The organism is Acinetobacter sp. SH20PTE14 (genome assembly GCF_021391555.1).
GTDB lineage: Bacteria > Pseudomonadota > Gammaproteobacteria > Pseudomonadales > Moraxellaceae > Acinetobacter > Acinetobacter amyesii.
Genome location: NZ_CP090067.1, coordinates 691,335 through 749,005 on the forward strand (window position 1 = coordinate 691,335; position 57,671 = coordinate 749,005).

Annotated in this window: 56 protein-coding genes and 3 pseudogenes (2 of these 59 cut by a window edge); 45 read left to right on the forward strand and 14 right to left on the reverse strand. The window is 40.7% G+C overall.

From position 1 onward, the window contains the following. From LXF01_RS03405 to LXF01_RS03435, 7 genes and pseudogenes are all read left to right on the forward strand, one after another. Positions 1–474 carry the end of a copper resistance protein B gene (locus tag LXF01_RS03405; RefSeq protein ID WP_233945005.1) on the forward strand. Its footprint begins 546 nt before the window's first position, so only the last 474 of its 1,020 coding nucleotides appear in the window; its start codon lies off the left edge, out of view; its stop codon occupies positions 472–474. 300 nt (positions 475–774) lie between these two features. Then, entirely contained in the window at positions 775–1,092 is a 318-nt protein-coding gene (locus LXF01_RS03410; RefSeq protein WP_180126102.1) for a DMT family transporter, read from the forward strand. A gap of 56 nt (positions 1,093–1,148) precedes the next feature. After that, the gene (gene sugE / locus LXF01_RS03415) at positions 1,149–1,466 is read left to right on the forward strand and encodes a quaternary ammonium compound efflux SMR transporter SugE (protein ID WP_180103088.1); all 318 of its coding nucleotides are present in this window, start codon (positions 1,149–1,151) and stop codon (positions 1,464–1,466) included. Between the two features lie 55 nt (positions 1,467–1,521). Further along, complete coding sequence (gene sugE / locus LXF01_RS03420; RefSeq protein WP_180103087.1) at positions 1,522–1,839, forward strand: quaternary ammonium compound efflux SMR transporter SugE; 318 nt, start codon at positions 1,522–1,524, stop codon at positions 1,837–1,839. A gap of 37 nt (positions 1,840–1,876) precedes the next feature. Next, complete coding sequence (locus tag LXF01_RS03425; protein ID WP_180103086.1) at positions 1,877–2,359, forward strand: methylated-DNA--[protein]-cysteine S-methyltransferase; 483 nt, start codon at positions 1,877–1,879, stop codon at positions 2,357–2,359. 39 nt (positions 2,360–2,398) lie between these two features. Next, a pseudogene (locus tag LXF01_RS03430) lies at positions 2,399–3,053 on the forward strand (NERD domain-containing protein). Between the two features lie 62 nt (positions 3,054–3,115). Further along, complete coding sequence (locus tag LXF01_RS03435; RefSeq protein ID WP_180034571.1) at positions 3,116–3,484, forward strand: SseB family protein; 369 nt, start codon at positions 3,116–3,118, stop codon at positions 3,482–3,484. Positions 3,485–3,576: 92 nt separating this feature from the next. On the opposite strand, the gene LXF01_RS03440 is transcribed toward LXF01_RS03435, so the two are convergent. Beyond that, positions 3,577–4,509 carry a tRNA dihydrouridine synthase gene (locus tag LXF01_RS03440; protein WP_180103085.1) on the reverse strand — a complete coding sequence of 311 codons (933 nt, stop codon included), beginning with the start codon at positions 4,507–4,509 and terminating at the stop codon, positions 3,577–3,579. Positions 4,510–4,958: 449 nt separating this feature from the next. On the opposite strand from LXF01_RS03440, the gene LXF01_RS03445 reads away from it, so the two are divergent. Further along, positions 4,959–5,168 carry a cold-shock protein gene (locus tag LXF01_RS03445; RefSeq protein WP_067761877.1) on the forward strand — a complete coding sequence of 70 codons (210 nt, stop codon included), beginning with the start codon at positions 4,959–4,961 and terminating at the stop codon, positions 5,166–5,168. Between the two features lie 133 nt (positions 5,169–5,301). Here LXF01_RS03445 and LXF01_RS03450 read toward each other — a convergent pair whose 3' ends face one another. After that, positions 5,302–6,111, reverse strand: a complete 810-nt coding sequence (locus tag LXF01_RS03450; protein WP_180103084.1) for a cytochrome C assembly family protein — start codon at positions 6,109–6,111, stop codon at positions 5,302–5,304. 138 nt (positions 6,112–6,249) lie between these two features. On the opposite strand from LXF01_RS03450, the gene ffh reads away from it, so the two are divergent. Beyond that, positions 6,250–7,653 carry a signal recognition particle protein gene (ffh, locus tag LXF01_RS03455; protein ID WP_078191163.1) on the forward strand — a complete coding sequence of 468 codons (1,404 nt, stop codon included), beginning with the start codon at positions 6,250–6,252 and terminating at the stop codon, positions 7,651–7,653. Positions 7,654–8,591: 938 nt separating this feature from the next. Further along, the gene (locus LXF01_RS03460; RefSeq protein ID WP_111884791.1) at positions 8,592–9,158 is read left to right on the forward strand and encodes an RBBP9/YdeN family alpha/beta hydrolase; all 567 of its coding nucleotides are present in this window, start codon (positions 8,592–8,594) and stop codon (positions 9,156–9,158) included. A gap of 1 nt (position 9,159) precedes the next feature. Here LXF01_RS03460 and LXF01_RS03465 read toward each other — a convergent pair whose 3' ends face one another. Both LXF01_RS03465 and LXF01_RS03470 read right to left on the reverse strand, forming a co-directional pair. Beyond that, positions 9,160–9,891, reverse strand: coding sequence for a type III pantothenate kinase (locus tag LXF01_RS03465; RefSeq protein WP_180103082.1), 732 nt, complete (start codon positions 9,889–9,891; stop codon positions 9,160–9,162). Between the two features lie 22 nt (positions 9,892–9,913). Beyond that, positions 9,914–10,669, reverse strand: coding sequence for a biotin--[acetyl-CoA-carboxylase] ligase (locus tag LXF01_RS03470; protein ID WP_180063933.1), 756 nt, complete (start codon positions 10,667–10,669; stop codon positions 9,914–9,916). Between the two features lie 29 nt (positions 10,670–10,698). Here LXF01_RS03470 and LXF01_RS03475 point away from each other — a divergent pair, with 29 nt between their 5' ends. The 5 genes from LXF01_RS03475 to ligA all read left to right on the forward strand — a co-directional run bounded on the left by LXF01_RS03475 (position 10,699) and on the right by ligA (position 19,000). After that, positions 10,699–11,511 carry a sulfite exporter TauE/SafE family protein gene (locus tag LXF01_RS03475; protein WP_233945006.1) on the forward strand — a complete coding sequence of 271 codons (813 nt, stop codon included), beginning with the start codon at positions 10,699–10,701 and terminating at the stop codon, positions 11,509–11,511. 147 nt (positions 11,512–11,658) lie between these two features. Then, positions 11,659–12,354, forward strand: a complete 696-nt coding sequence (locus LXF01_RS03480; protein WP_180094405.1) for a GntR family transcriptional regulator — start codon at positions 11,659–11,661, stop codon at positions 12,352–12,354. A 10-nt stretch (positions 12,355–12,364) separates the two neighbouring features. Then, the gene (smc, locus tag LXF01_RS03485; protein ID WP_233945007.1) at positions 12,365–15,814 is read left to right on the forward strand and encodes a chromosome segregation protein SMC; all 3,450 of its coding nucleotides are present in this window, start codon (positions 12,365–12,367) and stop codon (positions 15,812–15,814) included. A gap of 1 nt (position 15,815) precedes the next feature. Then, positions 15,816–16,868, forward strand: a complete 1,053-nt coding sequence (locus LXF01_RS03490; RefSeq protein ID WP_180156361.1) for a cell division protein ZipA C-terminal FtsZ-binding domain-containing protein — start codon at positions 15,816–15,818, stop codon at positions 16,866–16,868. A 98-nt stretch (positions 16,869–16,966) separates the two neighbouring features. Continuing rightward, entirely contained in the window at positions 16,967–19,000 is a 2,034-nt protein-coding gene (gene ligA, locus LXF01_RS03495; RefSeq protein ID WP_233945008.1) for an NAD-dependent DNA ligase LigA, read from the forward strand. Between the two features lie 243 nt (positions 19,001–19,243). Here ligA and LXF01_RS03500 read toward each other — a convergent pair whose 3' ends face one another. From LXF01_RS03500 to LXF01_RS03510, 3 genes are all read right to left on the reverse strand, one after another. Then, a complete protein-coding gene (locus LXF01_RS03500) occupies positions 19,244–20,707 on the reverse strand; it encodes an amino acid permease (RefSeq protein ID WP_233945009.1) in 1,464 nt (487 codons plus the stop codon). Beyond that, positions 20,707–21,741 carry a methyltransferase gene (locus LXF01_RS03505; RefSeq protein WP_180055569.1) on the reverse strand — a complete coding sequence of 345 codons (1,035 nt, stop codon included), beginning with the start codon at positions 21,739–21,741 and terminating at the stop codon, positions 20,707–20,709. Before LXF01_RS03505 ends, LXF01_RS03500 begins: the two co-directional genes overlap by 1 nt. A gap of 66 nt (positions 21,742–21,807) precedes the next feature. Then, a complete protein-coding gene (locus LXF01_RS03510) occupies positions 21,808–23,178 on the reverse strand; it encodes a uracil-xanthine permease family protein (protein WP_078191151.1) in 1,371 nt (456 codons plus the stop codon). A 173-nt stretch (positions 23,179–23,351) separates the two neighbouring features. On the opposite strand from LXF01_RS03510, the gene typA reads away from it, so the two are divergent. Then, positions 23,352–25,187, forward strand: coding sequence for a translational GTPase TypA (gene typA, locus LXF01_RS03515; RefSeq protein ID WP_078192340.1), 1,836 nt, complete (start codon positions 23,352–23,354; stop codon positions 25,185–25,187). Between the two features lie 290 nt (positions 25,188–25,477). Next, on the forward strand, positions 25,478–25,909 hold the full coding sequence (mscL, locus tag LXF01_RS03520) for a large conductance mechanosensitive channel protein MscL (RefSeq protein ID WP_078192339.1): 432 nt from the start codon (positions 25,478–25,480) through the stop codon (positions 25,907–25,909). 38 nt (positions 25,910–25,947) lie between these two features. Here mscL and LXF01_RS03525 read toward each other — a convergent pair whose 3' ends face one another. The 3 genes from LXF01_RS03525 to mutM form a co-directional block, all read right to left on the reverse strand. Then, positions 25,948–26,322 (reverse strand): hypothetical protein, encoded by a 375-nt coding sequence (locus LXF01_RS03525; protein WP_005007840.1) that lies wholly within the window; start codon positions 26,320–26,322, stop codon positions 25,948–25,950. 197 nt (positions 26,323–26,519) lie between these two features. Next, positions 26,520–26,798 (reverse strand): peptidylprolyl isomerase, encoded by a 279-nt coding sequence (locus tag LXF01_RS03530; protein ID WP_078192338.1) that lies wholly within the window; start codon positions 26,796–26,798, stop codon positions 26,520–26,522. After that, positions 26,795–27,649 (reverse strand): bifunctional DNA-formamidopyrimidine glycosylase/DNA-(apurinic or apyrimidinic site) lyase, encoded by an 855-nt coding sequence (gene mutM / locus LXF01_RS03535; RefSeq protein WP_111884801.1) that lies wholly within the window; start codon positions 27,647–27,649, stop codon positions 26,795–26,797. The genes LXF01_RS03530 and mutM overlap by 4 nt, the downstream gene beginning before the upstream one ends. Positions 27,650–28,038: 389 nt before the next feature. Here mutM and LXF01_RS03540 point away from each other — a divergent pair, with 389 nt between their 5' ends. The 4 genes from LXF01_RS03540 (at position 28,039) to LXF01_RS03555 (ending at position 33,564) form a co-directional block, all read left to right on the forward strand. Beyond that, positions 28,039–29,301, forward strand: coding sequence for a carbohydrate porin (locus LXF01_RS03540; protein WP_233945010.1), 1,263 nt, complete (start codon positions 28,039–28,041; stop codon positions 29,299–29,301). A gap of 18 nt (positions 29,302–29,319) precedes the next feature. After that, positions 29,320–31,425, forward strand: coding sequence for a TonB-dependent receptor (locus LXF01_RS03545; RefSeq protein WP_233945011.1), 2,106 nt, complete (start codon positions 29,320–29,322; stop codon positions 31,423–31,425). 12 nt (positions 31,426–31,437) lie between these two features. Beyond that, positions 31,438–32,553 (forward strand): NADH:flavin oxidoreductase/NADH oxidase, encoded by a 1,116-nt coding sequence (locus tag LXF01_RS03550; RefSeq protein WP_180156350.1) that lies wholly within the window; start codon positions 31,438–31,440, stop codon positions 32,551–32,553. A gap of 81 nt (positions 32,554–32,634) precedes the next feature. Further along, entirely contained in the window at positions 32,635–33,564 is a 930-nt protein-coding gene (locus tag LXF01_RS03555; protein ID WP_180109755.1) for an AEC family transporter, read from the forward strand. 72 nt (positions 33,565–33,636) lie between these two features. Here LXF01_RS03555 and LXF01_RS03560 read toward each other — a convergent pair whose 3' ends face one another. Then, a complete protein-coding gene (locus tag LXF01_RS03560; protein ID WP_078191142.1) occupies positions 33,637–34,443 on the reverse strand; it encodes a tetratricopeptide repeat protein in 807 nt (268 codons plus the stop codon). Between the two features lie 250 nt (positions 34,444–34,693). On the opposite strand from LXF01_RS03560, the gene LXF01_RS03565 reads away from it, so the two are divergent. The 4 genes and pseudogenes from LXF01_RS03565 (at position 34,694) to LXF01_RS03580 (ending at position 38,314) form a co-directional block, all read left to right on the forward strand. After that, on the forward strand, positions 34,694–34,939 hold the full coding sequence (locus LXF01_RS03565) for a hypothetical protein (protein WP_078191141.1): 246 nt from the start codon (positions 34,694–34,696) through the stop codon (positions 34,937–34,939). A 207-nt stretch (positions 34,940–35,146) separates the two neighbouring features. Next, a pseudogene (locus LXF01_RS03570) lies at positions 35,147–36,325 on the forward strand (PQQ-dependent sugar dehydrogenase). A 113-nt stretch (positions 36,326–36,438) separates the two neighbouring features. Further along, a complete protein-coding gene (locus LXF01_RS03575; protein WP_180173488.1) occupies positions 36,439–37,836 on the forward strand; it encodes an AAA family ATPase in 1,398 nt (465 codons plus the stop codon). Then, entirely contained in the window at positions 37,829–38,314 is a 486-nt protein-coding gene (locus LXF01_RS03580) for a hypothetical protein (protein WP_233945012.1), read from the forward strand. The genes LXF01_RS03575 and LXF01_RS03580 overlap by 8 nt, the downstream gene beginning before the upstream one ends. A gap of 36 nt (positions 38,315–38,350) precedes the next feature. Here the strand turns inward: LXF01_RS03580 and ygfZ are convergent, their stop codons facing one another. Both ygfZ and LXF01_RS03590 read right to left on the reverse strand, forming a co-directional pair. Beyond that, entirely contained in the window at positions 38,351–39,076 is a 726-nt protein-coding gene (ygfZ, locus tag LXF01_RS03585) for a CAF17-like 4Fe-4S cluster assembly/insertion protein YgfZ (protein ID WP_233945013.1), read from the reverse strand. 117 nt (positions 39,077–39,193) lie between these two features. Beyond that, positions 39,194–41,293 (reverse strand): multicopper oxidase family protein, encoded by a 2,100-nt coding sequence (locus LXF01_RS03590; RefSeq protein ID WP_233945014.1) that lies wholly within the window; start codon positions 41,291–41,293, stop codon positions 39,194–39,196. A gap of 591 nt (positions 41,294–41,884) precedes the next feature. Between LXF01_RS03590 and acnD the strand changes: the two genes are divergently transcribed. The 20 genes and pseudogenes from acnD to LXF01_RS03685 all read left to right on the forward strand — a co-directional run bounded on the left by acnD (position 41,885) and on the right by LXF01_RS03685 (position 56,874). Then, the gene (acnD, locus tag LXF01_RS03595; RefSeq protein WP_180173143.1) at positions 41,885–44,503 is read left to right on the forward strand and encodes a Fe/S-dependent 2-methylisocitrate dehydratase AcnD; all 2,619 of its coding nucleotides are present in this window, start codon (positions 41,885–41,887) and stop codon (positions 44,501–44,503) included. Between the two features lie 82 nt (positions 44,504–44,585). Then, complete coding sequence (locus LXF01_RS17505) at positions 44,586–44,891, forward strand: AbiTii domain-containing protein (protein WP_257233996.1); 306 nt, start codon at positions 44,586–44,588, stop codon at positions 44,889–44,891. Next, positions 44,821–45,483, forward strand: a complete 663-nt coding sequence (locus tag LXF01_RS03600; RefSeq protein WP_257233995.1) for an AbiTii domain-containing protein — start codon at positions 44,821–44,823, stop codon at positions 45,481–45,483. Before LXF01_RS17505 ends, LXF01_RS03600 begins: the two co-directional genes overlap by 71 nt. A gap of 67 nt (positions 45,484–45,550) precedes the next feature. Further along, complete coding sequence (locus LXF01_RS03605; protein ID WP_078191134.1) at positions 45,551–45,781, forward strand: antitoxin; 231 nt, start codon at positions 45,551–45,553, stop codon at positions 45,779–45,781. Then, on the forward strand, positions 45,781–46,200 hold the full coding sequence (gene vapC / locus LXF01_RS03610) for a type II toxin-antitoxin system tRNA(fMet)-specific endonuclease VapC (protein WP_078192327.1): 420 nt from the start codon (positions 45,781–45,783) through the stop codon (positions 46,198–46,200). The genes LXF01_RS03605 and vapC overlap by 1 nt, the downstream gene beginning before the upstream one ends. 60 nt (positions 46,201–46,260) lie before the next feature. After that, entirely contained in the window at positions 46,261–46,476 is a 216-nt protein-coding gene (locus LXF01_RS03615; protein ID WP_111884814.1) for a zinc ribbon-containing protein, read from the forward strand. A 127-nt stretch (positions 46,477–46,603) separates the two neighbouring features. After that, positions 46,604–47,179, forward strand: a complete 576-nt coding sequence (locus tag LXF01_RS03620) for a DUF4126 domain-containing protein (RefSeq protein ID WP_111884815.1) — start codon at positions 46,604–46,606, stop codon at positions 47,177–47,179. Positions 47,180–47,327: 148 nt separating this feature from the next. Continuing rightward, positions 47,328–47,819 carry a DUF2569 domain-containing protein gene (locus LXF01_RS03625; RefSeq protein ID WP_078192325.1) on the forward strand — a complete coding sequence of 164 codons (492 nt, stop codon included), beginning with the start codon at positions 47,328–47,330 and terminating at the stop codon, positions 47,817–47,819. Between the two features lie 216 nt (positions 47,820–48,035). Continuing rightward, positions 48,036–48,245, forward strand: coding sequence for a hypothetical protein (locus LXF01_RS03630; RefSeq protein WP_180107296.1), 210 nt, complete (start codon positions 48,036–48,038; stop codon positions 48,243–48,245). A 105-nt stretch (positions 48,246–48,350) separates the two neighbouring features. Beyond that, positions 48,351–48,608: a hypothetical protein gene (locus LXF01_RS03635; RefSeq protein WP_180021364.1), complete on the forward strand. Its 258-nt coding sequence runs from the start codon at positions 48,351–48,353 to the stop codon at positions 48,606–48,608. A gap of 1,423 nt (positions 48,609–50,031) precedes the next feature. Beyond that, a complete protein-coding gene (locus tag LXF01_RS03640) occupies positions 50,032–50,490 on the forward strand; it encodes a GIY-YIG nuclease family protein (RefSeq protein ID WP_180173142.1) in 459 nt (152 codons plus the stop codon). A gap of 85 nt (positions 50,491–50,575) precedes the next feature. Next, entirely contained in the window at positions 50,576–51,241 is a 666-nt protein-coding gene (locus LXF01_RS03645; protein WP_078191125.1) for a pseudouridine synthase, read from the forward strand. A gap of 497 nt (positions 51,242–51,738) precedes the next feature. After that, positions 51,739–52,674, forward strand: a complete 936-nt coding sequence (locus tag LXF01_RS03650; RefSeq protein ID WP_180101842.1) for a hypothetical protein — start codon at positions 51,739–51,741, stop codon at positions 52,672–52,674. Between the two features lie 133 nt (positions 52,675–52,807). Continuing rightward, positions 52,808–53,194: a ribonuclease E inhibitor RraB gene (locus LXF01_RS03655; protein WP_111884820.1), complete on the forward strand. Its 387-nt coding sequence runs from the start codon at positions 52,808–52,810 to the stop codon at positions 53,192–53,194. 328 nt (positions 53,195–53,522) lie between these two features. Continuing rightward, positions 53,523–53,969, forward strand: a complete 447-nt coding sequence (locus LXF01_RS03660) for an SRPBCC family protein (protein ID WP_180173141.1) — start codon at positions 53,523–53,525, stop codon at positions 53,967–53,969. Between the two features lie 45 nt (positions 53,970–54,014). Further along, entirely contained in the window at positions 54,015–54,383 is a 369-nt protein-coding gene (locus LXF01_RS03665; protein ID WP_180055549.1) for a DUF488 domain-containing protein, read from the forward strand. Between the two features lie 157 nt (positions 54,384–54,540). Next, the gene (locus LXF01_RS03670; RefSeq protein ID WP_078192316.1) at positions 54,541–54,882 is read left to right on the forward strand and encodes a zinc ribbon domain-containing protein YjdM; all 342 of its coding nucleotides are present in this window, start codon (positions 54,541–54,543) and stop codon (positions 54,880–54,882) included. 162 nt (positions 54,883–55,044) lie between these two features. Then, the gene (locus tag LXF01_RS03675; protein ID WP_233945015.1) at positions 55,045–55,407 is read left to right on the forward strand and encodes a 5-carboxymethyl-2-hydroxymuconate Delta-isomerase; all 363 of its coding nucleotides are present in this window, start codon (positions 55,045–55,047) and stop codon (positions 55,405–55,407) included. A gap of 260 nt (positions 55,408–55,667) precedes the next feature. After that, a pseudogene (locus LXF01_RS03680) lies at positions 55,668–55,952 on the forward strand (YegP family protein). A 238-nt stretch (positions 55,953–56,190) separates the two neighbouring features. Further along, positions 56,191–56,874, forward strand: a complete 684-nt coding sequence (locus LXF01_RS03685; RefSeq protein WP_180120485.1) for a DUF2939 domain-containing protein — start codon at positions 56,191–56,193, stop codon at positions 56,872–56,874. Between the two features lie 23 nt (positions 56,875–56,897). Here LXF01_RS03685 and LXF01_RS03690 read toward each other — a convergent pair. Next, positions 56,898–57,671 (reverse strand): IS4-like element ISAba1 family transposase gene (locus tag LXF01_RS03690; protein WP_085940648.1). Its coding sequence is split into 2 segments (ribosomal slippage): positions 56,898–57,448 and positions 57,448–57,671, totalling 1,092 coding nucleotides; it runs 317 nt beyond the window's last position; the frame shifts between segments, so codons are not numbered across the junction.

A 57,671-nucleotide genomic window follows, 5' to 3' on the forward strand; every position in this document is an offset into this window, starting at 1 on the left:
CAATTGATGTATAGCCGTATGATCTCCGACTTTTGGGATGCGCAAATTGGTGCGCGTTATCGGGTCGATGAACATCAAGTGACGGACAAAGAACAGTTAGATGCTGCGGTGGGTCTGCATGGTCTGGCACCGTATTTCTTTGAAACCGATACTTATTTATATCTTGGTACAGATAAACAGGTCAGTTTTTCTTTAGAAACCGAACGTGATTTTCTGCTGACGCAAAAATTGATTTTAAAACCGTATCTGAACCTAGATGTGGTGCTGAGTGATGATTCCGCCTATGCACAAAAAACAGGACTCAGTTCTGTATGGCTAGGGCTAGAAACACGCTATGAAATCAATAAAAAGCTGATGCCCTTTATCGATGTCGCTTACAGCTATGAAAAAGGCAATCAGCATACGGCATGGCAAGCTGAAACTGGAAGTGAAAAGCAATGGTGGTATGGCGCAGGTCTTCGTCTGAAGTTCTAATCGGCGAATAGACCAAATAAAGAGGGTATCATCAATAGGTTTTGGTGATGCCTTTTTTATTTCTGAATTTGTCCTTTGAACAGACATGCTATGTTTTGGCGCAAATCATCAGCACTAGAGTTTTACTCAACTGAATAACGCCCTGAATTTGGTCAAAAAATGTAAAGACTGCACTAAAATTCAGCATATTTGCTATACTGAGAAAATATTCGGAGGAACGACCTCCCTTACATCTTTGTTCAAAGCCAGTAAGAAAAATCGTCAGGACGACCTGACTCTATTAATATGGAGGAAGGCATCATGGCTTGGGTTGTTCTGGTATTCGCTGGTATTTTTGAAATCGTTTGGGCCTATTCGATGAAGCTCTCAGAAGGCTTTACAAAACTTGGCCCAAGTTTAGTCACTTTATTTTTTATGATCCTGAGCTTTGGTTTGTTGGCCTATGCCATGAAAACGTTGCCTCTGGGAACAGCTTATACCATTTGGACAGGAATCGGCGCGATTGGCTCTTTCCTCGTGGGTATTTTTATACTCGGTGAGCCTGCAACTGCCATGCGGATGTTAGCCGCAGTACTGATGATTTCGGGTCTAATCTTGATGAAATTATCTTCAAGTTAATATGTTCTAAAGCACAGAGGTAAAAGCCTTTTGTGCTTTTTTTTATGGGTAAAAATATGGCTTGGGTTTTATTAATTGTAGCGGGATTGCTTGAGGTGGTCTGGGCATATTGTATGAAAGTCTCTGAAGGCTTTAGCAAACTGACGCCAAGTATTTTGACCATTGTTTTCATGATCGCAAGTTTCGCTTTGTTGTCTTATGCAATGAAATCCTTACCGCTGGGTACAGCTTATACAGTGTGGACAGGGATTGGTGCAGTGGGATCATTTATCCTCGGCATCGTTGTATTGGGTGAGCCTGCAACTGCCATGCGGATGTTAGCCGCAGTACTGATCATTTCTGGTCTAATCTTGATGAAATTATCTTCAAGTTAATATGTTCTAAAGCACAGCGGTCATTGACCCCTGTGCTTTTTTTATGGGTAAAAATATGGCTTGGGTTTTATTAATTGTAGCGGGATTGCTTGAGGTAGTCTGGGCATATTGTATGAAAGTCTCTGAAGGCTTTAGCAAACTGACGCCAAGTATTTTGACCATTGTTTTCATGATCGCAAGTTTTGCTTTATTGTCTTATGCAATGAAATCCTTACCGCTGGGTACAGCCTATACCGTGTGGACAGGGATTGGTGCAGTGGGATCATTTATCCTCGGCATCGTTGTATTGGCTGAGCCCGCAAATGCCATGCGCATGCTAGCTGCGGTACTGATTATTTCAGGACTAGTCTTGATGAAATTATCGTCCTCCTGAATAATGAAGTGCTGCGATTTTGAGCTTGGAGTATCTCATGCAACTTTCTTATCAGTTTTTAAATTCGCCCGTTGGACAATTAAAACTTGTTGCACATGAAACCGCATTGGTGGCTGTGCTTTGGGAAAATGAAAATACTAATCGTGTAGGATTGGCGGCTTTGGTTGAAGATCTGCAACACCCGATTTTGCTCAAAACCGCACAGCAATTAAATGAATATTTTGCGGGTAAAAGACAGCAATTTGACTTGCCACTAGACTTTGAGGGTACTGCATTTCAGCAACAAGTTTGGCAAGCTCTACTGACGATTCCTTTTGGAGAAACTCGCAGTTATAAACAAATTGCAGAGCAGATCGGCAATGTCAAAGCCGTACGTGCTGTGGGTGCAGCCAATGGTAAAAATCCAATTTCAATTATTGCACCCTGTCATCGTGTCGTGGGCGCAAATGGAAAATTAGTGGGTTTTGCGGGTGGTCTAGAAAATAAAGAAATATTGTTAAAAATTGAGAAATTACAATAAAATAGAAAATATACTTATTTAAAATAATGAATCAAATCAATGAATATTTCTCAAATTTTTGCACCGCTCATTTCGACGTTTTGGTGGCTAATTCCATTGTTACTGATTGTGGGGGCAATCAAAGCATTTAAACCATATTTAAAGGGGAAAATGGGGGGAGTTTGCTGTCGCCGTTCATGTCAAACTTTATTTGAAAGACCATTATATATTGTTAAATGACTTGACCTTACCGGATGGTGAGGGAGCTACCACTCAAATTGATCATCTTCTGTTAAGCCCTTTTGGTGTGTTTGTGATTGAAACTAAAAACTATAAGGGCTGGATTTTTGGGAGCGAGAGACAAAAACAATGGACGCAAAAGATTTATAAAAAAAGTTTTAAATTTCAAAATCCAATTCACCAAAATTATAAACATATGAAAGTGTTAGAACAGGTGTTGAGCGATATTGTGGATAAAGACAATATGCATTCTGTGATTGTTTTTATGCCTGAAGCAGTGTTTAAAACAGAGATGCCGTCGAATGTTTTTCGGGGTACAGCTTGGGTGGACTATGTTCAAACCTTTCAGCAACCCGTGGTCTCTGAAATGAAACTTAAACGAATACAGTTGCGTTTAGAAAAAGAAATTTTAGAAAAATCGTGGAAAACAAATCGACAGCACGTTGAAGATTTAAATCAACGGCATAATTCATAAACTTCCTGTATGCTGTGGATTGTGAACAGTATCTGAATGATAAAAATAGACGGACAATAACAATGAACGACACGCTTCAACACCTTTATGAATCGACTTTAGATCATCCTGAGCAATACCAAGACTTTTATCAGCAACTTTTATCCAGCCAAGTGTATTGTTTGGGTGAGCGTGATGCTGAGCAGCATTTACATTTTCAATTGATGGAAACGGAGCAAGGCGAGCAAGCCATTCCATTTTTTCTGAGTCTTGAGATGCTACAACAGGATGTTGGTGCAGATGCAGAGTTTGTCATGATCAGTGCTGAAAAATTATTTGCGATTACCAAAGGCGCAAGCTTGGTGATGAACCCGACTTCGGAACATCCTAAAGAGTTCTTGGCAGATGAGATCGACGCAATTTTAGAGTTTGCCAAACAACAAAGCCTTTGAACACTGTAGGTGTAATCAAAGGCTCTGCGGCTACGCTTAGATAGGTGTTTTCACACTTTTTCATTTTCATATTGGGCGATGTGCTTTAAAACTTACATACCGGCTTTGAGTTTTTGCACGATTTCATCAAGTGGTTTGACACGTTTTACTTCATCCCAAAGGAGTTTGGCTTCTGGATAGTGCTTCGACATCATGCCGAGCCATTGTTTATAACGACCGACCATATTCATTTCTTTTTTATACGAGCCATTTAAGAAACGAATTTGTAATCCAAGTAGTTCATGCCATGTAATCAGCGGTTCATCGGTATTACGACGGATACACTGTGTAATGTCAGGAGTGGTCACCGCAGCACGACCAATCATTAGGTCTTCACAACCGGATTCGAGTTGGCACTGTTTGGCATCGGCATTATTCCAAATTTCACCGTTGGCAATCACATTGATTTTCAATGCTTCACGAATGGGTTGCAACTGATCCCAAAAGGCAGGCGGGGTATAACCATCGGCTTTAGTCCGCGCATGGACTGTAACCCATGCAGCTCCGGCATCTTCGATGGCATGCGCATTTTCCATAGTGAAGTTACGGTCCATATAGCCCAAACGCATTTTTGCCGATACAGGAATATGACTCGGAACAGCATCACGCACAGCTTTGACTAACTCATACACCACTTCAGGCTCATCTAGCAGAACTGAACCACCACGGTGGCGGTTGACGGTTTTTGCAGGGCAACCAAAGTTCATATCAATCGCAGGGGCACCAAGTTCTACCGCGCGTACAGCATTTGCCGCGAGCATAATGGGATTGTTACCTAAGAACTGTACATGAACCGGTGTTCCTGCTGCAGTTTTGCCTTCATTGTTTAGTTCAGGACAATAGCTATGATAAATATGATCGGGCAGGACAGAGTCCGTGACACGGATAAACTCGGTTACACACCAGTCAAAACTCCCCACATGCGTCAACACATCTCGCATAATTGGGTCGGTTAAGCCTTCCATCGGCGCAAGAACAAGTTTCACGGTCACACAGCCAAAAATTGAAAAACGGAGTTATACGTGGTTTTGAAAGGGATGTCTAGGTTTTGTGCTTATGGTGACGCGGAACACGAAATGACAAGATTTTATGTAACTATTTGGTGAAATTAGGACCAAAGTCGTAAAGTATTGACTGACATAAAACTTTAACAATAAAATGAGTAAATACATATGGATAGTAATAATAAGAAGATGGCTTGTACTGTTGTTTTTTAATGGAATCAACAACATATACTGTGCTTGAATCTTTTAAGATTTCATGTATGATGGCTGCAACTAGAAAAAAAGTATTGTTTCGTAAATTTTCTTTAAGTATCGCAGTGTTAGTCATAATCCTTCGTTTTTTACAGAAATGAAGTTCAATTCTTTATTATTTTCCAAGTTATAGTCAGTCATCATCCAATGGCTAAATCAACAAATTAATAGGTATTATTATGTCTAATACAGTTACTGGTACAGTTAAATGGTTCAACGAAACTAAAGGTTTCGGTTTTATTGCACAAGACAACGGTCCTGACGTTTTTGCTCACTTTAGCGAAATCACTGGTTCTGGCTTCAAAACTTTGCAAGAAGGCCAAAAGGTTTCTTTCAGCATCGCTCAAGGTCAAAAAGGCCCGAATGCTGTAAACATCGTTGCTCTATAATTTAGACGTAATGAAAAAAAAGCGCTGTATAGCGCTTTTTTTATGCCAGTTATTTCTGTGTGAATAATCAAGCTATAATAAAGAGAGCCTTAGCTCCCTTCTTAATAAAACTTAAAATCGTTTCATCGTCGACTTAGCGGCCCAAAACCATTTCTAAAATAAACTTAGAACCAATAAAGCCGACTGCCAAGAGACAAAAACCAATGATGGTAAAGCGAATGGCTTTTTGACCACGCCAGCCGAATCGATAATGCCCAATGAGCAAGGCACCATAGACGAACCATGAAATGATGCTAAAGGCAGTTTTATGCGCCAAATGCTGTGCAAAGAAGTTATCGATGGTGAAGAAACCAAACCCAAGCGCCACGGTCAGTAGTGCAAATCCAGCAATCAATAAATCAAATAGCAAAGATTCCATGGCTTGAAAGGGTGGAAGCAGGCTCACCCATACACGTTTTTTCTGCTTGTTTTTCAGTTCACGGTCTTGTAAACGCAAAATAACCGCTTGAATAGTTGCCATCAGCAGGACGGCATACGCGGAAAGCGACAAAATAATATGGATATCTAAACCCAGTGAATGTTGCTCTATAAATTGATTTTGTCGACTAAATGCGAAGCCCAAAATCAACCCTGTCGCTGCCACAGGAATGCCCAACAGGTTCATTGCAAGCACAGGTCGATAGGTACTAAATAACACACTGAGTAATAGCATGAGACCTGAAGTAAAAGACATCAGGTTGAACACGTCATAGTTGACACCCATAGGTGTCAACATGTCGTTATATAAAACACCTGCATGCAATAACATGCCTAAACCAAGTACAACACCAATAAACCAATGGTTCGGCGCACGTTTAGACATTAAATGGCTGAATAAATACCAAAAAGACGTGGTATAAGCGATTAATGCTAGGATCGTGTAAACCAAGGGGAGACTGATCATGTCAAACCTTTTTCAGGATGTTGAATATTCATTTATATAAATTCTGCAAGAACTAAAGTATCCTATAGCATTCTATGCATAAATTTTCTATTTTAAGAAACAATTTTTTGCTCATGGCTATTTTAAGCGGATTTTGCAATGTTTGATACCTTAACAGAACGACTCACGCAGAGTTTAAGAAATGTTACTGGCTCAGGGCAGCTAACCGAAGACAATATTAAAGATACGTTACGCGAAGTACGTATGGCACTTCTTGAAGCCGATGTTGCGTTACCTGTAACTCGTGAATTCATCGCGAAAGTTAAGGAAGAAGCATTGGGCCAAGAAGTGATGACTCAGTTATCACCGGGGCAGGCTTTCGTCAAAATCGTTCATGACGAATTGACCAAAATGATGGGTGAGGCGAATGAAAGCCTAGACCTAGCGGCAAAACCACCAGTTGTTGTGCTTCTTGCAGGTTTACAAGGTGCGGGTAAAACAACCACTGCGGCAAAACTTGCACGTTTCTTACAAGAACGTCAAAAGAAAAAAGTAGCAATGGTGTCTGCCGACGTTTATCGTCCAGCAGCGATTAAACAGCTACAAACAGTTGCGGGTGAAGTTGGCGCGATTTTCTTTGAATCTAGCGCAGACGAAAAACCGATTACCATCGCAAATCGTGCGATTGAGCAAGCAAAAATTCAATTTGCTGATGTCTTGATTGTCGATACAGCAGGTCGTTTACATGTAGACGACGAAATGATGGATGAAATTAAAGAGCTACATGCAGCAATTAAGCCGACTGAAACATTGTTCGTGGTTGATGCCATGACCGGTCAGGATGCGGCGAATACGGCAAAAGCCTTTAATGATGCCTTGCCGTTGACGGGTGTGATCCTGACAAAAACGGATGGTGATGCACGTGGTGGTGCGGCACTTTCTGTTCGTGCCATTACTGGCAAGCCAATCAAATTCTTGGGTATGGGTGAAAAACTCGATGCCCTAGAGCCATTCCATCCTGAACGTATCGCACAGCGTATTTTGGGTATGGGTGACGTACTTTCTTTGGTCGAAGAAGTTGAACGTAAAATCGACAAAGAAAAAGCCGAAAAAATGGCGAAAAAACTGCAAAAAGGCGGTAGCTTCAACTTTGAAGATATGCTGATGCAGTTTGAACAAATGAACAAAATGGGCGGCATGATGGGCTTCCTGGATAAACTTCCAGGCATGAGCAACTCAGGGATTCAAGATGCGATTGCACAAGCAAATCCTGAAAAGCAAGTGAAGAAAATGGAAGCGATTATTCAATCGATGACCATTAAAGAACGTCGTAACCCAGACTTGATGAATCCAAGCCGTAAAAAACGTATTGCAGCAGGTTGTGGTATGGATGTTGCGGAAGTGAATAAACTCATCAAGCAACATGCGCAAATGGCGAAAATGATGAAGAAATTTGCCAACCCAACGGGTATGGCAAAAATGATGAAATCATTGGGCAATATGCAAAAACAATTTGGCGGCGGTGGCATGGGTCCATTGTTCGGCAGTAAAGATCCGAAGTAATTTGGACTTAAAAAAGGCGCATTTAGCGCCTTTTTTTATGGCTGTAATTTGATAAGACCGCATTCAAACAATTGCTACGAGAATTATAAGTAAGCACTGGATGAAGGAATTTGTATACGAACTGATAAATACCAATTGAGCTAAATCATTACAAGAACATGCGAAATTGACATTGAGACCGTGTAGATGACAGGTCTAAAACAGAGGTGAAAGTTTGCTGAACTGCAAATTGAAAGCTTTACCCATAATAAGCATCAAATCATGAATACACCGCATACGCCAGAAAGCCAAAACATCTATCTGATTCATGCTCATCAGGCTTCCCCTAATGAGTATTAGTTTCCTTATTGAGACAAAAGCAGCAAGGGGTAGGACATTATTCTTGGCGCATTGATATGGCAAATGCAGTACAACCAGATTTTGACGAATGTTAGAAATTTATTTTCCTGCAAATGCCTAAGCTCGATGAAAATAAAATTATTATTGCGCACAGTTTGGGTTGTCTGACAGCGCTGCAATGTTTGACAGCACATTTCAGCCAGCGGTAAGGCAAGATTTGAGCGGGCATTTTTATTTCTGGATTTGTGTATTCCTTTAATTTTTTTCTGAATTAGGCAGCTTTATTTTAAAATGCAAATTGAACCGTCATATGCTGCATCAGCATTTGCCATTGGCCGTGCGCATGCTATCCAGTAATGATCCTTTTGTTCCGCCACTGTTCACGCTGAAGTTATCAATAGTGATCCAAAGGTAGAACACTGAAGGGAAAATACAGGACTTTTACGGCTTCATAATGTTTCCAGAATTGCTGGATATTTTGAATCAGCTCATGAAAGTGTTCTAGCAAATAGTCAAGTTTTGCAAAAATTCACAATTGTTTACCCTCAATCTCTAATTTTTATTTCAGACTGAATTCAAAAAGAGGAATGGAGCATGAAATGGCGCAAGTAATTGTGGTGCATGGCTATACCGCGAGCCCTGAAGAGAATTGGTTTCCGTGGATCGCGCAAAAGGCAAAAAAAGCGGGCGTCAGCCTCAAGGTGCTTCGGCTTGATCCATCAGAAACACCCGTCTTAAATGTGTGGATGAAGCAAATGGATGCGCAGATTGACGCATTAAATGAAAACTCTATATTAATTGCCCATAGTTTGGGATGTATCGCTGCACTGCATTATCTGTCGCAAAAACTGCAGCATCAGAACATAAAAGCTCTTGTGCTTGCGGCCGGTTTTAATGGCCGCTTGGGACGTCTAGAGCAGGTGAATCCTTTTATTGATGCAGCTAAAATAGATTTTGACTTGCTAAAACAGCAGGTTGAGCATCGGGTAGTGATCTATTCAAAAGGCGATGAGCGAGTGCAACCCGAATTCAGCTTGGCTCAGGCAAAAAGCCTAGATGCACAGGTGATTGAAGCGCGTCATCAGGGGCATTTTATTGACTCTGAAGGCTGTACCGAATTGCCCGAAGTCTGGGATGCTGTGGAGCCGTATTTGATCCGGGCTTAATCTACGGTTGTTGGCCAATATAGCTTTGCAGGCCTTTTAAAAGCAGATCATTATGGACTTCAGGCGTAAAGCGCTGCAGGTATTTGGCAAATAGCGCAGCATCGCCCCCAGTTAAAATTAAGCGACTGGGATATTTATCAAGCACCTTTTCAATGGTGCTGACCAAACTGAGCAATATGCCATGATGAACAGCGTCGATGGTATTTTTACCAGGAGACAGCTCGTCAAAGATGGCATCTGGAATTTTAATGCCTTTGGTGTTTTGGATGAGCGAATCACGTTGCAAATATAAATTTGGCAAAATATAGCCACCTAAATGTTGTAATCCATCCGTTAAGTCAATGGTGAGTGCTGTTCCACAGCTAATCACACAGTATTTTTGTGTAGGGTCTTTGACCACAGCCAGCATTTGCAGCCAACGGTCGATCCCGAATTTACTGGTATCTTCGTAGGCACAGCGCAAGCCCGCATATTCGGCATGAACTTTGGCAATGGTGACAGGAATGGCTAAAAATTTAAGAATTTTTTGAATCCGATCATTATTTTTCTTGTCGAGTACCGAGGAAATCCCGACCTGATCTAAGTCCAAACTTTTAAAGTGCTGGATTAAACCGAGTAGGAGTTCGGCAGGCGACTGTAAATGCAGTTCCGCAGCATGTTCTATGATTTGATCGTGTTCAGTAATCCAGTATTTCAGCCGAGTATTACCGACATCGAGCCATAATTTTTTCATCAGTAGGCCTTTGCAATCCTGTTTATGATTGATCTGCTAAACGTAAGCGACCTTGGAAATGATTTTCTAAGCGCTGCGAAGTTTGGATGTTGATCGAACCATCATTTTCAATACCGAGAAAGAGACCTTGGCTTTTGCCTTGTAGGTGTTCAAGCTCAACAGGCTGTTGCATAAATGCAGCATAATGGTTGAATCGTGCAGCGAGGTTATAGCAGTTATGATCGAACCATTCACCTGCAAGTTGAATCGCGGCATACAGTTCAGCAATTAACTGCAAACGGTTTGGTGAGGGAAGTCCGAGTTCAGATAACGAGGTTGCGCGCTGCTCAATTCCTGCGGATGGAATCGGAAATAAGTTCATCCCAACGCCGACGATCGCTTGATGTGGCGAAATTGGTTCAATCAAAATCCCGCCCCATTTGCCTTGTGGGCTATACAGGTCATTGGGCCATTTCACTTGTAATGCGAGATTTTGCAAACTTGGCATTTGCAAGATATTTAAGGCAATTTCGAGTGCAAGCCGTCCATCTATCGCTGTCTGTAAATTCAGCAATGTGCTTAAATAGATATTACCAACGGGTGAGACCCATTGATGATCGCGTTGCCCACGGCCCTGAGTCTGTTGTTCACTGCATACCAAAACATGTTGAATGCCTTTTTTTGCAATCTCACGGACATCGTCATTGGTCGATGTAGTAATGGGCTTCAGTAATAAAACTTCAGGCGGTTGAGGTACTGTGCTCAGCAATTGCTGTAAGTGTCTGGTCTCTAAATCCATTTGAATCTGAGAGTTGTGGAATAATATTGATGGAGTTAATCATATATTTACTGATTGGTGCAATCGCTGGTTTTGCTGCGGGGCTATTTGGTGTTGGCGGTGGCCTGATTATTGTACCGATTTTATTCATCGTCTTTACCCAACTTCAGTATGATCCCAGTGTGATTATGCACATGGCGGTGGGCACATCTTTAGCCACGATTATTGTCACCTCACTTAGCTCGGTTTCGGCGCATCATAAAAAAGGTGCCGTGCTGTGGAATGTCTTTCGGAATTTGGCACCGGGTTTGGTGATCGGTTCATTTCTCGGTGCAGGCATTGCAGATTATTTATCAGGGCAGGGTTTGCAACTGTTGATTGGCTTTTTTGCGGTCTGGGTGGCCTTTAAAATGTTTCGCGGTGCAGCGACACCAGTCGATCCGGATAAACATTTACCCTCACAAGCCATGCAAATGGCAGCAGGCGGTGGTATTGGGATTGCTTCTGCGATCTTCGGTATTGGTGGTGGTAGCTTAACCGTCCCGTATTTGAATAAAAACGGCGTCATTATGCAAAAAGCGGTCGCGACATCTGCTGCATGTGGTTTACCGATTGCGATTGCTGGGGCCCTCGGCTTTATGTGGTTTGGTCATCAAGCCGATATCGTGGTTCCCAACACCATTGGTTATATCCATATTTATGCATTTATCGGGATTAGTGTAATGAGCTTCATCACTGCGAAATTGGGTGCGAAAGTGGCTCATATGTTGTCGCCATTTATGCTAAAGCGTTGTTTTGCATGCTTATTAACAACAGTTGGTTGCTATTTTATTTATCAAGGTGTGCAAGCCTTTGGCGCTTGATTGTCCGTTTTGACTGACAAAATTGGCTTTGTTGACACAAGATTGTCAGACAATGTCATGTTCAATTAGGTTGCTTATCGTTTCTAATGTAAATAGATTGAGTGTAAATCTGAACATTGCATCTTATAAAAAAAAGATAGGAACAGTATGCAACAACAAGAAGCGGACAGTTTGTCAGAACAAATTGCCAAACACATCGGTGAACAAATTATTCGCGGTGAGTTGGTCGAAGGCGAGCGTATTCAGGAACTTAGAGTTGCGGCCGAATTGGATGTGAGTCGTGGCTCTGTTCGTGAAGCTTTATTGATTTTAGAACGGACCCAACTCATTGAAATCTACCCGCGACGTGGCGCCTTAGTCTCTGAAATGTCGGCTTTACAAGTGCGCTCATTATTTGATATTGCAGCATTATTGTTGGGCCAAATTGTGCATCGTATGGCGGAAACGTGGCGCAGCCATGAAGCTGAGCGTATTCAGTTATTACTTGAACAATTAGACGTGGAAACTCGCCAAGGCAATACTGAAAAGTTTTATGATCTGATTTTTCAGGGCATGGCTCGTCAGCATGAAATGGTGGGAAATACCTACCTGATGCGTTATTACCAAGAATTGTTGCCATCACTCAGACGTAGTTATTTTCTGACACTGAATATTTCACGACGTGAACTACAAGAATCTTTTGATTTGTTTAAATTGGTGACTGATGCAGTTTTAATCAGAAAATCACATCAAGCCACTTTATTTATGGAAGATTTTTGTCGACACTTACGCAACCTTGTGTTGGAATCACTAACACGGATGAAACAAATCGAATTAGCGTGGGCGAGACGTTCACGCCGCTGATCAGGACATTATGCGTTTAAGCAGTTTAAAACTTTCCGGCTTCAAATCTTTTGCCGATAGCACAACTCTAAAATTTGAAGGCAACCGTAGTGCGGTTGTTGGACCGAACGGCTGTGGTAAATCCAATGTGATTGATGCCATTCGCTGGGTTATGGGGGAGTCCAGTGCCCGTCAATTGCGTGGTGGCACCATGCAAGATGTTATTTTTACCGGAACGGCAAAGCGTAAACCAGTCGGGATGGCGAGTGTTGAACTGCGTTTTGATAATACCTATGGCAAGCTAGGTGGCGCTTATAATGCCTATACTGAGCTTGCAGTTCGTCGTCAGGTCAATCGTGATGGTAAATCCGAATATTTCCTCAATGGCACTAAATGCCGCCGTCGTGATATTACCGATATTTTCTTAGGCACCGGTTTAGGTCCACGTTCGTATGCGATTATTGAACAGGGCATGATCAACCGTTTGGTCGATGCCAAACCTGAAGAAATGCGTGTGTATATTGAAGAAGCCGCAGGGGTTTCTCGCTATCAAGCTCGTCGTCGTGAAACTTTACAGCATCTAGAACACACCACTCAAAATTTAGAACGTCTCGAAGACATTGCATCAGAACTGAAGTCTCAGCTGAAAACCTTAAAACGTCAGTCTGAAACGGCGGTGCAATACAAAGAATTAGAAACCCAAATTCGTACTTTTAAGATCGAAGTGTTGTCTTTCCAATGTGAGCAAAGTACGCGTTTACAGCAAGAATACACGCTTCAGATGAATGAGCTCGGGGAAACCTTCAAACTGGTGCGTTCTGAGCTAAATACTCTAGAGCATGACTTATCTTCCACTAATGCTTTATTTCAACGGCTTATTCAGCAGTCCACGCCATTACAAAGTGAATGGCAACAGGCGGAAAAGAAACTGTCTGAGTTGAAAATGACGCTGGAGCAAAAGCAGGGTTTATTTGCACAAAATTCGGCAAGTTTGGTGGAGCTTGAAAAGCAAAAAGCTCAAACCAAAGAACGTTTACAGCTATTAGAGTTACAACTGGAAACGCTGCAAGAACAGCAAGATGGATTTGTTGAGCAATTACAGCGTCAAGAAAGCAGTAGTCAGGAACAGACCCAGCAGTTAGCCGATTTGAAAGCTCAGCATCAACAAGCGGTTCAACAATTTGAACAATGCCGTGGGCAAGTCGAAAAGCAGCAACAGCAAAAGCTACAGATGTTGGCGCAGAGTGAACAATTGACCAAAAATATTGGTCGAATTGAGCAACAACGTGAGACCCTGCAACAGCAACGAGGTCAAATTCAGCATCAGGCGCAGCAAGATGAGTTGGAGCAGTATCAGCAAGATAAGCAACAGCTCGAACAACAAATTACGCAACAAGAGCAGGTGATTGCCGAAACTCAAGCACAGCTTACAGCTGCACAAGAACAGCAGGCACAGCATAAAAATATGGTGCTGCAGCTAAAGTCAGAAATACAGGTGCTGTTGTCAGAGCAGAAAAACCTAAACCAATTGATGATTAAAGCCAGTCCAAAGCAGCAAAGCCAGCGTCAACATTTAATGCAGCAGTTGCAGTTGAGCACACAGGGTAAACAGCATGCACAACTGGTCGAGAAATTTTTGTCTAAATGGCTGAGTGCCCAAGTCTTAGGACACAGTGATAATTTTCAAGACAGTGTTGCACGTCAGGTCAAAGGCAGTCACCACACCGCAGCACAAATCGTTGGATTAGATGCTTTGACGACGTGGATTGAAGCACCACAGCTTTCAATCTGGCAGCAGGTCGCAATTGCCGAAACATTGCCGATGGCATTGAGCCATCAGGCTAAACTGGCTGCTGGTCAGTCGATACTCACGCTCGATGGTTATCATGTCGGTGCAGATTGGGTGATTGGTCTAGATTATGATGAGGACAGCCAAGCAGGGCAAGGTGCATTGAGCCACCGTATTCGCTTAGATGAATTGACTGAATTACTTGCAGAGCAGCAGCCAAAGCTAACGCAACTAGAAGGCCAATTGCCTGAGTTGCAAAATGCCGTACAAGCTTTACAGCAAAATCTGCAACAGCAACATAGCCAATTAAAAAATTGGCAAAAAGACATTCAAAATGCTGATGTTGCCATTGCGAAGGTACAAAGTTCCAATCAGGCTTTTGCATTACAAAAGCAGCAGTTAGAAGATCAATTACAGCAACTTGAAGCACAGCTTGAAGAAGATGCCATGCAAAAAGACGATTTGGAAATTGATTTGCATGCGCTGACGATGAAGCTTGAGCAAGCTTTGCCCAATTATAAAACCTTGCAATTCCAAGTTGAAGAGTTGAGTCTAGCACTGGAAAGTGCTCAGCAAGTGGCATTACACAGTCAGCAAGAATTGGAAATTGTGCGTCGTCAGTCTGTACAGACGAAACAACAGATTGAATTATTAGAAAAAGATACGGTCTTTTTGAAAGCGCAAACTCAGCAAATTGTTGGACAGATGGAGCAGGCAAAGAAATTTGTCGATCCGGTACAGTTAGAATTACCTGCGCTTGAGTCACAGTATTCTGAACAGGCTCAAGTCACTGAACGTTTACAAAAAACCTGGAATGACTGGCAGCTTGAACTCAATAATGTTCAGAGCAAACAACAGACATTGACGGAACAACGCCATTCACATCAACAGCAAGATGAAAAATTGCGTACGCAATTGGAAGAAAAGCGTCTGGCTTGGCAATCCGCGCAGTCTGATTTACAGCATTATTCTGAACAGCTGAAAGAAATGAACAGCGAAATGCTGACAGGTTTAAGCATTGATGTGGTATCCCATCAGCAAAAACTAGAAAAAGCACAGCAGCAGTTTGATAAATTGGGTGCAGTCAACTTGGCTGCGGCAGAAGAATATACTGAAGTTTCTAAACGCTTTGATGATTTAAGCCACCAAATTGATGACTTGCAAAAGACCGTTGAACAACTGCAAGCTGCGATGAAAAGCATTGATCAGGAAACGCGAAAACTGTTTATGACCACTTTTGATAAGGTCAATACAGAACTTCAAGCGTTATTTCCGAAAGTATTTAATGGTGGTGAAGCAAGCTTAAGCCTTGAAGATGGTTGGCAATCGGGTGTAAAACTGATGGCACGACCACCGGGTAAACGAAATAGCTCTTTGGCATTATTGTCAGGTGGTGAAAAGGCACTGACCGCATTGGCTTTGGTTTTTGCGATTTTCCGCCTAAATCCTGCACCATTTTGCGTTTTAGACGAAGTCGATGCACCTTTAGACGATGCAAATGTAGGAAGATTTTGTAATCTTGTAAAAGAGCTTTCAGAACAAGTGCAATTTATCTACATTACACACAATAAACTGGCTATGACAATGGCAACTGACTTACTTGGTGTGACCATGCCAGAACCAGGAACTTCAAAATTAGTGACTGTGAATATAGAGCAAGCCAAAGAATACGGTTTAGCTGCGGAGGCATAACATGGAAATCACCACTATAGTTGGGATTGTAATCGCTGTAATTATCATGGTTGTGGGCATTCGAATGATGTTTCGTAAACCTGCAGATGCAGCGCCATCACTTGACACCGAATTACATATTGATCCTGATAGTCAGCAACCTGTTATTCCGCGCCATGTACGCAATCAGTTAAATACACCTGAAACCATGCAACGTGTAGAGCCGACTTTGGCTGAGGAAAAAGTCACAGCGGTTGAAACGACTGAAGCTGTTCAAGCGAATGTAACGCAAGAAGCAACGGTAACGGAACAAGTAGAGGAGAGCGCTGAGGCTACTGCAAAGACTGAGGCGACAACGACGGATCCCGTTTCAGTTGAAAACGCTCAAACTGCAACAGAAGACAGTACATTGTCTACAGAAGCAACTGAATCTACAACGGTTGCATCTATAGCCGCCGATGCCAATCACGCAGCGACTGCTGCGACACACGTTCAGGCTGACGCTGTTCCTGCGGAAAAAGCGCCAGAGTTTAGTGTAAATAGCGCAATTGAAAAAGCTGAAATCAGCGATTTTGATGAAGAAAGCAGTATTTTGGATGCGCATTTACATGAACAAAAAATTGTTGATGAAGAAAGTGCTTTAGCAACTGCGGAAACTTATATCGCCTTAAATGTTTTCCCAGATAGCCGTGCATTGTCAGGTGAAAAAGCATTAAAAGTGTTACTCAAATACGGCCTGCGTTTTGGCGAAATGGCCTGTTTCCATCGCTATGATGAAGAAGGTACAAAGTTATTATTCTCTGTATTGCAAATGAATAATGATGGCGCCGCACAAGGTTTTGATCTTGAAACTCTATCGACTGAAGAAGTAAAAGGTTTGGCCTTCTTCTTGGCGCTGCCACACAGCGATGTACAAAATGCCTTTGATACTATGGACAGCATTTCACGTCTGATTGCACGTGAAATTGACGGTACTGTGTATGATCAAAATAACCAAGAATTTACACCGCAGATGCGTGAACATTGGCGTCATCAAGCCATTGATTATCGTCAAGGTCAAGCTATCGAAGTCTAAGCGTCTTTGATTGAAACTCACCGAGTGGGTTTCTATAATAGCAACAGATAATGAAATTTGAGGGCGGAGCATGAACCGCCCTTTTTTATGGTGAATGTATGACACAACAATCCACTGTCGTTGCACAGATGCGACAACTGATTCAACTCTTGGCGAAGCATAACCATGCCTACTATGTCATGGACACGCCAGAAATTGAGGACAGTGAATATGATCAACTTTTTCACCAATTAAAAGCTTTAGAAGAGCAATACCCTGATTTAGTACAACCTGATACACCAACTACAAAAGTGGGTGGAAAGGCCTTATCTAAGTTTGAATCTGTAACCCATGCAGTGCCTATGTTGTCATTAGGTAATGTGTTTAATGCAGAAGATTTATTTGCCTTTGCGCGTCGTGCGGAAGAGCGCTTGCCGAATCAAAAAATTGAATATGATGTCGAATTAAAATTTGATGGACTGGCCATTTCTCTCTGGTATGAAAATGGCATTTTAGTCCGTGGTGTGACACGGGGTGATGGTGAAACTGGGGAAGACATTACCCAAAATGTAAAAACCATTCGTAATTTGCCTAAAGTACTGACCTCTACACAGACTGAAATTCCAAGTCTGCTTGAAGTCCGTGGTGAAGTTCTGATGCCAAAATCAGGCTTTGAAAAGCTTAATGCTGAAAATGAAGCTAAAGGTGAAAAAACCTTTGCCAATCCACGAAATGCAGCAGCAGGAAGCTTACGTCAACTCGACCCTGCAATTGCAGCTTCGCGTCCCTTGGCTTTTTATGCTTATGGCATTGCACAGTGCGAACCACATCATGGTCAAACCACCATGTCTGCAAGTCTTGAGTGGCTGACCCAGTTTGGTTTTGCTGTCGGTGAACGTCACTTTATATGTGACAGCGTTCAGGACGTACAAGCTGCGTATGAGCAAATGATCATTGATCGACCAAGCCTGAGTGTTGAAATTGATGGCATGGTGATTAAAGTGAATAGTTTGAAACAGCAGCAAACTTTAGGTTTTTTAAGCCGTGAACCGCGCTGGGCAACGGCATATAAATTCCCTGCAGTTGCAGCGCTCACGACGGTTGAAAATATTGATTGGCAAGTGGGGCGTACAGGGACTTTAACTCCAGTCGCACGTTTAAACCCTGTGGCAGTCGGAGGGGTAACGGTTTCCAATGTCACTCTACATAATATTGGTGAAATTCACCGTTTAGATGTCCGTGTGGGTGATACAGTCAGTGTCTACCGTAGTGGCGATGTGATTCCAAAAGTGGAAAAAGTATGGCCTGAATTCCGTCCTGTAGATACGGTAGAAGTTCAGTTACCTGCATATTGCCCAGTCTGCTCATCTCCAGTGGTGATGCCCGAAGGTGAAGCCTTGGCACGTTGTTCAGGTGGTTTGTACTGTGCTGCACAGCGTATTGAGGCGATTCGTCACTTTGTATCGCGTAAAGCTATGGACATTGAGGGCTTAGGCGACCGTTGGGCGGAATCACTTTTACATTTGGATTTGCTCAAAGATGTTGCTGATATTTATAGCTTGCCTGAGCATCGTGAAAAATTACTGACCATTGAAAAAATGGGCGAGAAGTCGGTTCAAAACCTCATCGATTCTATTGAAAATAGTAAGAAAACGACATTAGGTGCATTTATTTATGCACTCGGCATTCGAGGCGTGGGTGAAACCACGGCACGCATGCTCGCCAATACCTTCCAAACCTTTGATGCGATTCGTCATGCAGATCTCGAATCCTTGAAAAAAACGCCAGACGTTGGTGATATTACCGCTGAATGGATTGTCGATTTTTTCCAAGCGCCGCATAACCTCGAAGTGGTTGATCGTTTGTTGGCAGCTGGGATTCATTGGGATGCACCCGTTGCACCAAGTCGTCAGCCGCTGAATGGCGAGAGTTGGGTGATTACTGGGACATTGAGTACCATGGGTCGTGATGAAGCGACGCAAATGCTTCAAGCCTTAGGCGCACGTGTCAGTGGTAGTGTTTCGGGTAAAACCAAATGTGTAGTTGCAGGTGAAAAGGCAGGTTCTAAATTGGAAAAGGCTGAAAAGCTGGGTGTACCTGTGATGAGCGAAGAGGAGTTTATTTCCTTTGTACAACAGCATAATGCTTCTTAAGTATTGAAAAACTTAACCTGAAAAGGTGGTTAATTTTGAACAAACGCCTGATGCATTGCATTGGGCGTTTTTATTTTCGGTGCTTAACATGATTGAGTGAGCGTATCAGTTGTTGGTGATAGATCAGACAGTATTCCTCAACATTACTCACGAAATATTTTGCTAAAGCGTGAATGTATTGAGATACAATTTTAGCTATAAAAAAGCAGCCCTTAGGCTGCTTATTTTTATTCAGTGATCACATTATTCTTGATCAACTTTCATTGGTTTTACATCCATTTCTTGATAGGAAACCAACTTAGTTTTGTGTTTCCACTTATAACCAAACCAAATGGCAAGGAATAAGAAAATACCAATATAGGTAGAAACAACGGCCAACCATTCACCATCTAAAACGGCTTGATAGTTCTGACCAAGGACCACGATGGCACACAAAATAAAGGCAAACCACGGTGCAAATGGGAAGAATTTTGCACGGTAAGCAAGATCTTCTAATTTATTGCCTTGAGCCAAGTAGCCTTTACGGAAGCGATAATGTGAAACTGCAATACCGAGCCACACAATAAAGCCACACATACCTGACATGTTCAGTAACCAGTTAAAGACCGCTTGTTCACCGATAAATGTGGTTAAGAAGCACAGTGCCGCAATCGCCGTTGTTGCATAAAGCGCATTCATCGGTACGCCACGTGCATCTAGGCGACCAAAGACTTTCGGCGCACTGCCTTTACGTGCCATATCAAACAGCATACGAGTAGAGGAGTACATACCAGAGTTACCCGCTGATAAAATCGCAGTCAAGATCACCGCATTCATCACCGATGCAGCAAAAGCAAAACCTGCTTTTTCATACAGTAAGGTAAATGGTGATAGTGCAATATTTTCAGTAGATGCTGCTTGTAATAAACGTGGGTCATCATAGGCAATGAGAGTGCCGATAATGAAAATACACACGATATAAAACAACAAGATACGCCAGAAAATTTGCTTGATGGCAATAGGAATGGTCTTTTCAGGATCTTTCGATTCACCTGCAGCCACACCAACCATTTCAGTCCCTTGGAAAGAGAAACCGGCAATCATGGCCACACCTATCAAGGCAGATAAACCGCCGACAAATGGGGCTTCACCCTTGGTCCAGTTGGCAAATGTTTCTGCGCCCGGTGTCAGCATGATTTTGCCAATCATAAACAAACCGATAATGATAAAGGCAACAATTGCGAGCACTTTAACAAGCGAGAAGAAGAATTCGGATTCACCGAAGCCTTTTACGGTCAGCGCATTAATAGCAAAGACGATTGCGAGGAAAATCGCACTCCAGTAAAAGCCCGGAATATCTGGAAACCAGAATTTCATAATGAATTGGACAGCAACCAATTCAAATGCCACGGTAATTGCCCAGTTATACCAATAGTTCCAACCCAAAGCGAAGCCGAAACCACCCTCGACATACTTTGTGCCGTAGGTAAAGAATGCACCCGAAGTTGGATTATGTGTTGCAAGCTCACCTAAGCTGGTCATCAAGAAGTAAATCATGATACCAATTAAGCAGTATGCAAGCAGGGCGCCACCCGGGCCTGCATTGGCAATGGTTGCTCCAGAGGCAAGAAATAAACCTGTACCAATTGAACCACCAATTGCAATCATGTTGAGATGGCGAGCACCCAACTTACGTTGAAGTTGAGCTGGTTTTTGAATTTCGCTCATCATTGTTCCTTAAGATTTTTTTGCGTGCTCGCAAACAAGACTTTAAACCCTTGTTGGTCGGCTTTGATTGTACATTGACCATAATGTTGCTCAATTAAAGTCGGATAATTGAGGAATCGATTGGCTACAATCCAAAGTTCGCCCCCAGACTTTAAATGTCTGCGCGAAGTTTTGCATAGATTTTCACTGGCATTGTAGTCGGTTTGAATCCCTTGATGGAAGGGTGGATTGCTGACTACGGCATGTAAAAATAGTGGTGCATCCTCGATTCCTGTGACCGCTTTAATCTCAAGTTGTTCAGGTTCAAGCAAATTTTGTTCAAATGTCATTTGTGTAGAAGCCAGTGCAAAAGCATCTACATCCATGGCAAAGATACGATTTTTAGGATTCAGTTTGGCTAAATAAGCACTGATGACACCCGCACCACAGCCGAAATCAGCAATTTTGCCCGAAGTGACTTGTGATAAATAAGGCAATAAGGTAGCCGTACCCACATCTAAACGGTTCTGGCTAAATACGCCCGGCAGTGCGCAAATCGTAAGCTCACCATTTGGAGTCTCAACTGGATATTTTTGCACCCAATCTTGTAGTGGCTTGAGTGTTACAGTTTTTTCTAAGAGGGTTTGCCACATTTGACAGTGACGCGCACTATCAATTTTTAGGGTTTTACCAAAGGGTTGTAATTGTTTTGCTGCGCGTTCAACACCGCCTTTTTTCTCACCCACGAGGAAAATAGACGCACCTTGAGCAAGGTGACTTGCCACATTGTGTAATAAATAATTCAGCAGTTCTTTTGATTTAGGAACAAAAATAACCGCTTGATCAAACTGACCTTCAGGAAAATCGACACCAAAATGGACGTTTGACTGTTGATTTTGAAAGTACTGAAAATCATTAAAATTCCAGCACCAAATCGATGGCTTAATATTGTCATTCAATTGACTGAGTAAGTCATCTGTCGGTGCATTTACGAAAAGCACGCGATCTTGTAATAAATCGATCTGTCGTATAACGACTTCACTTGTGAGATCCATAGATTTCTCCATCATAAAAAACACTGCCTAGGGCGGAACCTAGGCAGTGTTCTTTGACAAATGAACTTACTTCTTCACTTCAGGAAGAACAATATTCAAAATAAGGGCAGCGATACCACCAGTGGCAACGCCTGAACTGAAGATATTACGGAACAATTCAGGAAGATGTTCAAGGATTTGTGGTACTTGTGCAACACCTAGACCCAATGCCAATGAAATCGCAATGATTAATAGTGCGCGGCGGTCTAAATGAATGCCTGACAAGATATTAATACCCGAGGCAGCCACGGCACCAAACATCACCATCACAGCACCACCAAGCACGGCTTGTGGAACTGCCTGAATGACACCTGCTACAGCAGGAAGTAAGCCTAAAATAACCAATAGGGCAGCAATCCAAATGCCTACATAGCGGCTTGCAACACCTGTTAACTGAATGACACCGTTGTTTTGCGCGAAAACAGAACTTGGGAACGTGTTAAAGATACCGGCAAGGAATGAGTTTGCACCATTCACCAATACACCACCTTTAATACGCTTCATCCATTCAGGGCCATCTACAGCTTGATTTGAAAGCTTAGAAGTCGCGGTAATATCGCCAATCGCTTCCAAAGATGTCACAAGGTAGATAAATGCCATTGGAATAAACAAGCTCCAAGAGAAGCTTAAGCCAAAGTGCATCGGTGTTGGAATTTGAACCAGTGGCGCATCTTTTAAGCCATCAAAGTTTAAATGACCCATAAAGCCTGCAAGGATGTAACCCACGACTAAGGCAATTAGGATGGCAGAACTTTTTACCCATGTAATACGCACACGGTTCAATAAAATGATCAGTGCCAAAACGGTACATGACATGATGAGGTTGTCTGCATTGGCAAATGTTTTATCGCCCATAGCTTGATAACCACCACCCATGCTGATCAGGCCTTCTTTAATTAAAGTCAGACCAATCAATAGCACCACAATACCTGTTACCAATGGGGTAATCAGTTTTTTCACCCACGGTAAGATCCGTGACACACCCATTTCAATGAATGAACCCGCGATCACCACACCAAAGATAGATGCCATGACTGCTTCTACAGGTGTGCCTGCCGCAACCATCGCAGAACCAATACCGATAATAGGACCAATAAAGTTAAAGCTGGTTCCTTGTACAATCAGGAGACCTGCACCAAATGGGCCGACTTTTTTACATTGTAAAAAAGTTGCGATACCAGAGATCACCAATGACATCGAAAGAATCATATTGGTGTCTTCTTTTGATACACCAAGTGCTAAACAGATCAGCAGACCCGGCGTCACAATCGGGACAATAATGGCCAATAAATGTTGGAACGCAGCGAGAAAAGCAATAAAAGGTTTTGGTCGATCATTCAATCCATAGACTAAATCGAGTTGATCTTTTGCTTCGGGAGATTGGTTTAAATCAGACATGCGGCACTGAAAATTAAGGCTAGGTGGCGCTATTCTAATCTGTTTACACAGCTTTACAAAACCAAAAGCGTACCAGTCGTCAAAAAAAATGCGATTGTCAATAAACTGTCACTACTAAAATCTATATTTTTTCTGTATAATTTGCCCTCAAACTTTAGGCGTATCGAATTCACATGTCAGATATTAAAACTCTCCGTAACATTGCCATCATCGCGCACGTCGACCATGGTAAAACTACTCTTGTAGACAAACTTTTACAGCAATCAGGTGCTCTTGGCGATCGCGCAGGCGAGATCGAACGTGTAATGGATTCTGGCGCTATTGAAAGTGAACGTGGTATTACCATTCTTGCAAAAAACACTGCAATCAAATGGTTAGACAAGCGTACTAACACTGAATACCGTATCAATATCGTGGATACCCCGGGACACGCCGACTTCGGTGGTGAAGTAGAACGTGTAATGTCAATGGTTGACTGCGTACTTCTTCTTGTTGATTCTCAAGAAGGCCCAATGCCACAAACTCGTTTCGTAACGCAAAAAGCGTTCGCACGTGGTTTGAAACCAATCGTAATTATTAACAAAGTCGACAAGCCAAACGCTCGTCCAGACTGGGTAATTGACCAAGTATTCGATTTGTTCGACAACCTTGGTGGTTCTGACGAACAGTTAGACTTCCCAGTTGTATATGCTTCAGGTCTTCGTGGTGTGGCTGGTCCATCTCCAGAAGAACTTGCTGAAGACATGACTCCATTGTTCGAAACAATTGTAGACATCGTTGAACCACCAGCGGTTGACGTTGACGGTCCATTCCAAATGCAAGTGTCTTCACTTGACTATAACAGCTTCGTAGGTGTTATCGGTGTTGGTCGTATTCAACGTGGTTCAGTGAAATTAAACACTCCTGTAACTGTAATCGACAAAGACGGTAAAACACGTAACGGTCGTATCTTAAAAATCATGGGTTACCATGGTTTAGAGCGTATCGATGTTGAATCAGCTTCTGCTGGTGACATCGTTTGTGTAACGGGTATTGATGAACTTCATATCTCTGACACAATCTGTGATCCAAAAGCAGTTGAAGCTTTACCTGCACTTTCTGTAGACGAACCTACAGTATCGATGACTTTCCAAGTAAACAACTCACCGTTTGCTGGTAAAGAAGGTAAATTCGTAACTTCACGTAATATCCGTGAACGTCTAGATCGCGAATTGATTCACAACGTAGCATTACGTGTTGAAGATACTGACAGTCCTGACCGTTTCAAAGTATCTGGTCGTGGTGAGCTTCACCTTTCAGTTCTTATTGAAAACATGCGTCGTGAAGGCTTCGAAATGGGCGTATCACGTCCACAAGTAATCATCAAAGAAATTGATGGTGAAAAACAAGAGCCATACGAAAACGTAACGTTTGACGTTGAAGAGCAGCACCAAGGCGCTGTAATGGAACAAATGGGTCACCGTAAAGGTGAAATGACCAATATGGAAGTTGACGGTAAAGGCCGTATCCGTATTGAAGCAACAGTTCCTTCACGTGGTTTGATTGGTTTCCGTTCTGAATTCTTAACTATGACTTCAGGTACAGGTATCATGACTTCAAGCTTCTCGCACTACGGTCCTATGAAACAAGGTACTGTGGCGAAACGTCAAAACGGTGTGTTGATTTCTATGGTTCAAGGTACTTGCTTGGGCTATGCACTATTCAGCTTACAAGACCGTGGCCGTCTATTCGCTAAACCTCAGTTAGAAGTTTATGAAGGTATGATCGTTGGTATTAACTCGCGTTCAGACGACATGACTGTTAACCCAACTAAAGCGAAACAGCTAACTAACGTACGTGCTTCTGGTACTGATGATGCGTTGACTCTCGTTCCGCACATTGAATTTACGCTTGAACAAGCGCTTGAATTTATTGAAGACGACGAATTAGTTGAAGTAACGCCTAAGTCAATCCGTATCCGTAAACGCTGGTTGACTGAAAACGAACGTAAACGTAACCGTAACGTTTAATTTTACAGTTTCAAAAAAACCGCTGACTTAGGTTAGCGGTTTTTTTATGCATGGGTGTTTTGAATAAAAATGCAAAAATTGAATGACTTTATTCATTTAATTCGACATGCATAATTTTGATAAATCCTTTTTAATAGAATGTATTACCAAAATCAAAAATGTTTTGTGTGAATTTTTATACATGGTATTTAGAATCTAATATAAACCAAGTAAATTAGGTGGAAATAGTTATACAGATATAATGTATACTTCGTCACAAAATTAAAGCTGAAAAAATTTCTGGAGATCACATGAGTATTATTCAAGAATTTAGAGAATTTGCCGTAAAAGGCAACGTGATGGACTTGGCTGTAGGTGTCATCATTGGTGGTGCTTTCGGTAAAATCATCGATTCAATGGTAAAAGACATTATCATGCCTTTTATTTCTTGGATCCTTGGTGGTGACGTTGATTATTCAAATTGGTTCTTAGTATTGGGCGATAACCCAAACAATTTAACCACGCTAAAAGCAGCACAGGATGCAGGCCTTAATGTTTTGGCTTACGGTAACTTCCTAACCATCTTAATCAACTTCTTGCTTTTGGCATGGGTCGTATTCTGGTTAGTGAAATTGATGAACAAATTGCGCCGTCAAAAAGTTGAAGAGCCAGCTCCAGAGGCGACTCCAGAAGATATCGAATTACTTCGTGAAATTCGTGATGAATTAAAACGTAAAGGTTAATCCTTTAGCAGTGAAAACGGCGCTTAAAGCGCCGTTTTTTATTGTGAATTTTGTTGAGGCGTCATTTTCATAAACTTAGGTTCTGATGTCGAAAAAACAATGCCATTTCGAATGCCTGTAAATACTTCATTTGCTTCTTCAGGTGATTCGGGTGCGCAGGCTTGTTGACCTAATATAAATAAGACTAAAGGGTGATTTTTGGATAATTTGCTAATTTGCTGTATCGCATCATACCATTTTGATTCATCGTTACGATTCCCATCTAAATCTAGTGCCAACTGGACTTCACCATGAGGGTTCATATCTTGATCATCATATAATGCTTGGATAAGTGCATGCTTTCGTTCACCTCGAATGATTGTAAAATCTGTTGTATCGACAGTGCCAAGACGAAAATAGTTGTAATAGCCCAATGGAATGTCCTTTATTTATTATTAAGTAGAATTGATTTAGTGCAATGTTATCTGGTTGCTATGATTTATATTATATGATTGAAAACCGCCAGCCAATGTTCTGAACGATTGAAAAAAATACTGGGATTATGTGCTTTAAGATGAAAAGCACATATTCGCGATATACTCGTTATAGCATGTTCAATGTGGGTGCTATGTTACATCCGAAACTTAATTTCTAATAAATGCCAGCCAAATTGGCTTTTGATCGGACCATGCAGTTCACGTTCGGGTAGGGTAAATACCGCCTTATCAATTGGACCAACCAGTTGGCCTTTTTTAATGTCGCCAAGCTCACCGCCTTTTTTACCCGAAGGGCATGTCGAATGCTGCTTTGCAATTTTGGCAAAGTCCGCACCGCCTTTGATTTTCTTTTTCAGTTGCTCACATAGTTCTTTATCTTTGACTAATATGTGGCGAACAATCGCAGACTTCATGCTTTATTTCCTTTCACGGTTTTCTTAGTCAGCATTTTAACCTTTTTTAAAGGCTGACACTCTGGGCAAAACACCGATGCACGTTGCCCTAGTTTGATATTGTGCAAGATGGTTTCACAGTTGATGCACATTTCACCGGCACGTCCGTAGGCGAGCAGAGTTTGTTGGAAATAACCATTTTCGCCCATCGCATTGGTGTAATCACGTAACGTCGAACCGCCTAAATCAATTGCCTGTTTTAAAATACGTTTGATTTCGATGACCATTTTTTCAACTTGTTCAAAACTCAAACTTGATGCAGGCTGCGCAGGGTGTATGCCTAAGTTAAATAAGCTTTCCGTTGCATAGATATTGCCGACACCAACCACAATATGATTGTCCATGATCGATACTTTGATACTGGTCTGCTTATTTTTAAATTTTTGGAATAAGTATTCAGCATTAAAGTCATCACTCAGCGGTTCAGGGCCAAGCGTGTCAATCAGTTTGCTTTGAGACGATGCATCTAACCATAAAATACAGCCAAAACGGCGTGGATCGTGATAGCGCAATTGCATATCTTCAAAATGAATCACCAGATGATCATGCTTTCGTAATGCTTCATCACCTTCACAAATCCGAAAACTGCCAGACATGCCCAAATGCCACAACATGCTGTCCTGTTCAAATTCAGCCAAAATATATTTTGATCGACGGCTGAGCTGAAGCAGCTTTTGTCCGACGAGTTTTTGAATGTCGTCAGGAATAGGCCAACGCAGGCTCGACTGAAAAACCTCAACTTTGAGAACCTTTTCATTCAATAATGGCAATAAACTGGTTTTAGTGGTTTCTACTTCTGGTAATTCAGGCATAAAGGTCGAAGCAATGGATCATTCAAGTTATGCATACTATTGGGTCTAGCCCTACAGAATGCAAGTTTCATCGCGGCCTAAGGGAGTGTATGAATAGGTTATTGATTATTAATTGTGAGAATAATAAACCAACAAGTCACAATAATGAGTTTGAAAAAGCGATCAGAAGTTAAACAATTGAATTAATAGATATATAAGATATTGAAAAATAATCACTAAAAATATTACATAACAATAGATTTATTTAAAGTCACTTATTGATAAATTAAAGTTTTGTGAATGATAAAAATAATGCTGAGATAGAACGTGAAAAATTATGTAATTTTTGTGACATTAGATTTCAAGCCATGTGGCTTGTCTAGAGACTCTCTCCAGATTTAGGTTTTACCATGAAAAAATACAGTCTAGCTCTTCTACCTGCATTTGTTGCAGCAGCCATGACACATGTTCACGCCGCAGAAGCATTCGACACTAAAGGTCAGTACATGCTCGGGGATTGGGATGGTAAACGTACCGAACTTGCACAACAAGGTGTGAAGTTTGAGGCCAATATTGCTGCTGATGCTGCCTATCTTGCCGATGGCGGTCGTAATCCGGGACATTCAGCAACGGTAGCCAGCCAATTGTGGTTAGGTACACAGCTTGATATGGAAAAACTTGCGGGTTGGGATGGCGTGACTGTGCGTGCTGTAATGACTGCTCGTCAAGGTCAAAGTACCTCAGTTCGTGATTTGCAAGGGGATGTTCCTCAATTGGCAAATGCACAAGCCAATTTTGGTCGTGGTAATCAGGACAGTCGCTTAACTGAATTATCGATTGAAAAGAATTTTAAAGAACAAAGTATTAGTGTTAAAGCCGGTCGTCTTGGTGTCGGTATGGACTTTAACGTGATGGCGTGTGACTTTGCCAGCACCGCATTTTGTGCAGCGCAAATGGGTAAATGGCAAGGTTCTATGTGGATGAATACTCCAGTTTCACAATGGGGTGGACGTGTGAAATACCAAGCAACGCCAGAACTTGCGGCACAAGTCGGTGTTTACGAATTTAACCCTGACAATGGTAATGCCAAAGCAGAAGGTCAAGGTTGGAGTCTAGATACAGATCATGCTGATGGCGTAACTATTCCCGTAGAATTGGTTTGGACACCAAAATCATTGGTCAATGGCTTACCGGGGAGCTACCGCTTTGGTGCGATGTACAACACCGCAGATAATGTCAAAAATCAAAAAGACATTATTTCGGGCGAAGCTGAAGATCGTACCTTTGGTGGTTGGGTCGCGATTGAGCAACAGTTAACGTCTACAGGTGAAGGCAAACGTGGTTTGCATAGCTTTGCCAATTTTACTTGGCATGATCGTGTCACCACAAAAGTTGATAACTCACAGCAGCTAGGTTTGAAATACATTGGATTGGCCGATCGTTTACCAAACGATATGGTTGGCTTGGGCGTGAACCGTGTGCATGTCAATGATCGACTTTCTGCTGAAAAATTTGATGCAAGCGCAGAATATAATGTCGAGTTGAACTATAGCCATAACCCTACGAAATGGTTGATGATTCGCCCAAGTTTACAATATGTGATTAACCCAGGCTCAACAAATCGGGTTGATGATGCTTTCCTAATTGGTTTAAGCTCTAAGGTAATATTCTAATGTCAAAATAGGTGCTCTATGCAAAGTAAATTTAACGTCACATCATTTAAGACACATTTACTTTGCCTGACGGCATGTATTAGCCAACAGTTGTATGCAGAAACAGGTTCTACGGAACCTGTTTTACTTCCTGAGATTACCATTGAAGCACCACGAACCAATACCACATGGTTAAAAACACCGGCATCGGTATACCGGGTACAGCAGGCTGAAAATAATAACAATACGGGTGTGAATCTGTCTGAAACCTTAAAAGGTGTGCCCGGACTACAACTGAATAACCGTGAAAACTATGCACAAGACTTGCAACTGTCTATGCGAGGCTTTGGCGCACGTTCAACATTTGGTGTGCGTGGTATCCGTTTATATGTTGATGGAATCCCTGCGACCATGCCGGATGGTCAGGGACAGACATCAAATATCGATATGAGTAGCTTAAATCATATCGAGGTATTGGGTGGGCCATTTTCCTCTTTATACGGTAATTCTTCGGGTGGGGCAATCTTAACAACAACCAAGCAAGGTACTGGAAAAGACTCTATCGAACTCGGCTATTCGGGCGGCAGTCATCATAAAAGTCGTGCTGACATTGTGCTGCAAGGTGGCTCAGAACAGGCCAATGAACCTAGCTATGTCGTGAGTTCTTCTTATTTTGAAACTGATGGTTACCGTGATCATAGTTCCGCAAATAAGGTACTTAGCAATGCAAAACTGACTTGGGATCTGGATGATGGTTCCAAGGTTAATTGGATTGTGAATCATGTGGATATCAATGCCGATGACCCACAAGGTCTGAATCGGGAGCAATTGCGTCAAAATCCGAAACAAGTTAATGATGCCAATAATACTTATGATGTACGTAAGGAAATTAGCCAAACTCAAACTGGGTTGACGTGGAAAAAACCATTGAATGATCAGCATGAACTTAATGCAATGGTATATATGGGGCAACGTGATGTGGTGCAGTATCAGTCCATCCCCAAAAATCCACAAAATAATGCGCGCCATGCAGGTGGTGTGATTGATTTTAGCCGTGATTATTATGGAACAGATATTCGCTGGACAGGCAAAGACCTCTTGCCGAATACGCGTTTTACTGCAGGCCTTGCCTTTGATTATATGGATGAAGACCGTAAGGGCTATGAAAATTTTGATGCCAATGGAAATTTTGGCAAGAAAGGCAATATTCGTCGAAATGAAAATAACACCTTGTGGAATTTAGACCCCTATGTCCAAGCTTCGTGGAATTTTTTACCCAATTGGACTTTAGATACAGGGCTACGATATAGCAATGTTCATTATGAATCTGACGATAAATATGTCGTGGGTTTAAATAAGGATGACAGCGGTAAAACTGACTATGACAAAGTTTTACCTTCAGCAGCAGTAAGCTGGAATATTGCGCCTCAACTGAATGCCTATGCCAGTTATGCCAAAGGTTTTGAAACACCAACCTTTACAGAAATGGCCTACTCCAAAGATGACGGCATGAATTTTGATTTAAAACCAGCCAGTAGCGATAACTACGAGCTTGGGCTTAAATCACAAAATGCATGGGGGAATTTCACTGCAGCAGTATTCCAAAGTAAAACCCAAGATGACATCGTCTCTGCAGGAAGTATCAATGGTCGTGCAACCTATAAAAATGCCGATAAAACCTTACGTGAAGGTGTTGAGCTTTCATGGAATAAACAGCTATGGCGAGATTTAAGCGCGCAAGCAAGCTACAGTTATATCGATGCCACTTTTGATGCTGCAATTCCTGACAGCGATGTCGTCAAAGGCACCTATATACCGGGTATCGCCAAAAACCAAGCGTTTGCCGCACTGAATTGGCAGCCAGATATTGGCTTTAATGCCGGCCTAGATGTTCGCTATATGGATAAAGTCTATGTCGATGATGCCAACAGTGATGCCGCGTCGAGCTATACCGTGGTTTCTGCCAACGCAGGTTATGTGTGGAAACAAGCAGATTGGAAAGTCAAAACCTATGTACGTGCAGATAATTTGTTTGATGAGAACTATGTCGGTTCAGTGATCGTCAATGATGGAAACGGACGCTTCTTTGAACCCGCGGATGGGGTGAATTGGAGTGCAGGATTGAGTGTGACCAAAGCCTTCTAAAAGGAGAGTGATGTGGCGTTGTTATTTCAACCAATTCAGTTTGGAACATTGGGGCTGAGTAATCGAATCGTGATTGCACCCATGTGTCAATATTCTGCCAATGAGCAAGGGGAGTTAAGCTATTGGCATGAGCAACAATGGGCGAATTATGCATTGTCAGGTGCTGGACTTTGTATCGTCGAGGCAACAGCTGTACAGGCAGAGGGGCGCATTAGCTATGCAGACCTCGGCCTTTGGAATGATATGCAACGCGCACAGATGAAGGCACTATTGGCCAAGGTGAAATCACTTTCCCCTATGCCATTTGCTATCCAACTGGCACATGCGGGTCGTAAGGCATCGACAGATAAACCTTGGGCAGGACGTGGACAATTACCCCCAGATCATCCTCAAGGATGGCAAACTGTTTCAGCAAGTGATTTGCCCTTTAATGCCACAGATCATGCACCCCATGCTTTAAGCCGAGATGAAATCCAGCAGATCATTCAAGACTTTGCCGATTCAGCAAAACGCGCGGTAGATGCAGGCTTTGACTTAATTGAACTACATGCTGCACATGGTTATTTGCTGCATCAATTTATGTCGCCATTGTCGAATCAGCGTAGTGATGAATATGGCGGCAGTCTGGAAAATCGCATTCGGCTGACGCTTGAAGTGTTCCAAGCCATGAAAAATGCCGTGCCTGAAGATTATCCAATTGGGGTGCGTATTTCCGCAACCGACTGGATGGAATATACTGAAGCACCGAGTTGGGATCTAGACTCTGCTGTTGGTTTGTCAAAAGCGCTTGCACAACTAGGCACAGCCTATATTCATGTTTCTAGTGGCGGCTTAGATGTTGCGCAAAAAATTCAATTACAAGCCAGTTATCAAGTGCCTTTTGCAGAAGCCATTAAGCAAGCCGTTCAGGTTCCCGTAATTGCTGTGGGTTTAATTACCGAAGCAATGCAAGCCGAAGGCATCTTACAATATGGTCTGGCAGATGCGATTGGTCTTGCTCGTGCAATTCAATATGACCCGCGTTGGCCATGGCATGCCGCTGCTGAACTCGGTGAAAACCTAAAAATTTCTCCGCAGTACTTACGCTGTCAGCCTCATGCACAAAGAAGTCAATTTACGGCTTTCTAATTATCAAAATTTATAGCGGTCCGATCTACACTCTCAGGTTGAGGGTGTGGATGGAAGAGTCTATTACACAGGATATTTCGTATGGTCTTTGAGGTGATTGGTCCAATCTTTTTTCTTTTGGCCTTGGGATATCTGTCTGTAAAATGCAGTTTATTGAGTAAAGAACAGGTCGGAACCATTGGTGCATTTGTGATTAAGATTGCACTGCCGGCTTTGTTTTTTCAGTCATTAGCTTCTAAAGATTTGCATCAAATTTGGTATCCCGGCTATTTCTTTGTTTATACCGGAGTCACATTTTTATTGTATGGCATGGCCTATTGGCTATTGTCGACACATTTTAAAAATAATATGTCGCAAACAGCGGTACTGTCACTAGGCGCTGGCATGTCAAATACAGGCTTAATTGGCACTGCAGTGCTAAGCTTGTTGGTCGGTCAAAATGCGATGACCTATACCTCACTAATCGTCATTATTGAAAGTGTGCTACTGATTCCAACGGTGCTGATCCTTGCACAATTAGGAAGTTCACAGCAAAAAGCCAATATTGGCGACATCATCAAAAATACCTTAATGACCCTGTTAAAAAATCCACTCTTTGCAGGGGTAATGTTAGGAATTGGGTTTGCAATTTTCCAAATTCGTTTACCTCATCAAATCAATGATGTACTGGCGATGTTAGGTCAAACGGCTTCACCACTGGCGCTGTTTGCAATTGGTGGAGGGATTGTCGGTATGAGCTTAAAGTATGTGAATGCTCAGAGCTTCTATTTGGTGATTTCAAGCAACTTGGTGATGCCTTTACTGACTTATTTAGGCTTACGCTATTTGACTGATGTCAGCCAAGAGATGTTATATGCAGGGACGATTATTGCCGCATTACCGATGCCGACGATTTTTGCCATTCTTGGGCAAGTTTATGGCTTAAATGAAAAGACCTTAACGCCTTTGTTGATGAGTACCATCTTGGGCTTTGTCGTAACAGGTGTATTAATCAGTCTGTGGTGGGCGTGATTTTGATCAGCTCAAGATTTGCTTAAACCCATGAAAAAGCCCTGCATGTGCAGGGCTTTTTTTAATGCTTAATTAACTCTTTTTCGCATTGGCTTTAGGTGCTTTGGCTTGTTCAGCAATCATTTTATCCACGGTTGCCAAAGATTCTTTGGCTTGGGGAATATTTTCTTTGGCTAATGCGCTAAATATTTTTTTAGCTTCAGGCAAATTTTGCGGGATGATATTGCCATTTACAAACATATTGCCCACCGCCATCAATGCAGGGACATAGCCTTTTTTTGCTAATTCTTGAATGCTATTTAGACCTTGCTGAATAGGCTTTTCATTTTTAGCTTTAAAGCCTGCACTGATGTCATAAAGTGCTTTGGCATGAATCGCAGGGTAGTTGCCTTTTTTAATCAGCGGATCAAGTTTGCTGAGTGCCAATTTATCTGACTCAGGTTTATTTTCTGCAAAAAGTAAAATGGCATAGTCGATGGAGGCATCGTCAAACCCTGCCGAAGATGCGCGTTCTAAATATTGTTTGGCCTTGTTGGTGTCTTGTTTTAAGCCCAGTGTGCCCGTTGCATAATTTTTACCTAAAACATAGTTTGCAACAGGGTAGCCTTTGGCTGCAGCCTGTTCATAGAGTTGGATGGCTTTTTTCTCATCCTTCGCTACGCCTTGACCTGTTTGAGTAAGATAGCCCAAATTATAAATGGCCTGAGCATTACCTTTTGCTGCAAGCTTGCTTAGTGTTTGGTAGGCGCCATTCATATCTTTGGCCTTGACCATGGCTTCCACTTTAGCAAATTCAGGATCGACGGCATCTGTTTTAGTTTCAGCAAAAGCGAATTGAGTGCTCATTGCTAAAATGCTTGCGAGTAGGATTTTTTTCATCTTAAAACCTTTTTGTAAATCATACACATAATTCCGTTTATGTGTTTTGGTGGTTATTTTTGTCGGTTTTTACATCATAGGTAGATTTACGTAAATGTAAAGTGAGGAATTGTGATTTAAAGCGTTTTTATAAAATAATGTTGATTGCCATTTGCACTTTAAATGCTATGACTTTATTGCATTAAAAGCCTTTGCAAAAAAGCAGGACTCTGATTTAATCGCGCATTGTTATTTTCTCTGAGGCAGCGCGATGTTTATTAAAGGCATTAAACGCAATTACGATAAAATTAATGCAGATGAATCGATTGCAGATGAAGATAAAATTGATGCGCTTTTGATGAAACTGGGCGCAGAGTTTTTAGTCAGTAAAGAGGATCGTGTTTATATTTTCAAAAAAGGCGATTTAGAAGCTAAATTTGATGCCAAACATGCGCGCGCCTATCATTTTAAAGAATATGTATGCAAAGACATGAATAAGTTGTTTCATGGATTTTGATTAAAATCATGATTTAAAAACGAAAACATGAGGGGGAATAAAGTTCCTCCTTATTTTTGTTTGTTGTGTACTGCACCAGCGTATGTGATTTAAAAAACCTTAATTTTCAAAAGTATAATATTTTATAAAAATATAAATTGAATAAAATAGATACAAGGCATCTATGATGAATACAGATATACATGATTCATTGAGATGTATTTAAATATGATAAAAATAAGTGCCATCTTGATCCTTAGTTTCGTTTGTTCAATGACCAGTTGGGCTCAACAACCCAAGCTGGTACCTCATCCAATCCATTTAAAAAATGGCAAGCAGTTTTCTTTAAATTTGCCTACAAATTTCGAGATCATTCCTGCTGCTGATGGTCTCAAACGGGTACGCTTTTTTGCGCAAGCACCTGATCGCAGAATGTTTGTCACGGATATGTATGATCTAACAGATAATAAAAAAGGTACTGTGTATATATTGGATGATTGGAATGCTGACACCGGTAAATTTGGCAAAATCATTCCTTATTTGACTGGTTTGAGAAATCCAAATTCAGTTCAGTTTTATACCGATGCTCAAGGACAGGATTGGCTCTATTTGGCGGAAACGCATCGATTGACACGGCAAAAATTTAGTAGAGGAGAAACTCAGCCTTCGAGTAAGGCTGAAGTTTTAGCGACATTTCCCGATTATGGTTTGAGTTATAAATACGGCGGTTGGCATCTGACGCGGACGATTGCTATCGGTGGAAATGGAAAAGTTTATGTGTCGGTTGGTTCGAGTTGTAACGCCTGTGTTGAAAAAGAAAAAGTACGAGCCTCCGTCATTGAGATGAATCCTGATGGTTCAGAGCAACGGATTTATGCGACAGGTTTGCGTAATGCTGTTGGGCTAAAATGGATCGGTAGATTTCTATTTGCGACCAATCAAGGTGCTGATCATTTGGGACGTAAAAAGCCAGATGAAACTTTTTATGCGCTAAAACAGGATGTCGATTATGGTTGGCCCGCATGTTATTCATAGCTGGGCAATGTCTTGGCGGACTCTAAATTTAAACGTGCATCAGGCTGTAAAAATGTTCCATCGCCCTATGCTTATTTCCCTTCGCATTCCTCAGCACTGGGTTTTGATTATTTTGATCATCCAGACACAGATGACACCATTAAAAATACATTTTTAGTGGCCTTGCATGGCTCTACCGACGAAGCGATTGGCCATGGCTATCAAATTGCAATGATGCGTAAAGGACAAAAACTTGAAACCTTTATGGATGGTTTTTTAGTCGGTAAAAAGGTGTATGGGTGACCTGCAGATATTTATAAGATCGATGAAAAATCTTTTTATTTTTCGGATGATCGGGCAGGGGTGATTTATTATGTGAGACGGAAAAGCTAGTTTTATTCTTATCATTTCAACTATGGAGAAAAGCTGTTTCAGGAATGTTTTTGAATGTTTTTATGCTTTCGGATAGACTAATTTTATATTTCTAAAGATGTTAAGGCAACAATATGCTTGAAAGCATTTGGATCGAAAATTTTAAAAGCTATAAAACAGGTCAAACATTACCTTTAGCGCCTATTACATTGATGATAGGGGCAAATGCTTCTGGTAAGTCGAATGCTATTGAAGCTTTTCGTTTTTTAAGTTGGTTTGCAGGCGGTGAAAAACTTTCTACGATACAAAATAGAATTAATGATTCTGAAAAAATATTTCGTGGGGATGTTCGAGACCTATTTTGTAAAGATGAAAAAACAATTAGTTTAGGGGTTTCTTTTGTTGAAGGTTCTTTAAATCATTTTGACCTATGGAAATTTATTATTGGGGTGAATGAGAATGGTAATTTACTTGTTAAAGATGAGTATTTAACATTATATAAAAATAAAGAAAGATTTTTATATGTTGAAAATATTAAAAAAGAATATCTTGATGATAATACCAATGATTTATTAGATGAATTTCTTAGTAAGAATAGGCTAATTATCCCTGCTTTTGAAGAAAAAGGGATCCATATTAAACATCAGACATATGATGTGGATAGTGATAGTTCTGTTCTAGAATTAGCTAGTACGATAATAGATGATCAATTAAAACCTTATTTGCATAAGGATAAAAATGAAGAACAGTTTATTTATGCCAAATTATTAAGTAATAATTTGGCATTAGTTCGGTTAAGGAGTTTTGTTGGTATAAACTTTTATGATTTTATACCTTCTAAAATGCGTAATGAAAGTTTAGGTGCAAAATACTTAAATCAGAATGGTCAAAATTTATCGGGAGTTTTATATCAACTATGGGAAAATCAACAAGTTGATCATAAAAATGATATTCTTAAATTTATAAGAAGTTTACCTGAACAAGATTTTAAGAGTTTAAAATTTTATAAAGACCATCGTGATCGTGTTGAATTGGCATTGGTTGAAAATTTTGGAGGCCAAGAGCAAGAATGGGGAACAGAATTACTTTCAGATGGAACACTAAGAGTTTTAGGAATTGCGGCTGCAATAATATCTGCATCACAAAATTCAACAATTGTTATAGAAGAAATAGACAATGGAATACATCCATCGAGAGCTAAATATCTATTAGAAACTATGTTTTACTTTGCTGAAAAGAAAAAACTAAAATTACTGCTTTCAACACATAATCCTGCCTTAATGGATGCATTGCCAGACAAAGCTTTGGGTGATGTTGTATTTGCATATCGTGATCCTACAGAGGGCGATAGTCGTTTAGTTCGTTTATCAGACCTAGATGATTATGTTGGCTTAGTTTCACAGGGACCATTGGGTGAGTTAGTCACTCAAGGCATTGTGGATCGTTTTGTAAAAAATCCGATATCTAAAGATGATAAAAAGCAAAAAGCGCTATCTTGGTTAAATGAAATACGTGGAGTATCAAATGAGTAGTATTTGTTTGATTGATACGAGCATTCTTTTAAATATTTTAGATGTACCTAATAGAAATAAAGAACGAAAAGAAATTTTAGAAAAATTTTCTGAATTTATTAAATTGGATTGTAGCTTTATTATTCCAATGGCAGTGGTGATTGAAACTGGTAATCATATTGCCCAAAATGGTGATGGAAATACTCGACGTGCGATCGCTCAAAAGTTTATTGAAACACTAGAACAAACTTTTACGGGGGAAGCTCCATTCCGGATTGCAGATTGGGATACTCAGGAAAAGATTAGAGAATGGCTACATGAGTTTCCATCACATGCTCAGAAAAATAAATCACCGACTAGGACAGGAGAAGGAACAAGTTTTGGTGATTTAAGCATCATCAAAGAATTTGAAAAAAGTTGTTCAAAATTTTCAATGAGTGAGATTTTTATTTGGTCTTTAGATGAGGATTTAAAAACATATCATCAAAATCAATCTTAAAAATTAGCCCTCATGATTGAGGGCTAAAATCAATTATCACTGCGGACGCGCCACATCACCATTCAATGCTTCAGGCAAGGCTAAAACTGTCACATCTAACTCTTCTAAAGCTTCTGGGCGTGCCACAACTAAAGCTACATAACCATTTTCTACAGCCGCGCTATTGACGACTTGTACGCCTTTATTCAGCTGTTCGCCTTGTGCAGGAGTAGCGCCTGTACCTGAAATCGCATGCAGCCAAGCTTTCGGTTTGGCTTTAAACCATAAGCGTGCAATCACTTCCTGACCCAAATAACAGCCTTTGTCATAGTGGACGCCTTCACGCTGATGTAGACGTAACTCTTGCGGTTGGAACACATGTTCAATGGCTTGGTCAATATAGGCCTGACCCGCTTGAATGGCTTGAACTTCCCATGCTGCAACATCCGTCGGTTCCGAAGTAAATGTCGTTTCATCAGCCACTAAACTTGGAAAAACTGTACCAGTTTCTTCAAGTTTCATCTTAGAAAATGCACCAAATTTTTTAATATGTTTGGCAAATTCTTCGGCTTGATCTGCTGTAGTGACAATAGAAAAACTTTCAGCACTGTGTTTGGTGAGCCATAAACCAAAGTGAATACGGCCTTTGAGGTCGCAGATTGCAGTATAACGTGTTGCATTTTCTTCAAGGCGTTCAACATGCAAAGTCACTTGCCCTTGTAGAAATTTTTGTGCATCGACACCGTTGAGAGAAAAAGATGTGAATGCCATAGACGTTGTCATGACCAGCCTCAGTATAAATTTTAGATATCATTAATCATGTTATTTTGCAGCAAGCCGCAGTGTTAGGCAAACAAAAAGCCCATATTGATATGGGCTTTTGTACAGCAGAGATCTGTCTTAGTGATTGTGTGTCGGCATATCGCTTGCAGTCATATCCATAGTGGAATGATGCGAAGGCGGTTCACTATTACAATCATATTGATCGCCACAAATACGCACGGTTTCCATCATGCCTTGATCTTCATGGTCTAAAATATGGCAGTGCAGAACGAAGTCGCCTTCAAATTTTTCGTATTTACTGCGTACAAAGATTTTATAGCCGTGTTTGACGAAGAGCGTATCTTTCCAAACGCCTTTCATTCCATGGTATTGCGAGTCAATATTTCCTGCACCATCTTTATCTGAGCTGCCGATGGCGCTGACATCGACACCATTTTCATTCAATATTTTCACGACTTGGAATGGATTGACATGAATATGGAAGGGATGACTGGCAACATTACTGCTTAACTCCCACTCTTGAGTTTGCCCGATTGGAAGCTTGCGGACATAGCTATGGTGGGTATGGTCTTCATCATGGTAGGCATCGCCAAAGCTGATCAAGGTCCCTTCTTCGGCATGACGAATACCAAATTTAAAGCTGCCATCTGTATTGAACAGAATGTCAAAGTTGGTGATTTGCTTCGCCATCGTTTTGAGCATTTCATCGACTTCAGCAGTTATTAAACTCGCATGCGAGATAAAGGCTGATAAATCACCCTGTTCGAGCTGTGCAATCACTTCTGGTGCCAGTTTTAGTTGGGTGGCCTGACTTTTTAAGAAGTTAAACGGCGTTTGCTGCGGTAGTTGAGTTGCTTGCACATTGACCCAACCGAGGAGCTGTGTATTGAGTTTTTCTTCTGGTGCGCGACGAAGTAATGGACTTGATTCAGGCGCATTAATTTCATCTTCCAGATTCAGCTTGGCATCGTATACACAGTATTTATTGGTGGTCGGGAAAGAGAGCATGGCATCAAAGCGATAACCCGGCTGAAAAATTTCAATCCCTTGCTTTTGGATTTTCCCCATGGTCAAGCCGTCTTGTGCAAGGGTATATAACGGTAATGTTTTTAGCGTTTTAAACTGTGAAGACATCGACTTGCTTTGATACTTTTGACATTCGCTCAGGGTTTGCTCTGCGGTAAAGAGCGCAGAATCAGGCAGTTCTTTGATGGTCAAACCAATGGTGTCACGGATACCGCCGTGAATCATGCGCCAGCGGTGGTATTGGTTCTGATCCACCTTAATTTCACCAAACATTTTGCCATTGATACTGGTAAAACGATTTTCATCCGCCCATGAGGTGGGTATATCGAGTTTTGAATAATCTTCTAAGCTATAGATGCAGGGTGTACCATTCACTTGGCTTAAATTGCTGTCGCAATCTTCATTGTATTGAATCTGCTGGAATAGCATGATTTTTTCATGGTCATACTGCTGGGTTTTTTGATTTTTCCATAAGATGTCCAAATCTCCAGTCTGCTGAATTTGCCCCTGACGAATGACAGGTTTCCTCTCTCCCTCAATAATCAAAGGGCCAGCCATGCCACTTGAGACCTGAATCGCGGTTGAACCATGCACATGCGAGTGATACCAAAATGTTCCCGCAGGATGATTCGGTTCGATCTTAAATTCGTAATGAAAATCTTGCTGAGGTTTTAAGCTCAAAAATACGTTGTCACTGTTTCCTTGCGGGCTAACCCAAAGACCATGTGTATGTAAATTTGTGGTGTTAAAACAGTTCCCTTGGTTAATATTGGTCACTGGACTTGGACAGGTCTCCGTCGATTCAACAGGGAGGTGATTGACCAGATGAATTTTTAAATTGTCACCTTGTTTCGCACGAATTTGTGGGCCGACCAACACATCAGAAACACTGCCATCGCTATTTTTAGAGTTCCAGAGTTCAGGTTTAGTCAGATAGCCTCTGACCTGTAATAGGTCATTTTCACCCGTTTCAGGGTCGTATAAGGCTTGGCGTTTATAGGCAATCAGCAGTTCATGCTCACCTTGTGCATTGGCTTTCAAACGTGGTGGATTCGAGATGACAGTCGGTGAGTCTACTTCCTCTTCTTGAATCGTCGAATCCGTTGTCGATTGGTCGTTGTCGCCACAGGCAATGAAGCTGAGACAGCTTAAGAGGCAGCCAGCCCCAATGATGGTTTTAAATTTTGTCATGATCTTTCCCCAAAGCATAATGACGGTTGAACAGTAATCGCAGATTTATTTAGCTAAGGTTTTGTAAATATTGTGATTATTTTGGCGAGTACAGCGAATTACTGTGCTTGTATGTCGTGCTTTTATTATCTGAGAGTGGGGTGATTCGACGCTATCCCTGCAAATAGGGATAAATTGAGAATTAAGATAAAATAAATAATAAAACCGTGTTTTGATTCACATTATGACTTTGAGGCGCAATGAGCTAATAAAATAATTTCATGCCTTGATTATTAAATACTAAAATTGATAAGACTGATTTTTAATCAATTTGGTTGCTGTTTAGATTAAATATTATGCAGTGCAATTTTCCTTAGACTAAAGAATGAGGCGGATTTGCAGCTATTTTTCAAAAAAATTCACATTTAGAGCGAATATTCCAAAGTTAGTGTAACTAAATATTTCAAAAACCCCTGTTTTTATATTTAACTCTATGAAATATATCAGATTTGGGAAATGGGTTTTCGGCAGTGTAGTATGCCTATCGAACAAAGATGAATTGTCTATGAAAAAGACAACGCAAAAAAATGAAAGACCGAGGGCAGGAACGCTATGAACAACAACTACCGTAAACCGCTGCAAGGCACCCAGCTAGAATACTTCGATGTACGCCAAGCCGTAGAAGATATTCAGCCAGGCGCATACGCAAAACTCCCATATACATCTAAAGTCCTTGCAGAGCAGTTGGTTCGTAAATGCGACCCTGCAATCTTAGAACAGTCTTTAAAAGAACTGATTAACCGCAAACAAGACCACGATTTCCCTTGGTACCCTGCACGTGTGGTGTGCCATGACATCTTAGGTCAAACAGCCTTGGTTGACCTTGCAGGCTTGCGTGATGCGATTGCAGACCAAGGCGGTGACCCGTCAAAAGTCAATCCTGTTGTTCCAACGCAGCTGATTGTTGACCATTCTCTAGCTGTAGAGTTTGGCGGTTTTGACCCAGACGCATTTGAGAAAAACCGCGCGATTGAAGACCGTCGTAACGAAGACCGTTTCCATTTCATTGAATGGACCAAAACAGCATTTGAAAATGTCGATGTGATCCCTGCGGGCAACGGTATCATGCACCAAATCAACTTGGAGAAAATGTCTCCAGTGATTCAAAACCGTGATGGTGTCGCATTCCCTGATACTTGCGTGGGCACAGACTCACATACGCCGCATACTGATGCATTGGGTGTGATTTCTGTCGGTGTCGGCGGTCTAGAAGCTGAAAACGTGATGCTGGGACGTGCATCTTGGATGCGTCTGCCCGACATCATTGGTGTAGAGCTTGTCGGTCAGCGTCAAGCAGGCATTACCGCAACTGATATCGTGTTAGCGCTTACAGAATTCTTGCGTAAAGAACGTGTCGTCGGTGCTTATTTAGAGTTCTTCGGTGAAGGTGCAGACAGCATGTCTGTAGGTGACCGTGCAACGATCTCGAATATGACCCCTGAATATGGCGCAACGGCAGCGATGTTCTACATCGACCAAAACACCATTGATTACCTGACTTTGACAGGCCGTGAAGCGGATCAAGTGAAATTGGTTGAAAGCTATGCCAAAGAAATTGGTCTTTGGGCGTCGGATATGACAGCGGCAGAATACCCGCGTGTACTACGTTTTGATTTATCACAAGTCACTCGTAATATTGCAGGTCCATCGAATCCACATGCACGTGTATCAACCGCTGATTTAAAAGCGAAAGGCATTGCAGGTAACTTAGAAGCAGCACGTGCGCAAGAAGCTGAAGGTTTAATGCCTGATGGCGCAATCATCATTGCAGCAATCACCTCATGTACAAACACTTCTAACCCACGTAATACCGTGGCAGCAGGCTTACTTGCACGTAAAGCTAATGAGTTAGGACTTGTGCGTAAACCTTGGGTGAAATCATCTTTTGCACCGGGTTCTAAGGCTGCGGCTTTATACCTCGAAGAAGCTGGTGTACTCGGTGATTTAGAAAAGCTCGGCTTTGGTATCGTGGCGTATGCATGTACCACGTGTAATGGTATGTCAGGTGCTTTAGATCCAAAAATTCAACAAGAAATTATTGATCGTGATTTGTACGCAACTGCGGTACTTTCAGGTAACCGTAACTTTGACGGCCGTATCCATCCTTATGCAAAACAAGCGTTCTTGGCTTCGCCTCCACTCGTTGTGGCGTATGCCATTGCAGGTACGATCCGTTTTGACATCGAAACAGATGCGTTGGGTAATGACAAAGACGGCAACCCAATTTACTTAAAAGACATTTGGCCGTCTGATGCTGAAATTGATGCATTGGTGAAAGAAGCAGTGAAACCTGAACAATTCAAAAAAGTGTATATCCCAATGTTTGATTTGGGTGAGCGTGTTCAGGCAGCAAGTCCGTTATATGACTGGCGTCCGCAAAGTACCTATATTCGCCGTCCGCCGTATTGGGAAGGGGCTTTGGCTGCGCCACGTACTTTGGCAAATATGCGTCCTCTTGCGATTTTGGGTGACAACATTACCACGGATCATTTATCACCATCGAATGCGATCATGATGGATTCGGCAGCAGGTGAATACCTACATAAAATGGGCGTGCCTGAGGAAGACTTTAACTCATACGCAACGCACCGTGGGGATCACTTGACTGCTCAACGTGCAACATTTGCCAATCCTAAATTGTTCAATGAGATGGTGGTTCGTTCTGACGGTACGATCAAGCAGGGTTCTAAGGCGCGTGTTGAGCCTGAAGGCGAAGTAATGCGTATGTGGGAAGCGATTGAAACCTATATGAATCGTAAGCAACCGCTCATCATTGTTGCAGGTAAGGACTATGGCCAAGGTTCTAGCCGTGACTGGGCTGCGAAAGGTGTGCGTCTTGCTGGTGTTGAAGTGATTGTTGCGGAAGGTTTTGAGCGTATTCACCGTACTAACTTGGTGGGTATGGGCGTGTTACCGCTTGAGTTTAAAGCTGGAACTGACCGTAAGACGTTAAAGCTTGATGGTACTGAGTTGTATAGTGTGATTGGTAATATTGCACCTCGCTCTGATTTGACTTTGGTGATTGAGCGTTCAACTGAGAATGGTCAAAATGAAATCATTAAAGTGCCTGTAACCTGCCGTTTGGATACTGAAGAAGAAGTGCATGTGTATGAAGCGGGTGGTGTGTTGCAACGCTTTGCACAGGATTTCTTGGAAGGAAATGTGGCGTAATTTAAAATAAGTCCTTTTAATACTTGAAATAATTCAATAAAGCCATATGTCAGATATGGCTTTATTATTTGGAAAATGAAAAATGTCTCTTTTAAGAGAAATTCAGAACGATGCAGTAAACTCTAATATTAAAGTTTCTGATTTATTAAGAAGATGTAAAGTTTTAGCTTATCGATTAGGAAATGAAGATTTTAAAACATGGGTTGATTCAGAGCTTAATGGATATGAATCGTTAGATGGTATTCCTTCTTATCGAATTTATAACGATGTTAATTCAAAAGGTCATTTTTCAGGTGCATTTGGATCTGGGCTAAGAAATGCTGACATTCCATCAAATTGCTTTCCTAAAGAATTTAACAACGGTTTCATTAACTGGTCCAATTGCTGAATTTGAGTCACTAGTAATAAATGCTAAAAAGGGTAAACTGTTACAACAACCGTGGGACGCAAATTTTGTGGCTATGTTTAGCAATAAAATTTATAAGAATATGGTGTGTGTACAGGCTTGGAAAGTTATACCTTCTACAAAATTAGAGGGGATTATTGATATTGTAAAAACAAAAATATTAAATTTCGTATTAGAAATAGAAGTTATTAATCCTGAAGCTGGAGAAGCAAAATTGAACACGAATCCTATCCCACAAGATAAGGTGAGTCAGATTTTTAATATAAATATTTCAGGAAATGTTGGGAATTTAGCTTCGGGGAATAGCAACAGCGGTATTCAACAATCTACAAATAATGAAATTCCAAAAGAATTCTTGGAGATAATTACTAAGATTCAGGAAGAAAATAGTGATGAAAACTCTGTTTTACAAGAGCTAGAGAATAAAGTAGAAGAGCTAGGACGGAATGTTGGAACTGTAAAATATAGTGAAAAATATAAGGAATTAATAAGTTTTATGTCTGATCATGCAACTGTTGTTAGTGGATTAGTTTTGCCTGTTTTGCCATATTTAAGTTCATTATTAAATATATAGTATTGATTGAAAAATATTCAAAAAATACCTATCATAAGGTATATATCAAAACTGCTGGAGTAGTGCTATGACTACCGCAAAAGTTTTTATGACAGGCCGCAGTCAAGCCATTCGCTTACCCAAAGAATTTCGTTTTGAAGGCAAAGAAGTAGAAATCTTCCGCCGAGGTGACGAAGTCATATTGCGAGAAAAACCAGTCACAGCAGATCAACTATTTAAAGTTTTGGCGCAAATGCCAGACGACTTTTATGCAGAAACAAGAGTGGATGAACCACCGCAAGAACGAGAAGAGTTCTAATGCCAACACAATATTTATTGGATACAAATATTTGTATCTATATCACCAAACATCAACCCGAAATTGTACGTCAGCATTTTGAAAAACATTTACCTGACGGCAATATTTTTATTTCAGTGATTACTTTAGGTGAACTTCGCTTTGGTGCGGAAAAAAGCCAATGGAAAGACAAAGCTTTCAAAGTTATCGATGAATTAACTTCAATCATTCCTGTTATAGAGTTAGATGAACACACCGCCGTACACTATGCTCAAATTCGAAAACAGTTAGCGCTTCAGGGGCAAATAATTGGCAATAACGATTTATGGCTAGCTGCTCATGCACGATCAAATAATTGGGTCATGGTCACAAACAATGAAAAAGAATTTCTGCGTGTAGACGAATTGCAAGTTGAGAACTGGCTCAGCAAATCTCTGTAAACCCACCAAAATTTCCATTCGAAATTATGCTTTGCCTAAATGCCATTATCAATTGTCGAAATGACCAATAGACATTCATCACAAGAGGGTTATACTGAATCTACCATTTCTAAAAACACATGGAGAACAAAAATGGTTACTGCTGGTCAAAAACCCGGAACAGGCTTCTATTTTTGTGTTCAATGCGGACACCGCGTTTACTTAGAAATTGGTACTGATCGTTTACCACCGTGTACCAAATGCCAAGGCAATCAATTTAACAATAAGAATGCCTAAGCTGCAAAACACTAACAGTTATCCGCTGTTTAGAAAGAAAAGCCCTATCACTCGATAGGGCTTTTTGCTAACGTATAACACTGCATATATAAAAACAAATTGCACATTTAACTGTTCGGAGAAGCACATGGAAACAATATTAGGACTGTGTATTGGTATTGGCTTAAGTGCTGCCTGTGGCTTCCGTGTCTTTGTACCTTTATTGGTGATGAGTGTTGCTTCCATTTTAGGACTATTCGAACCGATGAAAGGATTCGAATGGTTGTCTATGCCTGCGGTTTGTATTGGCTTAGCAATTGCGACGGTTTGTGAAATTGCCGCGTACTATATTCCTTGGGTAGATAATGCGCTCGACACCATTTCAACACCTGCAGCCATGATTGCAGGGACGATTGCCACAATGGCAGTAAGCTCAGGTGAAATGTCACAGTTTGCCAGTTGGGCGGCAGCAATTATTGTCGGTGGTGGTACAGCAACAGCAGTGCAAATGAGTACTGTCGCTGCGCGTGGTGTATCTACCGCAACCACAGGTGGCGTTGCAAACCCCATCTTATCTACTGGAGAGTGGATTGGTGCTGCAGTCTTGTCAGTATTGGCCTTTTTAGTTCCATTTTTTGTTGTGATCTTAGTGATTGCAATCGTGATCTGGCTGGTTCGCCGCATTCGTCAGAAACGAACTGTACAGGTCGACACCCCTTTATAAACCAATCAACATTTCACTCTAAAATGAATCCATCTTTTAGAGTGAGTGATCTGCGTGTTTGCTTAATAAATATAGAAATAAAAATCCGAAATCGAGTTTTTCAGCGTTTGATAAAGATTATTAAAATTATAAGAAGTGATACAAAAAAATGAACAATCAGAGGAATTTAAAAGGTTTGGGCGGGTGGCTTATTGTGTTGGGGATAAAAATTGTCCTATCACTACTATTGCTTTCATTTGATATTTATAGCCTATATCAACTTTTTCAAAATGAGGCGTTAAGTCAAATAAGTGATCAAAAATCGGAACTTTATTATCCAACTCTGATGTATTTACTCTATATAGAAAGCATCTTAAATATTGTATTTTTCTTACTTTCAGTTTGTGCTGTCTACTTATTTTTTAGTAAGCATCTTTACTTTCCAACATTCTATATTGCGTTTATGGCAAGTTTTTTATTGGTACAGTTATGTGATAGTGCCATTTTGAGTGTGCTATTCACCGATAAAAATGCATTTGATACAGAGACCATCATGCAGTTAGCGACGAGTACTATGGGTTGTCTGATTTGGACGCCGTATTTGTTGATGTCAGTTCGAGTGAAAAATACCTTTACTCAACATTCCAAGCACTCGGCTTAAGCGAAAAAAATACTATCGAGCAATTTCACTATCTGTCCTAAAAGAGCACATCATTCTGCGTTTAAGTTATCCACGAGACGGCTAAAAAAATCTTTAAATACCGATTGATTTTTGAACAATAAAGGCATAATTTTAGTATGTGATTATAAATCACATAATTTTTATATGGATTTATTAATCTTTGAATTTTATAAAAAATAATGAGGGGAATGGTAGATGATTAAATTTATAGTCGATGAAAATGCCTTAATGAATGGCTCACATTTAATTCACAATGGTACGCAAGGATGTGTAGACATGCCGCAGTTTGAGCAGCAAATATTGATTGGTTATTTTGCCAATTTCGAACTCGCTTATAAGCGTGCACGTATGAGTTGGCCAACAGAAAAAGTGGTCGGTTGCGATAAATGCTGTAGTCAAAGCTAGAAATTCAACATGCATTAACCTTGAAATAAAGCTGTATACCCAAGAAAAATGGCGCAGAAATTGCTAACTAAAACAGGTAATCGCGTTATGAATAGGATATACGGCATGACCACAGAAACCATCCGTTCTACAAAATATCCAGCAGAGGCGCATGCCTATGCAGCATGGCCTTTGATCCTGATCATCATTGGTGGTGCGATTGGACTGGTATATGCAGTGATTGCTTATCTGATCAATCTCAAAATATATACATCAGACCTCAGCCGAATGAATAAAATTTTGGCCAATTTACTCTGTGGTATGGCGGCATGTAGTGGTTGGTGGTTTAGCGCACAGTGGGTACAAAGCTATTTAGTTCATTGACCAACACCACGTTGAAAAGATCAACCCTAATATCTGCAGAACATGGATAGGCTTAGATCTCTACTCAAAGGGCGGAGTTTTGTATGAAGTTAATGGATGAATGTTCAGCGGCGATATATTTTTAAATTTGACGCTGTGTTTGGACATTTTGTCTGTTGTAAAAGAAAATTTTCTTATAATTGGGCAAATCTGCAGATAAAAAACGCTGAAATGAGCTGAAAAGATAAAATATCCTGCTAAACCTAAAATGGCTGAAAAAATTTGCTGAATTTGCAGAAAATTAGAAAAACTTAGGAAATTAATCCCGATCCTCTTTGGTTAAAGTATATCTCAAGGGTGTGATAGAGATTGAAAAGAGTAGCATGCTGTCAGTGGTGCAAAACACGTGTACAGTACTCACCCAAAAGGTCTCGATTCAGCTTAGGACGCTATAAACCAGAAGTTTATAGGCTATAAGATCATGACTTACAAAGTGATGATAGTTGAAGTAAACAATATTGTTTTCTCTTATACCACCCCAAAAATTTAAACCAAAATAAAAAAGAATAATGAATCATTACTCCTTTAATCCGCATAAAACAAACGACACCAGTTTAGTCAACATAAGCTTAAAGATCATCAGGCATCTCCGGTAAAAATAGTCCTAAGCCAAGTGTTAAATCTGAACGAATTTCATTTTCATCGCATTGAATAGCCTCTGTGCTTTTTGCTACTTTTTTTAAGCACACCTCAATTTTCAAATCTCGCTGTGGTATGCATTATTGACTCTTAATCCAATTGGAGAACTCATTTCAATACAAGTTCTCATTGGTTAAAAGTCCTGTCTAGAATTCAAATGATCCCGATGGTTTGAGTACTAAGTTATGGCGAAAATTCTCGGGAAAAGTCATTTATAAGATGGAAAAAATGCTAAAACATGATACAAGAAGAAAATATTTTCAATATATCTTTAAATGTGAAAAATATTTTTAAAATAAGTCAAAAATAGTAATTTTCAGGGAAACAATCCCTCATCGATACCACTACTATATATCTCAAGGGTGTGATAGAGATTGAAAAGAGTAGCATGCTGTCAGTGGTGCAAAACACGTGTACAGTACTCACCCAAAAGGTCTCGATTCAGCTTAGGACGCTATAAACCAGAAGTTTATAGGCTATAAGATCATGACTTACAAAGTGATGATAGTTGAAGTAAACAATACTGTTTTCTCTTACACCCTAAAAAATTTTTAAGAATTCAATCGAATAATAAATCCTTCCATCTTTTTCAAAATTCCAAACTTCGCATTCATTCCAGACAAACTTTGATCATTGCTGATGTAATAAATATCACTCAGAACAACTCAAACTTAATCTAAGCTTCGGATTGTCCTTTTTCACAAAGTTGTTATGCTTAACTATCTAAATTTTAAATAATTTTGATATGGGTTATCTGAATCAATTGATACAGGATTGTCTGCAGGCACAGCAGACTAAAGCTGAGCGTATATTTGAGTTTTCAAGCTTTGATGATCTTGCTCTACACGCACATTATATTTATGTGATAGAGCAGGTTAGTGGCGATATACAGCAGACATATCAGGACTATGCTGCATTTAAGGCATTGAAAACCCATGCCTGTGCCAAGTTAAATCAACCCAATCACATTCTGTATGTTGGATCATCACGGACAGGTATAAAGAATCGTTTAAAACAGCATTTAGGTCTTGGGCCTAAACAAACTTATGCCTTGCATTTGTCGCAGTGGTTTCAGGGCATATATCGCATCACACTACATCAGTATCCTTTAACCACGAGTGCAAGCATCTTACAGTTACTGGAGGATGATTTATCTCATTCATTAGCACCAGCCTTTGGTAAATTGGGGACCAATAATCGTTAGGGTTAGACCTGATCGGTTAAAGTCGATTGACAGCGAATTAGTCAGTTGTTATTTTGCCGACATTCTCCCAGTACACAGTCTGTCCATGCCTTTAGATCCCAACTTTGTCTATGCGCCGCCTCAAGGTCCTCTACGTATTTTGTATGAAGATGCAGACTTGGTTGTCATCGAAAAACCGGCGGAATTGCTGTCGGTTCCGGGACGTTTGCCTGAGCATCATGACAGTGCCTATCTTCGAGTTTTGGAACAGTATCCTGCAGCAAAGATTACCCATCGTTTAGACATGGCAACATCAGGCATTTTGATGTTTGCGAAACACCGCGATGCAGAAGTGGCGGTGAGTAAAATGTTCCAAGCGCGAACGGTTCAAAAGCAATATGTAGCTTTGGTTCAGGGCAAACTTGAAGGTGAGGGCAGTGTTGAAGTGCCCCTCATTACGGACTGGGAAAATCGCCCACGACAGATGGTGCATTTTGAATTGGGAAAACCCTCAAAAACCTTGTATCAAGCCATTAGCTATGACGCAAGCAAAGACATTAGCCGAGTATTATTAACGCCAGTGACAGGGCGTTCTCATCAGCTACGTGTACACATGATGCATATTGGGCACCCCATTACAGGGGATCAACTGTATCACCCGAATGCAAAGCAAAGCTCACTCGGACGGATGGCGTTACATGCTTGCGATCTGGCATTTACCCAGCCCTTAACCCAACAAGCTGTTCATATTCATTGCGCAGCAGAATTTTAAAGCATATTCATGTGAATGCTCATTGTTCTTAAAATCTGCTATGTTGCATTGAAAATTTTGTGTAGCTTAGCAAGCTAAGAATAATTACAGCCTTAAATAGATTTTTCTGCTTTAAAAATGAATAATGATGTACAACATATCCCCAATTCTGGGGATATATAAATAATTTAAATATCTCTATAAAGTGTGTGAAATATTTACAAAGATTAATATTAAGTTTCTTTGTATCTTTTAGTAAATAAATACCATTTCTAAAGTTTTATTATATTTTCTAAAGAATATTGATTGATTATTTTTTAATATGAAAATTTTTTATTAAATTGATTTAAAACAGTATTTTAGTTGAATTGTGTGCAAGTGTGTATTTGGTCAGATAAATACGGTTTTTTGCATTTGTTCTGCTAATATGAAATGAATTATAGATTTTAACTTTTGTAACTTAGGTTTGTTTTGGGGAATAAACTTAAATTATTGAAGCTTATTTTGAGGATTGGCAAATGATCAATATTGCTTTAATCGTCCTTATCATCCTATTAATTGTGGCTCTCCTTTTTGTTTATAACCGCAAATTGAAAAATGATAAAACCCTACGTTCACTGCAGGAAAACTTCGACCGTACGCGGCTAAAACTGGCTGAAACAGAGTCCCAGCAAGATGAATTGAATTATGAAATCAGTCAATTACGTATTCAAAACTGTGGGCTCAAAATCCAAGTCGATAAAGTAGCAAAATATCAACATATTGTAGAGATTGAACAATATGTTGAGTATCGAACTTTACAGGCTGATGGTTTGGTGGAAGTCACCAAAGCCAATGCCGATATCATGTTGAATGATATTCGCGCACAGATCGAACAAGTGCGTCAGTATTTGAGCAAATATCAAGAAAGAGCTAAATCACAAATACAGGAACAAGCCCGTGCCGAGTTAAAGGGTTTGTATAGCCAAGCGCTGGATCAGCAGCATTTGGAAAACATCAACCGTGCTTTGGACAACAAAATACGGGGCTATCAGTCAGCATTCTTTTTACCTTTACAGAGTATTTTAGATCAGCTGATGGATGGCATGAATGAATCTGCGGCAAAGCAAAATTTGACTGCGGTACGTTGCAAAATGATTGATGCAATGGAGCAGCAATCGACTGCAAAATGTAATTATGTAGATGAAGAACGTCGTTTGGCTGCGATGCAATTATTTACATTGGTGTTTAATAGTCGTGCTGATTTGTATTTAGCCCAATTAAATACCAAAAACTTAGGTGAGCTATTGCAGGCTTTGGCGGATGATTTCACCTTGCTCAATGCGCATGGTGTACATTTTAGTCAGGCACGGGTACTCGACAGTTATCTACAATTACGCTTAGAAGAATTGAAAATGGCAGCTTTGGTTTTACATCTTAAAGAAACTCAGGCCCACATGGATGTTGTGGTTTAATTTGAATTGTTATCAGAAAGATCACTTCGGCGTTCTATTTCTGATTAAAGAGATTTAGCTAATGCAAATTGCAACAATTATCCGTTAATCTAAGTCAACAGAATAAAATTCATAAACGATAAGGGAAAGTACAATGACTCGTGATTTTAAACAATTTCCAGATGATGATAATGGCAATGTGCTGTGGCAGATGCAGCAAGATGGTGATGATTTATCTGTGCCGCACGAAATCGAATATTCAATTGCCTTTTCGAACGAAGCGCAGGCTGAACAGTGTGCATTGTATTTATTGAAAGAAGAGCAAAAAATTTCGTTGTTCCAAGATGAAGAATCAGATCGCGTGGAATGGATTATCACGGTCTATGTTTATATGGAGCCTGATTATGAAGATATTGTCGATTTAGAGCAGTGGTTTATTAAAATTGCAGAACAACATTCAGGCGAATATGACGGTTGGGGTTGTATGGCTTATATCTATGAAGATGATGATCTGGATGAAGATGAAGCACAATTGAGCTAAGTCTCACTATTGTATCGTTAGAAATAAGAACCCAGTGATTTAACTGGGTTTTTATTTTTTAAATTGTAGGGATGTTGAGTTAAGTATATATTTTTAAACAATTTAAATTCAAGTTAATATGAATGCAGCTCACAAAACATAACAAGGCATTGCGTTAAAGTGATGGGATCAATCTGTAGGATTCGCTATAGTATTGAACAGCAATAACCTTTCTCGCACGTTTCAAAGCTGTTTCATTTAGAACGTTTCAGTGTGATAAAAATTGACGATAAAGCGAGGGTGAATGCATGTGGATGATTCAGTGAAAACAATGAAAAAGGACATCATCATGAGCAATACTGTTCGATTACATCGTGTTTTTAGTGCGCCTGTAGAGCGCGTTTATCGTGCCTTTGTGGAGCCAGATGCTTTGGTTAAATGGATGGCACCGCATGGATTTACTGCCCATGTGGAACATTCGGATGTGCGTGTAGGTGGCTCGTACCGTATGTCGTTTCAAAATTTTTCAACGGGAACCACACACGCTTTTCATGGTGATTATCATGATGTCGTGCCGAATCATTTACTGCGCTATACAGACCAATTTGATATGCCAGAGTTAGCCGGTGAAATCGAAGTCACTGTTGAGTTTAAAGCGGTATCAGTAGGAACCGAAGTGACGATTGTACAGGCAGGGTTGCCGAGCGTTATTCCACCAGATGCCTGTTATTTAGGTTGGCAGGAGTCTTTACAGTTACTGGCTTTTTTAGTGAATCCAGCGATCCCCGATGAATAATTTGAAGAATGATCGAAAAACTATAAATAGGCGAAGGAGGGCTTAATGACTGTACACATTAAACGTATTTATGATGAGATCAGTCCAGATGACGGGAAACGCATATTAGTCGATCGCTTGTGGCCGCGAGGTATCAGTAAAGTGAGCGCAGAGCTAGATTTGTGGCCGAAGGCATTGACGCCATCGACAGATTTACGTCGTTGGTATCATCAAGACGAGGCAATGGCTTCTCGTTGGGACGAATTTAAACAGCGCTATTTGCAAGAAATACAACCCAATCAAGCCGAGTTAGAACAACTGCGCGCATGGGAAAAAGAGGAGCCCCTGACCTTACTCACAGCGGCCAAACATATGGATAAAAATCATGCGCATATCTTAAAAGCTTTAATATTAAATACCTCATTAGAGATCTAAAATTTAAACCTTCAAGTGCTGTAGCGTTGTGAAATTTACGACCTTCACAAGGTGATTAAACCATACGAAATTTATGGTTTTTAAGTTTATGAAATACATAAAAATGTTATATTAAGTTTTTATGGATTTTTGCGTCCATCTTTTTTTGAGGTCTTTTATGTCTTTACCCAATTGTCCCCAATGTAATTCTGAATATACCTATAATGATGGTGATTTACTGATTTGTCCTGAATGCTCACACGAATGGCGTGAAGGCGAAAGCGCTGCAGATGAACAGGTGCTGATTAAAGACGCCAATGGCAATGTATTGACCGATGGTGACACGGTTACTGTGGTGAAAGACCTTAAAATTAAAGGTTCATCCTCAGTGGTGAAAGTGGGCACAAAAGTTAAAAATATCCGTCTTTTAGCTGATGCAACAGATGGCCATGACATTGACTGTAAAATTGATGGTATCGGAGCAATGAAACTCAAATCTGAATACGTGAAAAAAGTTTAATTTTCGTTATTGTTCGCTCTAAAGCAACTTCCAATCATCCTAAGCGAAGTCTACACTTGGCTTGGGATGACTACTTAAACATGAAATAGATAACTAATCCGCTATAGATTTTACTTTTCAGCCTGCATAATAGAAGCATTACAGGTTTGAAATGTCTTTACTATGCCGCATATTCATTTGGAATATTCCAATAACCTTGAGCTTGAGCCTCGTCCTTTACTTAAAGCGCTAAACGCTGCCTTATTTGAATCGGGTCATGTCAGTGCCATCAATGATATTAAGAGCCGTGCTGTAGCTCAGCAAGATTTTGTTGTGGGTTTGGATGAACACGCTCAACATGCGTATATGCATGCCAAAGTTTCATTATTGACGGGTAGAACGGTCGAAGTGCAAAAGCAAATTTCATTGTTGTTATTGGACGTGATGAAACAACATGTCACAGCTCCAGCAATAGAAGTGCAACTTTGTGTGGAAATATTAGAAATGAATAAAGCGACGTATTCAAAGCAGATCCTCAGTCCTTAAGGCCTTTATTCAATGCGTTGAGTAAAGCATATCTATTCACAAATACAGCATAATGAAATCCGACTTCGGTCGGTTTTTTTGATTGGAATTATTTATTGAAAAACATTTTCTTAGTGATTAAATTTTAAGCCTTGACACTGATCAAAAAAGACATTGAAAAATGTGACCGAGTTCATTTATATTCTGTAGATCAGGTTGAATTTCCAACAATAAATCCTGATCGAATAATAGATAAAACAATGAAAATGAAGGGGTAACATATGTCGGAATGCTACCAGATCACTCATTCTAATGATCAGCAGTTTCGTTTTCTATTAAAAGCATGGAACGGTGAAATCATTTTAACGAGTGAATGATATAAAGTGTAAGCATCATCACAAAATGGGATTGAGTCTGTACAAAACAACAGTGCAGATGATAGTCGCTTTGAACGACTGAATGTTAATAATGGTAAACCATATTTCAATCTGAAAGCGGCAAACCATCATATTATTGGGATCAGCCAATTTTATGCCAGTGAGCAATCGCGCGATAAACGCATTTAGTCAGTTAAAACCCATGGTGCGAATACCCAAATTAGAGAATTAACAGCTTAAATTTGAAACAACCTGATTAAGACAGCCAAAGCGAGATGAACAAACCAGAAGGCTCGTCAAAATCACAAGATCAAAAGCTATATGGTTCTCAGATAAGCGCTGTTAGGTTGGATGCTATTCAATCTAGATCAGGCTTATTTAACGGTACAAGGAAGTACCACAACTTCACTGGCTAGAGTGGTGAACGATGAATAAGCAGAATCATATTTTGTATTATGGGCTCATTGCGATCTTGATCATCGTCTTGGGTTGGATGATTGCGTCTCCGTATTGGGTGCTGTACCAAATACGTCAAGCCTATGAGCACAATCAACCTGAAAAAATTGCTCAATATATCGATTTTGCGACAGTCAAATCGAGTCTAAAACCACAAGTTAAAGACCTCATTCAACAGAAAACTGGGCTACAGCATTTACCCGAATTCGCTCAGTCGTGGGGTGGGCAGCTCAGCACAGTCCTCAGTGCAACGCTGGTCGACAGTCTGGTCAATCCAAACAGTATCATGCTGCTTTTACAAGGCAAAGCATTAAAAGAGTCGATCCAATTACCAGAAATAACCCAACTAACCGATCCGAGCATGATTAGCTCAGGGATTGAACTATTCACTCATGCTGAAAATAAGGTCGCAGAACAACCTCATACATCAACATCATCCAAAAAGGATGCAACTCCAACTACTGTCGCTTTAAAACAAAGCCAGTCCCTTGAACCCAAAGCAAGCTATAGTGCTTGGAATCGATTTGATCTGTATGTGCCGCTCCAAGGCCTAAGCGAAGCAACATATACCGTATTTAGAATGCAACGCCGCGGTTGGAGCTGGAAGATCGTTGAAATTCAACTTCCAAACGCCTCACAGAATAATGCTTCATAAAAAATCTCTGTACACGACAAATTTCACAGAACCCTTATCCTATCAGGATTCTGCTTTCTTAAAATTGCCAAAATTTCCTTAAACTCTTCTTTTTTCCCAAAACCAATTAAACGCTGAATCGCCATTTGAACATAGTCTAAACCATAGCGAAATAAACTCATTGAGAGTCGTCCATGCTTCTTTATTTTTATCGCTTTTTTTTGATTATGTTGCCATTCACCCGTTAAGTAACACCAACAGAAGCTTATAGCTAACACCGCAATCAATTTTTTCACTCGTCTAGGGTCTGTCAAGCGCGTATTTTCAAGATTAAACCCGCGTCCTTTGAGACAACTGAATAAGGTTTCAATTTCCCAGCGTAATGCATAATCCTGAATAGCATTGGCATTAAACTGAGGAGAAACGACGAGTAAAAGCTCTCCATTTTCTAACTGTAGTGCACTTATATATAGTTTCACCCGACCAACCAAAATCCGTCGTTTACGACATTCAATTTGACCAACTTTAAGATGGCGAAATAAATCACTAATTTTATGATTCTTTCCTAAATGATTGGTGACAATGAAGTTTTTTTAACACGAATGCAGAAGTTGATGTCTTGTTCAATTAACCATGTAAACCACTGCTCACCGATAAACTCTCTGTCTGCGAACACATTCACAATACGGTCTTTACCAAAAATGGCTATAAAGCGTTGAATCAAAGCAATACGCTCTTTCGTATCTGAATTTCCACGTTTATTAAGCAATGTCCAAAGGATAGGTATCGCTATTCCACGATAAACGATTGCGAGCATC

Excerpts from the sequence above, each read along its gene's own strand:
- LXF01_RS03410 (WP_180126102.1), top strand. The coding sequence starts at position 775 with ATGGCTTGGGTTGTTCTGGTATTCGCTGGTATTTTTGAAATCGTTTGG.
- sugE (WP_180103088.1), top strand. The coding sequence starts at position 1,149 with ATGGCTTGGGTTTTATTAATTGTAGCGGGATTGCTTGAGGTGGTCTGG.
- sugE (WP_180103087.1), top strand. The coding sequence starts at position 1,522 with ATGGCTTGGGTTTTATTAATTGTAGCGGGATTGCTTGAGGTAGTCTGG.
- LXF01_RS03425 (WP_180103086.1), top strand. The coding sequence starts at position 1,877 with ATGCAACTTTCTTATCAGTTTTTAAATTCGCCCGTTGGACAATTAAAA.
- LXF01_RS03435 (WP_180034571.1), top strand. The coding sequence starts at position 3,116 with ATGAACGACACGCTTCAACACCTTTATGAATCGACTTTAGATCATCCT.
- LXF01_RS03445 (WP_067761877.1), top strand. The coding sequence starts at position 4,959 with ATGTCTAATACAGTTACTGGTACAGTTAAATGGTTCAACGAAACTAAA.
- LXF01_RS03450 (WP_180103084.1), bottom strand. The coding sequence starts at position 6,111 with ATGATCAGTCTCCCCTTGGTTTACACGATCCTAGCATTAATCGCTTAT.
- ffh (WP_078191163.1), top strand. The coding sequence starts at position 6,250 with ATGTTTGATACCTTAACAGAACGACTCACGCAGAGTTTAAGAAATGTT.
- LXF01_RS03460 (WP_111884791.1), top strand. The coding sequence starts at position 8,592 with ATGGCGCAAGTAATTGTGGTGCATGGCTATACCGCGAGCCCTGAAGAG.
- LXF01_RS03465 (WP_180103082.1), bottom strand. The coding sequence starts at position 9,891 with ATGAAAAAATTATGGCTCGATGTCGGTAATACTCGGCTGAAATACTGG.
- LXF01_RS03470 (WP_180063933.1), bottom strand. The coding sequence starts at position 10,669 with ATGGATTTAGAGACCAGACACTTACAGCAATTGCTGAGCACAGTACCT.
- LXF01_RS03475 (WP_233945006.1), top strand. The coding sequence starts at position 10,699 with ATGGAGTTAATCATATATTTACTGATTGGTGCAATCGCTGGTTTTGCT.
- LXF01_RS03480 (WP_180094405.1), top strand. The coding sequence starts at position 11,659 with ATGCAACAACAAGAAGCGGACAGTTTGTCAGAACAAATTGCCAAACAC.
- smc (WP_233945007.1), top strand. The coding sequence starts at position 12,365 with ATGCGTTTAAGCAGTTTAAAACTTTCCGGCTTCAAATCTTTTGCCGAT.
- LXF01_RS03490 (WP_180156361.1), top strand. The coding sequence starts at position 15,816 with ATGGAAATCACCACTATAGTTGGGATTGTAATCGCTGTAATTATCATG.
- ligA (WP_233945008.1), top strand. The coding sequence starts at position 16,967 with ATGACACAACAATCCACTGTCGTTGCACAGATGCGACAACTGATTCAA.
- LXF01_RS03500 (WP_233945009.1), bottom strand. The coding sequence starts at position 20,707 with ATGAGCGAAATTCAAAAACCAGCTCAACTTCAACGTAAGTTGGGTGCT.
- LXF01_RS03505 (WP_180055569.1), bottom strand. The coding sequence starts at position 21,741 with ATGGATCTCACAAGTGAAGTCGTTATACGACAGATCGATTTATTACAA.
- LXF01_RS03510 (WP_078191151.1), bottom strand. The coding sequence starts at position 23,178 with ATGTCTGATTTAAACCAATCTCCCGAAGCAAAAGATCAACTCGATTTA.
- typA (WP_078192340.1), top strand. The coding sequence starts at position 23,352 with ATGTCAGATATTAAAACTCTCCGTAACATTGCCATCATCGCGCACGTC.
- mscL (WP_078192339.1), top strand. The coding sequence starts at position 25,478 with ATGAGTATTATTCAAGAATTTAGAGAATTTGCCGTAAAAGGCAACGTG.
- LXF01_RS03530 (WP_078192338.1), bottom strand. The coding sequence starts at position 26,798 with ATGAAGTCTGCGATTGTTCGCCACATATTAGTCAAAGATAAAGAACTA.
- mutM (WP_111884801.1), bottom strand. The coding sequence starts at position 27,649 with ATGCCTGAATTACCAGAAGTAGAAACCACTAAAACCAGTTTATTGCCA.
- LXF01_RS03540 (WP_233945010.1), top strand. The coding sequence starts at position 28,039 with ATGAAAAAATACAGTCTAGCTCTTCTACCTGCATTTGTTGCAGCAGCC.
- LXF01_RS03545 (WP_233945011.1), top strand. The coding sequence starts at position 29,320 with ATGCAAAGTAAATTTAACGTCACATCATTTAAGACACATTTACTTTGC.
- LXF01_RS03555 (WP_180109755.1), top strand. The coding sequence starts at position 32,635 with ATGGTCTTTGAGGTGATTGGTCCAATCTTTTTTCTTTTGGCCTTGGGA.
- LXF01_RS03560 (WP_078191142.1), bottom strand. The coding sequence starts at position 34,443 with ATGAAAAAAATCCTACTCGCAAGCATTTTAGCAATGAGCACTCAATTC.
- LXF01_RS03565 (WP_078191141.1), top strand. The coding sequence starts at position 34,694 with ATGTTTATTAAAGGCATTAAACGCAATTACGATAAAATTAATGCAGAT.
- LXF01_RS03575 (WP_180173488.1), top strand. The coding sequence starts at position 36,439 with ATGCTTGAAAGCATTTGGATCGAAAATTTTAAAAGCTATAAAACAGGT.
- LXF01_RS03580 (WP_233945012.1), top strand. The coding sequence starts at position 37,829 with ATGAGTAGTATTTGTTTGATTGATACGAGCATTCTTTTAAATATTTTA.
- ygfZ (WP_233945013.1), bottom strand. The coding sequence starts at position 39,076 with ATGACAACGTCTATGGCATTCACATCTTTTTCTCTCAACGGTGTCGAT.
- LXF01_RS03590 (WP_233945014.1), bottom strand. The coding sequence starts at position 41,293 with ATGACAAAATTTAAAACCATCATTGGGGCTGGCTGCCTCTTAAGCTGT.
- acnD (WP_180173143.1), top strand. The coding sequence starts at position 41,885 with ATGAACAACAACTACCGTAAACCGCTGCAAGGCACCCAGCTAGAATAC.
- LXF01_RS17505 (WP_257233996.1), top strand. The coding sequence starts at position 44,586 with ATGTCTCTTTTAAGAGAAATTCAGAACGATGCAGTAAACTCTAATATT.
- LXF01_RS03600 (WP_257233995.1), top strand. The coding sequence starts at position 44,821 with ATGCTGACATTCCATCAAATTGCTTTCCTAAAGAATTTAACAACGGTT.
- LXF01_RS03605 (WP_078191134.1), top strand. The coding sequence starts at position 45,551 with ATGACTACCGCAAAAGTTTTTATGACAGGCCGCAGTCAAGCCATTCGC.
- vapC (WP_078192327.1), top strand. The coding sequence starts at position 45,781 with ATGCCAACACAATATTTATTGGATACAAATATTTGTATCTATATCACC.
- LXF01_RS03615 (WP_111884814.1), top strand. The coding sequence starts at position 46,261 with ATGACCAATAGACATTCATCACAAGAGGGTTATACTGAATCTACCATT.
- LXF01_RS03620 (WP_111884815.1), top strand. The coding sequence starts at position 46,604 with ATGGAAACAATATTAGGACTGTGTATTGGTATTGGCTTAAGTGCTGCC.
- LXF01_RS03625 (WP_078192325.1), top strand. The coding sequence starts at position 47,328 with ATGAACAATCAGAGGAATTTAAAAGGTTTGGGCGGGTGGCTTATTGTG.
- LXF01_RS03630 (WP_180107296.1), top strand. The coding sequence starts at position 48,036 with ATGATTAAATTTATAGTCGATGAAAATGCCTTAATGAATGGCTCACAT.
- LXF01_RS03635 (WP_180021364.1), top strand. The coding sequence starts at position 48,351 with ATGACCACAGAAACCATCCGTTCTACAAAATATCCAGCAGAGGCGCAT.
- LXF01_RS03640 (WP_180173142.1), top strand. The coding sequence starts at position 50,032 with ATGGGTTATCTGAATCAATTGATACAGGATTGTCTGCAGGCACAGCAG.
- LXF01_RS03645 (WP_078191125.1), top strand. The coding sequence starts at position 50,576 with ATGCCTTTAGATCCCAACTTTGTCTATGCGCCGCCTCAAGGTCCTCTA.
- LXF01_RS03650 (WP_180101842.1), top strand. The coding sequence starts at position 51,739 with ATGATCAATATTGCTTTAATCGTCCTTATCATCCTATTAATTGTGGCT.
- LXF01_RS03655 (WP_111884820.1), top strand. The coding sequence starts at position 52,808 with ATGACTCGTGATTTTAAACAATTTCCAGATGATGATAATGGCAATGTG.
- LXF01_RS03660 (WP_180173141.1), top strand. The coding sequence starts at position 53,523 with ATGAGCAATACTGTTCGATTACATCGTGTTTTTAGTGCGCCTGTAGAG.
- LXF01_RS03665 (WP_180055549.1), top strand. The coding sequence starts at position 54,015 with ATGACTGTACACATTAAACGTATTTATGATGAGATCAGTCCAGATGAC.
- LXF01_RS03670 (WP_078192316.1), top strand. The coding sequence starts at position 54,541 with ATGTCTTTACCCAATTGTCCCCAATGTAATTCTGAATATACCTATAAT.
- LXF01_RS03675 (WP_233945015.1), top strand. The coding sequence starts at position 55,045 with ATGCCGCATATTCATTTGGAATATTCCAATAACCTTGAGCTTGAGCCT.
- LXF01_RS03685 (WP_180120485.1), top strand. The coding sequence starts at position 56,191 with ATGAATAAGCAGAATCATATTTTGTATTATGGGCTCATTGCGATCTTG.